Here is a 56,961-nt window from a genome sequence, read left to right on the forward strand (position 1 = left end):
AATGTGGTGAAAGTCATCAAAGAAAAAGCAAGCGGATATGATCTAGATCGTGATGGTGTGTTTGATATGCTAGCTACACTAAAAGAAGAGTCAATTGATGCCGTTCTTATCCAGGATGAAACGCGTCTCGGAAGAGGACAAGCAAAAATTGCGCTTCTTCATTGTCTTTTTAAAGAGAACGTAAAGGTGTACAGTACGTTTCATAGAGGCGAGCTTGAGCTTTCAGAAGCAGATGAAATGGTTATTGAGATCGTAGGAGTAGTTGAAGAGTATCAACGAAAAATTCATAACCTGAAAATCAAGCGGGGAATGAGAAGAGCTGTTGAGCGCGGGTATCAGCCCGAACTGAATTTAAAACAGCAGGATCATGCGCCTGGCCGTGAGCGTATTGAAGTGCCGATTTCAGAAATTGTTCGATTAAGAAAAAACAACATGACATTCGCAGAAATTGCAGCAACTCTTCAGGCACTAGGTTTTGACATTTCAAAAGCAACGGTCCATAGAAGGTATCAAGAATATGAAAAAGGTCTGACCACCTAAAGCTTGATTTGTTGTCAAAATGATTGATATTTAGTAGTATGTAGAGAAAATGTTTTAAAGGAGTTTGTCATGATTTCTAAAAAGCAGCTTGCAAGAATCAATGAGCTTTCAAAAAAGTCGAAAGAGACCGGTTTATCAGACGCTGAAAAAACAGAACAAAAGCTATTGAGAGAAGAGTATTTAAAAGCTTTTCGTTCTTCTATGAAAAATACACTTAAAACCGTGAAAATCGTTGATCCTGAAGGAAACGATGTCACACCAGAAAAATTAAAAAGAGAAAGAGATCAAAACCTTCACTAAGTCTGTGATTTCTTAAATTTTGAAAAGATGGGAAGTATATTCTCATCTTTTTTCATATTTGCATAACTTTTTAGGTGATCGATAAACTAAATGTGACAAAATCACTCTTTTTCAGCGTGAAATAGTTGTGAAAAAAGGACAGTAGATTTATGATAATGGTGTACACAAGATACGGAAGGGGATTTATATGGAAACGATTGAATTGAAATCTATTGCAACAATACGTACTCTCTCCATAGACGCAATTGAAAAAGCGAATTCCGGTCACCCTGGAATGCCAATGGGTGCTGCACCAATGGCATACGCTTTATGGACGAATCACTTAAACGTAAGTCCGCAAAACCCTAATTGGTTTAACAGAGACCGTTTTGTTTTATCTGCGGGGCATGGTTCTATGCTTCTATATAGCATGCTCCATTTAAGCGGATACAACCTGAGCATCGATGATCTAAAACAATTCCGCCAATGGGGTAGCAAAACACCTGGACATCCTGAATTTGGACACACAGAGGGCGTAGATGCCACAACAGGTCCTTTAGGGCAGGGGATTGCCATGGCAGTTGGTATGGCACTTGCAGAAAGACATCTTGCGGAAACGTATAACAAAGACAACTTTGATGTTGTAGATCACTATACATACAGCATTTGCGGAGATGGGGACTTAATGGAGGGAATTTCCTCTGAAGCTGCTTCACTTGCTGGTCATTTAGGCTTAGGCCGTTTAATTGTTCTTTATGATTCAAATGATATTTCATTAGATGGCGACCTAGATCGTTCATTCTCTGAAAATGTGAAGAATCGTTTTGAAGCGATGAACTGGGAAGTTCTCTATGTGAAAGACGGCAACAACATTGAAGAAGTGACGGCTGCTATCGAAAAGGCTAAACAAAGCACAGACAGACCTACACTGATTGAAGTGAAAACAACGATTGGTTTCGGATCGCCTAACCGTGCAGGAACGTCTGGTGTGCATGGTGCACCGCTTGGCAGCGATGAAGCCAAGCTGACGAAGGAAGCTTACTCTTGGACGTTTGAAGAAGATTTCCATGTACCTTCTGAAGTGTACGATCATTTCAAAGAAGCTGTAAAAGACGCTGGTCAGAAAAAAGAAGCAGCTTGGAATGAACTATTTGAACAATATGAAAAAGAATACCCTGAGCTTGCAGCTCAACTGAAGCTTGCGATTGAAGGAAAGCTTCCTGAGAATTGGGATCAAGAGGTTCCTGTTTATGAAGCAGGTTCAAGTCTTGCCTCCCGCGCTTCTTCAGGCGAAGTATTAAATGGCATTGCGAAGCAAGTACCTTTCTTTATTGGTGGGTCTGCTGACCTTGCAGGTTCAAACAAAACAACGATTAAAAACACAGACGATTTTGGTAAAGATAATTATGCCGGCAAGAATATTTGGTTCGGTGTCAGAGAATTTGCAATGGGTGCCGCGTTAAACGGTATGGCACTTCACGGCGGCCTTCGTGTATTCGGCGGAACGTTCTTTGTTTTCTCAGATTACTTAAGACCAGCTATTCGTCTTGCTGCCTTAATGGGACTTCCAGTCACATATGTTTTTACTCATGACAGTATCGCTGTTGGTGAAGATGGTCCGACACATGAGCCGGTTGAACAGCTTGCTTCATTACGTGCGATGCCTAATCTTTCTGTTATTCGCCCAGCGGATGGAAACGAAACAGCTGCAGCGTGGAAACTTGCGGTATCTTCAACGGATAAACCGACAGCACTAGTTCTGACTCGTCAAAACCTTCCAACGATTGACCAAGCACCAGAGAAGGCGTATGAGGGAGTAGAAAAAGGTGGATACGTCGTCGTTGAAGCTGCTGATGCACAGCCCGAAGCACTTCTACTCGCTTCTGGATCTGAAGTCGGTTTAGCGATTGAAGCGCAAAAAGCACTTGAAAAAGAAGGGATCCGCGCGTCTGTTGTCAGTCTTCCTGCATGGGATCGTTTCGATCAGCAGTCAGATGAATACAAAGAATCAGTCCTTCCTACAGCAGTGCGGGCTCGTATTGCGATTGAAATGGGAGCTTCACTTGGCTGGGAGCGTTACACTGGTCTTGATGGTGACGTGATTGCCATTGATAAATTTGGCGCTTCTGCACCAGGTGAAACCATTATTGAGAAATACGGATTTACTGTCAGCAATGTGGTCAGCCGTGTGAAAGCAAAGCTGAACAAATAACCAGTCTCCAAGCATCATGCTTTTTTCCATCTGTTTGCAGAGCATTTTCATCCGCTCTGCAAACTTTTTTCTTTTTTCTTGTTTTTTTGACAAAACTAGTTTCTTCTTGCTTCATATATAGACAATTCTTTCTTTCGCATTTTTGTATAATACAAGCAATATACGAGATTGACGAAATGTGAAAGGAAGGGATAGACATGGAACGCCATTATTATATTTATTGGATTGAGGATGAATTTGCACATCATTATTTTGGCAGAGAATCGATTTTGTTTCATTTGTTTGAGTCGTTACACTGGACGAACCGCACGGAAGATGAATTGGTGATGCTTGTGAAACAAGTGGATTACGTGACGAAACGAATCCCTGCTTTTCATATGCACCAGCGATTAATGAACAACTTAACGAACATTCACTATACACAAATTGGCTCGATATACAGCGCTTCCTTACCTGATGGAAAAGGAACGGCTGCATTTATTATAAAAGACCGTTATATCCAAATGTCTGCCACCGGCAGTTACGAGGCAGAAGCGGTGTTTTTTGAAGTGCTGAGAAAAATTAGTCCTTGCTTTCTTGCGATGGACTTTGGTTCAAAGAAGCATGGGTGGCTCAATCCGGTAAAAGTGAGGAATTTTGTTTAAAAAAATAAAATTGAACGTGAAATGTTGTATAATAGCCTTTTGTTTAGTACACTTTATACGAGACAACATGAAGGAGGAAGAATTATGGATTTATGGGTTGTCATCCTTGTAGGCGTTGTTGCACTGCTTGCAGGAGTTGCACTCGGATTCTTTATTGCTCGTAAGTATATGATGAGCTACTTGAAAAAGAATCCACCAATTAATGAACAAATGCTTCGAATGATGATGATGCAAATGGGCATGAAACCGTCCCAGAAGAAAATCAATCAAATGATGAAAGCCATGAACAACCAAGCGAAATAATACGTACGATATTATGATCATAGATGGAACATGGTTATAAAGAATGGACAAGCGTTGTCCTATCTTTATTGAATTCACCTTCATCAGACGCTTTAAAACCACTGTACTTGCATGAATGAAGCAGGGAAGGTGGTTTTTATTTTTGCGTCAGCCTCCTGTTAAAAACAAAAAACCCCTGTAATCAGAGGTTTTTGTTTCGTTTATGGTCACATATCAACTGTTCTAAAAATCGTGCAGCATGATAGATATCATGAGATATGATTAGTTGGCTGAGTTTGAGTGTAAGTGTCGTTGATATTGTAAGAGAAGATGATCTAGCTGCTGGCTATGTTCGATGGTCACTGTTGATGTCATCCCATTATGCAAGACAACTTTCATCAGCTCTTCTCTTTTTTCTTCGATTTGAGTTAATAATGATGTTTTTACCAAAGTCATGTTCCTTTCATGCAAATCTTGATAAAAAGAATCGATTTTATTATATCCATTTTAAGGTTTATTTTCAAATTTAAAGGATTCGTTATCTTGATGTCAAATTAAATTATATAAGGTTTTAAGAGAATAGACCATCTTTATTGAGAGGATGTAAAAAAAATGAAATGATTTTGTCATCTCTTATTGTATATTGTAAGAAGGGGGTGTTCTTTTGACAGATTTGAATTACTTTTTAGCTTTTGGAGCAGGGTTTCTTTCTTTTATCTCACCATGCTGTCTGCCGCTTTATCCAGCCTTTTTATCGTATATTACGGGCGTTAGTATAGATGAAGTGAAATCTGAGAAGGTGATGCTGAGAAGAAGAAGTCTGCTTCATACCTTATTCTTTTTAGTTGGATTCTCTATTATATTTATTGCGATTGGCTTTGGGACATCGTATGTTGGGAAGTTTTTTTATGATTACCATCAAGCAATTCGCCAGGTTGGAGCCATTCTCATTATTTTCTTTGGTTTTATGATTCTTGGTGTCTTCCAGCCTTCTTTCCTTATGGGGGAAAAGAGAATGCAGTTCAAAAATCGTCCTGCTGGTTTTTTTGGGTCAATTCTCATCGGAATGGGCTTTGCCGCTGGATGGACACCTTGTACAGGACCTATTTTATCTGCTGTTATCACACTTGCTGGTAACAATCCGGAGTCGGCTGTCACATATATGATTGCGTATGTATTCGGATTTGCCGTTCCGTTTTTTGTTCTATCCTTTTTCATCACGAAAATGACGTGGATCAGAAAGCGCCAGCAGCTTATCATGAGAATTGGCGGGATCATTATGATTGTGGTAGGGATATTGCTGTTCTTTGATCTTCTGACATGGATTATCATCATGTTCTCCTCATTGTTCGGCGGATTTACAGGCTTTTGAAATCGTTTTCTACAGTCGCGGCGAATGGTTTTTTTTCGTCAATTGGAGTATATTATACATAGGCTGACCTTAAAGAATAAAGGAATGATTTGATATGATGGTCTTGATCTCTTCTATAATTGCGATATGTATGGCGGTAGCCGTCATGTTTATTCGCATTAAGTCATCTGCAAAACCTGCAACCGCAAAAAAAATTATATTACCTCCTATTTTCATGAGCACTGGGGCACTAATGTTTTTTGTTCCTATGTTTCGAGTAACTGGGGCTGAATTTCTAGAGGCGATCACAGTGGGGATGTTTTTCTCCATCTTTTTAATCAAAACATCGAAGTTTGAAATTAGAGGGAATGACATTTATTTAAAGCGATCAAAAGCATTTGTGTTTATTCTCATTGGACTTCTTGTTCTTCGTATCGGGATGAAGACCATCCTGAGTTCTTCTATTGATTATGGTTCTCTAAGCGGGATGTTTTGGATTCTTGCCTTTGGCATGATCGTACCTTGGCGCGTTGCTATGTATTTGTCGTTTAGAAAGCTGTCTAAGCAATTAGATCCGCAGCAGGTTCAAATGAATTAAACCTCCTTTTGATAAAGGAGGTTATTTTAATAACGATTCATATGGCGTGTGATCGATGTCTTTTTCTTGAAGGCGCTTCAGTAAAAACTTATGATCCCGCTTTGGGGTAGCGATAATATAGCCGCGAATGATTAAATCTAAATTAATGCTGGCAGCTTGTTCTTTTAAAGCCAGCTCGCCAATCTTTCCCGCAATTTTTTCTTTGGCTACATCTCTAAACAGCTCTGGAACAGGTAATACGAGTTCATTTAAAAGCTTTTTGTCTTCTTCCCGCCATAGGTGGAGGCTCTTTTGAATATATTCATCCTGCCAATCAAGCTCTGATTTCCCATCTTCCTTCGGCAATCGTTTTAAAAATTTGCGAAACATAAAAAAGCCACCGATTGCGAGTAATCCGATCATCACCGTACCCCAAAATAAAATGAACCACAAAAACCAGCCGCTTAACATGTTCTCACTCCTTATACCCCTCGTCTCTTATCTTATTTTACATGAAGAGATGATAGAAGAAAATAACAAAAATGTATGTCTCTCATCTCTATGAACGCCTTTTTTCATTAATAACTGCCCATTTACTAGAAAGACCCAAACCATCTAGTAGAAAGAGAATACCTTATCATATAGCGACTCTACTATTTGGCCATGGTGGTTCGCAAAAGGTATTGACTTGACACGAACGGAATAGAGCCCACCAAATGAAGGTGGGCTCTTAATGTTTGAAGTGCGGGATTTGAAAGGAAAATGCCCCGCTTGGATGGTCAGAACTTTTTTTAATTCTTATCGAAATGATTCGGTTTTCGTATTCTGTTTCAATATCTTTGTCGTTCAAATAAAAAGGGAGCATGACACTTTTTTCAATTGGCTGTTCGCCTTCATCATTTGGCTTTTGTACCGTGTAAGCGAGAGTCAGCTCATGTCCAGCGAAGGTCAGCTTTACATCAGTGATCGATAGGGTGGATACATCAATCTCAATAATATAATCACGGCTTGTTTCATAAAGGTCAATTGGGAGGTGTTCATCATACCAGGCAAATGGATCATCCATTAAAACATTGAGCCAATCATCTATTTCTAGAAAATCAGAGGAATTCGATTGCTTTTCATTCTCCATAAACACTCCTCCATCACATCTCATAATAAATGATATGTTGAGAACTGAAATGTGTGAAAGACCTAAAACATCCCGCTTTGCCACGGGATGAGAGGAGAATATTTACATATCGTGATGAGAATTGTGCTTTTGTCTTGTATGGTTGCGGTTTTTCACTTTTTTACTGCCTGATAATGGCTCAGGCTGTCCGCCTTGATGCTCCTTAGGTGAGTTTTGACGGATGTCTTTTCCTGTGTTTTTATTCGTCATGGTGATTGCTCCTTTCTTATTGGTTTTTTTTACGTTTTTTATTGTTTTGTCTTTGTTCTTCTGTTAAAACGAGTTGGTCATCTTCAATATAACCTGCACCATTCCCTTGGCTTTTGGCTGCGTTCATGCCGTCAATCACATGATTTGCTTTGCGTTTTGTCATGTTCTATCACCTCAATTGTAGTATGATCCCGCCCTGCTTGGTTTATGAAGAGTAATCATTTCCTGATGATAAGCTAAACTTATTGAATTTAATAAAAGCATTGTTATTTACTTATGTATGAATTTGTTTTAAGATGAAATTGTGAGAAAATTGTGGTGAAATACGACGATTTTTCTGAGAATTGAAATTGATCTTGATCATCAAAAGGGGGATTTTGGACATGTCGAAACAGCAGCAAGTCGCTAAACAAGACGCTTTTCAATCTAGAAAAACGTTTTCGACAAATGGGAAAACGTATCACTATTATTCGTTAGAAGCACTAGAGAAACAAGGAATCGGAAATGTTTCTAAGCTGCCTTATTCCATTAAGGTACTTTTAGAATCAGTGCTTCGCCAAGTAGACGGTAGAGTGATCAAGAAGGAACACGTTGAAAACTTGGCAAAATGGGGAACTGCCGAGGTCAAAGAAATTGATGTTCCATTTAAACCTTCTCGTGTTATTTTACAAGACTTCACGGGTGTACCAGCCGTCGTTGACCTTGCTTCTTTAAGAAAAGCAATGGCAGATGTAGGCGGGGATCCGGATAAAATCAACCCTGAAATTCCAGTTGACCTTGTCATTGACCACTCAGTACAAGTTGATAAAGCTGGAACTGAAGATGCTTTAAACATTAACATGGATTTAGAATTCGAACGTAACGCAGAGCGTTATAACTTCCTTAGCTGGGCAAAGAAAGCGTTTAATAACTATCAAGCTGTTCCGCCTGCAACAGGGATTGTTCACCAAGTAAACTTAGAGTACCTTGCAAGTGTTGTTCATGCGATTGAAGAAGATGGTGAGATCATCACTTACCCAGATACATTGGTTGGTACTGACTCTCATACAACCATGATCAACGGTATCGGCGTACTTGGATGGGGCGTTGGCGGTATTGAAGCAGAAGCTGGTATGCTCGGTCAGCCTTCATACTTCCCAGTACCAGAAGTCATTGGTGCTAAATTAGTTGGAGAGCTTCCAAACGGAACGACTGCAACTGACCTTGCATTAAAAGTGACACAAGTTCTGCGTGAAAAAGGCGTAGTGAACAAATTCGTTGAATTTTTCGGACCTGGAGTTGCACAACTGCCGTTAGCGGATCGTGCAACGATTGCGAATATGGCGCCTGAATACGGTGCTACTTGCGGATTCTTCCCAGTAGATGAGGAAGCTCTTGCTTACCTTCGCCTTACTGGACGTGATGAAGAGCAAATTAATATCGTTGAAGAATATTCTCGCGCAAATGGCTTATTCTATACGCCAGATGCAGAAGAGCCAATTTTTACGGATGTTGTGGAAATTGACCTTTCTCAAATTGAATCAAACTTATCTGGTCCAAAGCGTCCACAAGATTTGATTCCACTTTCTGAAATGAAAGAGACGTTCCATCAGCACATTGAAAGCCCAGCTGGTAACCAAGGTTTTGGCTTAGAAAAATCGGAGCTGGATAAACAAATTGAATTTGATCTTGCAAATGGTGAAAAAGCTGTGATGAAGACAGGTGCGATTGCGATTGCAGCGATTACGAGCTGTACGAATACATCGAATCCATACGTCTTAATCGGAGCAGGTCTTGTTGCGAAGAAAGCAAGTGAGCTTGGTATGAAGGTGCCAAACTACGTGAAAACGTCACTAGCACCAGGTTCTAAGGTTGTGACAGGATACCTCGTGAACTCAGGACTTCTTCCATACTTAAGAGACCTCGGATTTAACATCGTTGGGTATGGCTGTACAACATGTATCGGAAACTCAGGACCGCTTGCGCAAGAAATCGAGGATGCTGTCTCTGAAAATGATCTGCTGATCACTTCTGTTTTATCAGGTAACCGTAACTTTGAAGGGCGTATCCATCCGCTTGTGAAAGGAAACTACCTTGCATCTCCACCATTAGTTGTGGCGTATGCACTTGCTGGTACGGTGAATATTGATTTAACAAAAGACCCTATCGGTGTGGATAAAAATGGTGAGAACGTTTATTTCGATGATATTTGGCCATCAATGGACGAAATCAACAGCGTCGTCAAAAGCACTGTCACACCTGAGTTATTCCGTTCAGAGTATGAAACTGTTTTTGACAACAATGACCGCTGGAATGAAATTAAAACGACAGATGATGCACTGTATAAATGGGATGAAAATTCCACATACATTGATAACCCGCCATTCTTTGAAAACCTATCAGTTGAACCTGGTAAGGTTGAACCGCTTAAAGGCTTGCGCGTCGTTGCCAAGTTCGGTGACTCTGTGACAACTGACCATATTTCTCCTGCTGGAGCGATTGGCAAAGACACACCTGCGGGTAAATACTTGCAAGAAAGAGGCGTATCGCCTAGAGACTTTAACTCATACGGATCTCGCCGTGGTAACCACCATGTCATGATGAGAGGTACTTTTGCAAACATCCGTATTAAGAACCAAATCGCACCAGGAACAGAAGGCGGATATACAACTTATTGGCCAACTGGTGAAGTGACATCCATTTATGATGCATGCATGCGTTATAAAGAAGATGGAACAGGTCTTGCGATCTTAGCAGGTAAAGACTACGGAATGGGTTCTTCGCGTGACTGGGCTGCAAAAGGAACAAACCTTCTTGGAATTAAATTCGTTCTAGCTGAAAGCTTTGAGCGTATCCACAGAAGTAACCTTGTCTTCATGGGTGTACTTCCGTTACAGTTTAAAGACGGAGAAAGTGCAGAAACTTATGGACTAACAGGAACAGAAACATTTGAAGTTCATGTTGATGAAACAGTTCGTCCACGTGATCTTGTCACTGTGAAAGCAATTGATGCAGATGGCAATGAGAAAACATTTGAAGTGGTTGTTCGCTTTGACAGTGAAGTCGAAATTGACTACTATCGTCATGGTGGTATCCTTCAAATGGTACTTCGTGAAAAATTGGCAAGCAACTAATACTCATACAGCAAAGAAGAGAAGGCGACTAGACAGCTTTCTCTTCTTTTTTAAAATAGTGGAGGATCAATCATGTGGAAAAAAGGAATGGCAAGCGCTGTTTTACTTGTGTTGATTGGTTTACTTGTGTGGAATTTACTTGAACCAAAAGAGCCCGCAATCGGTCTTGAAAAAGGGGATCAAGCCCCTGATTTTGAACTTAAAACCCTAGATGGTCAAACGGCCTCGTTATCTGATTACCAAGGGAAAAAGGTGCTCGTCAATTTTTGGGCGACATGGTGTAAGCCATGCAGGACAGAAATGCCGGATCTAGACGCAATTAGAAGCGAATATGATCAGGTCGAAGTACTTGCGGTGAATTTGACGACCACTGAAAAAAGTGTAGATCATGTTGCAGCATTTGCAGATGAATTAAAGCTGAGCTTTCCTATTTTATTGGATCAAAAAGGCATTCAAGCACGATATCAGGTGCTTTCATACCCCACGACATACATATTAGATGAAAAAGGAAGAATCGTGTCTGTAAAGCATCAAATGCTGACAAAAAAAGAAATTGAGCAAGAGCTGGGTCTATAATGATTCAGCTTTTTTGCTTATTTTCTAAATGTTTTGGCGAAAATGAAATACAAACACTGGAGGTGAGTGCAATGAGAAGAAGAAAACGCCGTACATTTGAAGAGCTTGTACTTGAAAATAAAAAAGAATTATTAAGCAATGAGGAGTTTTTAAACCAGCTTGAAGAAAAGTTGGAAGAGCGTTTTAGACAGAAATAAGTTATGAATTATCCTATTTCGTTCATCCTAAAGAAGAGGGAGGGATGAATGATGGGTAGAGAGCATGATAAACAAGCGCAGTTTACACCAGACCATTTAGGGACAAAACCTGTAGCATACAAACGTAATAAAGGAAAAAAGATGCATAATAAATCAAATGAACAGCCTGATGTCATACAGACGAAGGGCGAATAAGGAGGGTATCATGATGAATGGAAAGTCATATCAATCCAATCCAGATGATCGTTCTGATAATGTTGAAAAGCTGCAAGATATGATCGAAAACACCCTTGACAATATCGATGAATCTGAAGCAGCGATGGCCCTTTCGACAGATCAAGAAAAACAGATGATCAAGCAAAAAAATGAAAATAGAAAAATGAGTATTGATGCCATGCGTTCTGAGATCAAGGACGAAGAAGCAGCAAGAAAAAATGGCTATACCGAATAAACCAGGGATTCCTGGTTTATTTTATTGCCTCCTTTTAGAAGAACCATTTCGATTGTGGTAAAATGGCAGAGACCTTAGGTTTTGATAGGAGAGCGATGAAAACGTGTATGTATCTAAAAAAGAAATAGAAGTCCGTTATGCAGAAACAGACCAAATGGGCATCGTGTATCATGCCAATTATTTAATCTGGATGGAAGTCGGCAGAACAGCACTGATTAAAGAATTAGGATTTTCCTATGCGCAGCTAGAAGCAGACGGCGCTCTTGCACCCGTTATAGATTTACAGGTGCAATATAAAAAACCATTGCTGTACGGTGAAACAGCGACAGTTCATACATGGATTGAAGAATACAATGGACTCAAAACGGTGTATGGCTACGAAATTCAAAAGCCTGATGGGCAAACAGCGATTACAGGGACAACCTCACATATTTGTGTAGACAAAGAAACTTTTAGACCTATTCAATTTAGAAAAGCTTTTCCTGCCTGGCACAAAGTATACGAACAGTCGAAGAAGCAGGTTTAATTCATGGCGTTTGGTATTAAAAGAAGCGATCTAAATGCGTGGAAATCAGCTGTCCAGCAAGGAGAACTGGCCTTTTTAACCCATTATTGGCTTGATGACCGTTTCCCGCATGCCAATACCGTCACTAAAGCAGCCTGTCAGGATATGAAGCAGTTAATTGAGTGGGGAGAAAAACATGGACTCAAAAAAGAATGGATTCATGACCGCGCAGGGTTTCCACACTTTGACTTGATTGGTGAACCACAAAAAAGAATCCTGCAAAAGGAGCGGTCTTTAGGAAACATTCATGAGTATGGGCTATATATTGAAGGATAAAACAAAAAAGATACCCGAGGGATGAGGTATCTTTTTTGTTTATTCATAATGAAACTCTGGTTCTTTCACGGACTCGTTATAATCAATATGCAGATCATGGTTGTCAAAATACCAAATATCACTTTCTTCAACAAAGAAAGTAATACCTTCTATTTCAGCGGTTGCGCCAGCATTTTGAGGTTCATCTTTTGCGACGCCGAGAGAAAAGCCTTTTTGTACATTACTGCACCCGCCATATCTCACAAAAAAGCGAACTTGATCACCTTTTTCTAAATCTAATTCATCCTTGTACCAATTGAGTGCATCTTCTTTTATTGTTAATTTCAATGTGATCGCCCCTTTTTGAAGTCATGCTGTTTTTTAAAATGCAGGATGCAAAAAACAGCTTTTCTTTCCTTTTACCACAGAATGAAACTTATGAAACGGCTAGAGCCATTTGATTTTCGGTTCAGTTTTGTTGAGGATTCGTTTGAGGTTGGCGATGTGTCTGTAGATCACAAAACCAGCAAGAACGGCAACAACAATGATTAAGAATACGTCTTTGGTGAATATGCTGTAAATGAATGTATAGATGCCGGTCAGCATAGATGATAGTGAAACATATTTACTAATGTATAAAAATAAGAAAAAAGCAGCGATCATCGTAATAAATAAGAATGGGGTATAAAATAATAACACGCCGCCAGATGTAGCGACTGCTTTTCCCCCTTTAAATTTTGCAAAGACAGGAAAGCTGTGACCGATAACAGCAGCAACTCCTGCTAATAAGGGATGAATGTCCAGTTGCATGAAAAACGGTAAAGCAGAAGCAAGGGTCCCCTTTAAAATATCAGCTGAAATCACGATAGACCCTGCTTTTATGCCAAGTGTACGAAATGCATTCGTTGCACCTAGGTTTCCGCTGCCATGTTCACGGATATCGATACCCTTTGCAGCTTTCCCGACAATGAGACCGGATGGAATACTGCCGAGAAGATAAGCCAAAATAAACATCAAAGCAATTAACATCTGCATAACTCCTTTATATTCTCCCTCTTGTCTTACATTTTAACATGATCTTATGAAAAACATGGGGATCTTTTTTTGAAAAAATCAAAAGCAGATGGATTCAGCTTTGTTTTTAAGCAGAAGTTCGCTAAAATAGAGGAAAAGGGGTGTTTGGATGAATCATCCTACGAAACAAGAAATTGGCCGTATATTAAAGAGCAGTAAACGAATTGCTGTTGTTGGATTATCAGATCAGCCGCACCGTACGTCTTATATGGTGTCTAAAGCGATGCAAGATGCCGGATATGAGATCATTCCGGTGAACCCAACGATTGATGAAGCACTTGGTGTGAAAGCAGTCGCTTCTTTAAAGGACATCAAAGATCCTGTTGATATCGTCAATGTCTTTAGACGTTCAGAGTTTTTGCCCGAGGTGGCAGAAGAATTTCTTGAAATGGACGCACCTGTTTTTTGGGCGCAGCAAGGCATCTATCACGAGGAAGCGAAAAGGCTGATTGAGGAAAATGGCAAGGTCGCCATCATGGATTTATGTATCAAGGTGGCTCATGCAATGACAAAAACTCATTAAATCGTCAAAAATCCTTGGTTTTCAAGGATTTTTGCTTTTTTGTTGCAGAAATATATTTGCGATTCTAGAAGAAAGCGATAAAATAAGGCGACAGGGACATAGCGGTGACCTTGCATATCAAGAAAAAGAGCGATAAGATAACGGTAGAACGTTTGTTCTGTTTTATGAAAACCATCATATGATTGCATTTGGCTTATCAAACAGTCTTGTTTATAATGGACTTCTAGTTCTGATTGCAGAATGTAGAACATTCTCATAGCCGTGCAAAAGAGCATGTTTTGTTAATTCACACATGCATGGTGATGATGCAGCTTATTAAAGTGGACAGTAATGAGCAGCATGATCATCATTAAAATCTAGAGAGATCATTTGATGGTTTGCCGGTTATGTTTGTTAGTGAAAGGGGATTAAGCATTTGGTTAAAAAGCAGCAAGTAGATTATAACGATGATTCTATTCAGGTGCTAGAGGGACTTGAAGCGGTCCGTAAACGTCCAGGGATGTATATTGGGTCTACGGATTCACGCGGTCTTCATCACCTTGTCTATGAGATTGTAGACAACTCTGTCGATGAAGTGCTCGCTGGCCATGGAGATCATATCATTGTCAAAATACATAAAGATAATAGCATTTCCGTCCAAGATAAAGGACGCGGGATGCCTACTGGTATGCATAAGCTTGGAAAACCGACACCTGAGATCATTTTAACGGTCCTTCACGCAGGCGGAAAATTTGGTCAAGGCGGATATAAAACAAGTGGTGGGCTTCACGGAGTTGGGGCATCTGTAGTAAACGCGCTGTCAGAATGGCTCACTGTCACAATTGAACGCGACGGCTTTATTTATCATCAGCGCTTTGAAAACGGCGGAAAGCCTGCCACATCACTTGAAAAAGTCGGAAAAACGAAAAAAACAGGAACACTGATTCATTTTAAACCTGATCCAACTATGTTCAGTGTCACGACCTATAACTTCGATACTTTATCAGAACGTTTAAGAGAATCTGCCTTTTTATTAAAAGGATTAAAAATAGAGCTGATTGATGAACGACATGATGTACAAGAAACCTTTTATTATGAGACGGGCATTGAAGCCTTCGTTGCTTATTTAAATGAAGAAAAAGATGTTCTGAGTGAAGTGGTCTCATTTGAAGGAGAGCATCAATCCATCGAAGTAGATTTTGCTTTTCAATTCAATGACGGCTACTCGGAGAATATTCTTTCTTTCGTCAATAACGTCAGAACAAAAGATGGCGGTACGCATGAGTCTGGTGCCAAAACGGCGATGACGAGAGCCTTTAATGAATATGCGCGCAAAGTAGCCCTTCTAAAAGAAAAAGACAAAAATTTAGAAGGCACTGATATTCGCGAAGGACTGTCAGCAATTATTTCTGTCAGAATTCCTGAAGAACTGCTTCAATTTGAAGGCCAGACAAAAGGAAAGCTTGGGACAAGTGAGGCTCGCTCGGCTGTTGATGCTGTTATTTCTGAAAAGCTGGCTTATTTCCTTGAAGAAAACCGGGAAACAGCCACTCTTCTTGTGAAAAAAGCGATTAAAGCGCAGCAGGCAAGAGAAGCTGCTAGAAGAGCACGTGAAGAAGCAAGGAGCGGCAAGAAACGGAAAAAGTCCGAAGCAACACTGAGCGGAAAATTAACACCTGCTCAATCTAGAAACCCAGCAAGAAACGAATTGTACCTAGTAGAGGGCGACTCAGCGGGCGGATCAGCAAAGCAAGGGCGTGACCGTAAATTCCAAGCGGTGCTGCCGCTTCGTGGAAAGGTCATCAACACAGAAAAAGCGAAGCTTGCTGATATTTTCAAAAATGAAGAAATCAACACCATTATTCATGCGATCGGTGGAGGCGTCGGTGTCGATTTTAATGTAGAAGACATCAATTATGACAAAATCGTGATCATGACAGATGCTGATACAGATGGAGCGCATATTCAAGTGCTTCTACTGACGTTCTTCTACCGCTATATGAAGCCGCTGATTGAGCATGGCAAAGTGTTTATTGCACTACCGCCTTTATATAAAGTCAGCAAGGGCTCAGGGAAAAAAGAAATCATTGAGTACGCATGGTCTGATGAAGAAATGGATGACGTACTGAAGAAAGTTGGAAAAGGGTACACGATTCAGCGCTATAAAGGTTTAGGTGAAATGAACGCCGACCAGCTATGGGAAACGACAATGAATCCAGAATCGAGAACACTTGTCAGGGTCAAAATCGACGATGCTGCACGTGTGGAACGCCGCGTCACGACATTGATGGGTGACAAAGTAGAACCACGACGTAAATGGATTGAAAAGAATGTCGCCTTTGGACTTGATGAGGAAAGCAACATTCTTGAAAATGAAAACTTGTCGCTAGCTGAGGAGGTTTAAACATGGCACAACAAGAACGATTTCATGATTTACCATTAGAAGAAGTGATCGGAGACCGGTTTGGTCGCTATAGTAAATATATTATCCAAGACCGTGCGCTTCCAGATGCGCGAGATGGACTAAAGCCTGTACAACGAAGAATCTTATATGCGATGTACGCAGAAGGAAACACGCAAGATAAAAACTTCCGTAAAGCCGCGAAAACAGTCGGTAACGTGATTGGTAACTATCATCCGCACGGTGACTCATCTGTTTATGAAGCGATGGTGAGAATGAGTCAGAATTGGAAAGTACGAAATGTGCTCATTGAGATGCATGGGAATAACGGGAGTATCGATGGAGATCCGCCTGCTGCCATGCGTTATACGGAAGCAAGGCTTTCTGCCATTGCTTCAGAGCTATTAAAGGACTTAGACAAGGAAACGGTCGAATTTGTCGCAAACTTTGATGATACAAGCAAGGAGCCAGTTGTTTTACCAGCGATGTTTCCAAACCTTCTCGTGAATGGATCAACAGGGATTTCAGCAGGTTATGCCACCGATATCCCGCCGCATCATCTGGGAGAAGTGATTGATGGTGTCATTAAACGAATCGAACAGCCGCATTGTACGGTTGAGGATTTAATGACAGTCATCAAAGGTCCAGATTTCCCAACAGGCGGTATCATTCAAGGGGTCGACGGCATTAAGAAGGCTTATGAAACAGGAAAAGGAAAGATTATGATTCGCGGAAAAGCGGAAATTGAAACCATCCGCGGCGGACGCCAGCAAATCGTGATCACAGAAATTCCTTATGAAGTGAATAAAGCCAATCTTGTCAAAAAGATGGACGAGTTCCGAATTGAAAGAAAAGTTGAAGGAATTTCAGAGGTTCGAGATGAGACTGACCGAACTGGGCTTCGAATCGTGGTAGAGCTGAAAAAAGAAGCAGATGCAAATGGTGTCTTGAATTTCTTATATAAAAACTCAGATCTGCAAATTCCATATAACTTTAATATGGTGGCGATACATAATCGTAGACCAACCTTAATGACGCTGACAACTATACTTGATGCATATATTGCCCATCAAAAAGAAGTGGTGACGAACCGCTCAGCATATGAGCTTCGAAAAGCGAAGGAACGCCACCATATTGTAGACGGATTAATTAAGGCGCTTTCCATCTTAGATGAAGTCATTGCCACAATCCGCTCCTCTAATGATAAGCGAGATGCGAAAAACAACTTGATGGAGAAATATGACTTTACAGAAGCACAATCAGAAGCGATTGTTTCCCTCCAGTTATATCGTTTAACGAATACGGATATTACGCAATTAAGAGACGAAGCTAGTGAGCTTGATGTGCGTATAACAGAACTTGAAGACATTTTAGGTAACGAGAAAAAGCTGCTAAAGGTCATTACAAACAGTTTGAAAAAGCTCAAAAAGACATATGCTGATGAGAGACGATCTGTCATTGAGGAAAAAATCGAAGAAATTAAGATTAACCTTGAAGTGATGATCGCCTCAGAGGATGTTTACGTCACGGTGACGAAGGATGGGTACATCAAACGGACAAGCCAGCGCTCCTATGCTGCATCTAACGGTAAGGACTTTGGCATGAAGGATACAGACCGCCTGATTCATCAGTTTGAAATGAATACAACGGATGTCCTCCTATTGTTCACGAATAAAGGGAGCTATATTTATTGTCCAGTTCATCAGCTGCCAGACATACGCTGGAAAGACATGGGGCAGCATATTACAAATATCATTTCAATTGATCGTGATGAATCAATTCAAAAAGCCATTCCAATTAAAGAATTTGATGAAACGTCGTATCTCCTGTTCTTTACAAAAGGCGGAATGGTGAAGAAAACAGAGCTTCTTCAATATAAAGCGCAGCGCTATTCGAAACCGCTTGTCGCCTTGAACCTAAAAGGAGACGATGAACTCGTGGATGTCCATGTGACAACAGGACAGCAGGAATTGTTTATTGCGACGAAAAATGGCTATGGATTGTGGTTTGATGAAGAAGAAGTAAGTGTTGTTGGTCCGAGAGCGGCTGGTGTCAAAGGAATCAACTTGAAGGATGGGGACGAAGTAGTCTCTGGTCAGATCATTGATCCGAAAAACGATGTCCTCGTGCTGACGACTCAAAGAGGGGCTGTGAAGCGAATGAACCTCTCTGAATTTGATAAAACATCTAGAGCCAAACGCGGAGTTCTGATGCTAAGAGAATTAAAGAAAAACCCACACCGTATTGTGGCTGTTATTGCTGCATCACTTCACGATACACTTGAGATTGATACGGATAAGGGTACAACGATTCCGCTTGATATCTCTACTTTAAGAGCGAATGACCGCTATAGCAATGGATCATTTATTGTAGATGAGGAAGAGCAGGGAGAAGTAACACATGTCCTTGTCACACCTCAACCTGCGCCAGATGACAATAAATAAGCAAACGAAAACCCCCTGCGATAAACAGGGGGTTTCTTTTATATACGGGTCATTTAGCTCTCGTGGTTGCCAAACATGCTTGTAATGGCGTGCACTACTTCAATTCCTTGGTAGACGAAAAGAGAAAGTGAAGTGACAGAGAATAGACCTAGAATAAATACTCTTAAGAAAAATAACATCGTGTAAAACCTCCCAATTTTTGTTTTGATTTAGATGGTTGGGTTAAACACGAGATAGTCGGAAATAAGAAGATTGATAGAATACTGCAAGTAAATGCTTCTTTTTCCGGTCAAATTGATCAGTATGAGTGATGCGTGCAAATCCAGCTGTCATACTGCCAATCATCAGCAGTACTGTAAATGCGGCAAATACTGCGCTCACATGTTTTTGTTTCTTTTCATCGCCCATTGTCTGAGCGATTTTCATTTCATGTGATTCTTGATCGGCAACCACCTTTGCATGATGGTATACCTGAACGGAATGAGGCATTGAGAACAAATGAAAACTTGCGAGTGCTATGAATAAGACAGCTAATTTTAGCAGCATATTTTTTTTCATTTTTCTCACCCCTTCCTGTTTATTTTCATGATCTTACCACGTTTTCTGTTATTTGAAAAGTCTTATTTTTTTACTTTCCCTCTTTAAAAAAGCGATAAACATCAGGACATTTATAGGACTGTTTCACTTCATGAAAGGTTTCAATTTTATTTTTTAAATTTAAAAAAAGTGCCATGATCGAGGATCAGACACTTTTAGTGAACTTGTAATGAACGCGGTTTTGCTACAGCTTTTGTAAAGATTCCTGCAATACATATTGCGAATAAAACAAAAATAAAGGCATGAAGCAGTCCTACTTGATTGGCAAGCAGCCCTAATATAGGCGGCCCAGAAAGAGAGGCTGTATAACCTGATAAGGTCACAATGCTGACGCGTTTCACGGCGTACCGGCTATCATCACCAGCTGCAGAAATGGTTAGCGGGAAGCCTAAAGAAGCGCCAAGTCCCCATAAAAAGATCGATATCATACATACAACAAGTGAAATCTTTAAAATGACCAGAAATAGTCCGGCGGCGGCTGATAAAATCGCAATTCTTAGCAATAACACCCTGCCGAAACGATCGATCAAACGTCCGCTGATTAGTCTGCCGCTAATCATCCCGCATAAAAATAAAGCATAGATGACTGTACTCATGGAATGTGAAACCTGGTAGCCATCCACCATCGCAAGTGGAATCCAATCATTGGCAGACCCTTCGACAAACGCAAGACATAAGGCGATCATCGCAAGAGAGACCGTTCGTTTGTTCAGCCATGGCGTTTGAGTATCATCTATTGTATCTGACTGCTTCTCATGCTGATCCTTTCCTGTACCGTGCGGAATAAACCGTGTGCAAATCAAGATGCTGAGAAAGAAAAGAAGGGCAATGACTAGTAGGTGATTCAGCACAGAGACCCCTAGATGGATAAAAAGAATGCCAGCTCCTGCTCCAATTAAAGTGCCAATGCTAAAGGAAGCGTGCAATATAGGCAAAATGGTTTTCTTGATACTGTATTCAATTTCTGTCCCTTCTAGGTTCATCGCCACATTGCACATACCTGAGCCTGCTCCAAAAAGAAATAGACCGGCAGTGACAACAAAGATAGAAGAGAGTGTTGAACCAATGGCAAGAGTGGTGAATCCAAGGAACATCAAAAAAGCACTAATCACAATCGCCACGCGGCCGCCTTTTTTTCGAACAAATACATTTGAAAGAATAAGCCCGACAATTGAACCAACGGATAAGCCAAGTAAAATAAGTCCCATCGTTCCTGTATTGGCTTGTAATAAATCTCTAACTTCCGGTGTCCGTGAAAACCATGTAGAGATGGAAATACCAGACATCGTGAAAATAACTATAATCGCTTTATACCACTTTAATTCCATCTAATCCCTCACATTTAAAGATATATCTGTAACTGAACAAATCTACTCGATTATAAATGAGATGGGCTGATTCGTAAATAACTTGAGGCAGGAACATGACCAATTCTAGTCAAAATAAATCTTGCCTTCCCAATTCTTTAAAATAAACATAATAGGGAGGAAGCATGTCGGTGAAAGGAGACGGGATTGAGCCAGAAATGTACAAACAAACTTAAAGGCAGCGCTATCACAGGTTCAGACGTCATTTGGAATATGTCGAATGGTCAATTGGTTACCAAATGATGTATCAGGATAAATAGAAGGGGAGGAGAGGATCAACATGAAAAGTGAAAAGGAAAAAATGATCCAAGGAGAACATTATGTATCTAGTGTGACCAAACCCTAATTGCAGATCGAAAAAGAGCGAGACATTTGACATTTACATACCAGCAAACCAATAAGCCAGAAAAAAGAACATCCATTTTAAAGGAATTATTAGGCGCTTGCGGAAATGATGTCGTTTTTGAAGGAAGGCTGCAGTGCGATTACGGATACAATATCGAGGTTGGCGAGCATTTTTTGCAAATTTTGATGCAGTATTATTAGACGTTTGCAAAATTACCATTGGACATCACTGTTTATTAGGTCCGAATGTACATAATTATACGGCTGAACACCCGCTTGACCCGATAGAACGTGCAAAATGCATTGAATTCGGCAAACCAGTCACCATTGGAAACCACGTATGGATTGGCGACAATGCTGTCATAGCATCTGGTGCCGTTGTGACAAAAAGTGTTCCAGCAAACGTCGTGGTTGGCGGAAATCCTGCGAAAATCATAAAATATCTTGGTGAATTAAAATCTGGCGAATAAACAAGGATTTTGATTTTTTCTTTTTTGTCTCAATAAGATAAGTATACTTAGATTTGAGACAAGAGAAATTCATTTGTGCTGTAACTTCCTAGAATATATATTATGTAAACTAATAAAAAGAAATGAATAAGATTTCGTCTTCATAGCTTCATATGTTGTACAAGAAGGTAAATGTAGATCCATTCGGAAGGTAAATGTGGATCCATTGTTGTGCACTCCCTCTCTTCCATCTCCAACTACCCTTTTGTATGTAATATCAAAAATCAAAAACCTCTATGTCCAAATGTAATATTTAAAAACCTCTACGTCCTTATTAAAATGGTCGTAAAGGTTCTCAGGAGGATCTTTAACTTTCCCTACGGTTTATTTAATTTGTTTCATTCATTCCATTATTAATCCAATCTTTAAAATTTCCAATGATCACATTTCCATGATATATATCGCCTAAATTTTCGTCATTGTTGACTTTCCACTAAGTATTATTGAGCTTAGCATCTCCTTTTAGAGTTCTGTTTTCCTCATATAATACCGTTCATTATGATGTTTTAATATTTTCCTATATACTGTTAGCCAGTGATACTTGTTACCATGATTCCTACAAAAATTAAGAGCAAAACACAAATTTATTAAATGTCCTGTTCACTAAGTGGTTGTTCTGACTCTAAGAAAAATTCTACAAAATCACGTCCAAACTTGGAGATCTCAAAATTGTCTTTTGACTTAAATTTTGGCTCTTTTAATTTTGGTAATGAACGTTTAAATTTCGGATTTGTGAACTTGTTTAAAAAGGAGTGTAGTTCTTTAAATGCTTTTGAAATTTCCTCAAGATCATCCGTGATTTCCAAGTCGGTTCTTGTTGTTAACACTCCTATCCTAAGTAGATTTCTACGAACTGCTTTATATTGCTCATAGCTTATACCATGTCTGTCCATAAATTCCTGAAACGTTTCTTTTGATTCTTGATCAAATACAAAACGAGAAACATACATAAGTCTAAGGACAGATATATCCACCATTCTAAGTTCTTTTAAGACGTCGTAATAGGTTAGGATAAAGTCATTCGAAACATGGTGATGTTCAGTAATATTCACGAATCCATTTACCATATATCGAATTTTTTCTTCCTGTTGTTCGTCTATAACGTAATCCAGCACATATTGAAATAACTGATCAATCTGTTCTTTTTGTTCAAATGTTTTTAATTCTAGATTTAAACGTATTTCCTCTATTTTAGATTGCAATTCTTCTGTGAATGTTTTGATGTTTCTTTCAAAACGGGCACGTTTATAACTTTGAACTGCACCTGAGATCCCAGGAATGAGTGAACTTGCTGCATCAACAAGAATATCACCTGTCATGCTTGTTATAGATTCCTTTGCAATATCAGCAGCTGTGTCACTACTAACATTTAAAAAAGTATCAAGAGCTAACTCACGCCCTGTTTGTTGGATATCTTTCCTTCTACTGTCATTCAAAAATAACCTCTCCTTTTGATTTAGATAGAACAATGTGCTTTCCTAGATATTCTATTTTTCAGCCGTGAATGTAATTCTAGTCAGACCTCTTTAAATCCTTCTAAAATCATTGTACTTGTGTACAAGGACATGAATAAGGGTCCATAACCTCTTATCCTTTTAAGGGTTTAAATACCTTTAACTTCCCCTTTAAAATTAAATCTTCTCTTTCCTGTTTCAATCGATCACAAAGTAAAAAAATAGACTCTACTCACTTAAATTTATAAATGAGGTGGAGTCTATTTTTAACTTTAAATATTTTTTATTTTGAAGCGATATATCTGCTTATTTCAATTTTTTAGAATGTGAAATCTTATTTTATGTCTTTTGCTTATTTTACAATTAAAACTGGACAGTCCACTCTTTTGGCTACTTTATGACTGACGCTTCCTAGAACCATTTCTTGAAAGGAGTTTAATCCTCTGCTCCCTATAATGACTAGATCAAAATGATTGTCATTGGCGTAAGAAACAATTGTAGGCCCAGGTTCACCATGTCTCATTATTAGTTTATAAGGGAATTCTTCAGTTTGAAATTTTTCTTCTATTTTTTTCAGCTTCAGTCTCCTAGCTTGCTCTAGTGCCTCTGCGCTTCCACTATGCAACACTTCGCTTTTAGATTTAGAATAATCCAAAACATAGATGAGTTCTACTTCTGCATCTGTCGTTAATTTTCCTAATTGAATCGCATGGTCCGTTGATCTTTCAGAATGGACTGAACCATCCACAGCCAATAGTATTTTTTTATACATCTTTCATCCCCCTCATTAATGACCTGATGCTTTTGCATTTGGCTGATCATAAGTGGCTAATTTTTTTATTAATTTTTTGCTGGCTTCGTTTAATCCTGTTAGAAGGACGTCTTTATTATTTTCTTTCAATTTCAATACAACTTTATCGATCGCTGCGACAGCTGAATCATCCCATATATGGGCATCAGTAAAGTTTAATGTGACTTTTTCTTTTGGTTGATCACTGAACGAAAATGATTGAACAAAGTCCTGTACTGAGGCAAAGAACAGTTGACCTTTAATATCGTAGACTATTTCTTTATCTGAAGATTTTGAAGAAGCTTTTACACTGACCTTTGATATTTTGGCTACAAAGAAGACAGCACTCAAAACGATTCCTGCGAAAACGCCTTTAGATAAGTCATGAGTTGCTACAACTGTGACAACGGTGACAACCATCACAATAGTGTCTGATAATGGAACTTTAGTAATTGTTCGTAATGATGACCAATCAAATGTACCGATAGAAACCATAATCATCACACCAACTAGAGCAGCCATAGGAATTTTCACGACCCAATCACCAAGGACGATAATGAGAAACATCAAGAAAACACCTGCAAAAAATGTGGATAAGCGTCCCCTGCCCCCTGATTTCACATTAATCACTGATTGACCAATCATAGCGCATCCTGCCATTCCTCCGAAGAATCCGGCAATAATATTAGCAATACCTTGACCACGACTTTCCTTATTTTTATCACTTTCTGTATCTGTCATATCATCTACGATAGATGCAGTTAATAAAGACTCTAGAAGCCCAACAATAGAAAGTGCTAATGCTGTTGGAAAGATGATCATAATTGTGTCAATGTTTAAAGGAATATTAGGAATCATAAAGCTCGGTAAAGAACTTGTGATTTTACCTAAATCGCCTACAGTTCGTAATTCGAGATGACCAAAAATAGCTAAAACAGTCATTGCAACAATGGCGACAAGTGGAGCAGGTACCACTTTAGTGAACCGTGGAAGTAAATAAATAATGAGTAAAGTAACCGCAACCACGATATAAGTGAGGTTCGATATTCCAACAAAATGGGGCACCTGTGCCATAAAGATTAGAATGGCAAGTGCATTTACGAAACCAACCATAACCGATCTAGGTATAAATTTCATAAAGCGAGCAATTTTAAGTGCACCAAATATAAATTGGATGATCCCGGTTAAAATTGTCGTAGCAAATAAATACTCAATCCCATGATCTTTCACTAGGGTCACCATTAACAGTGCCATAGCACCCGTAGCAGCAGAAATCATTGCAGGACGACCGCCTACAAAAGAAATGACAACGGCGATACAAAAAGATGCATAAAGTCCGACCATTGGATCTACACCTGCTATCACCGAGAAAGCAATAGCCTCTGGTATAAGAGCAAGGGCAACGACGATCCCTGCTAAAATATCTCCTTTTACATTGGGAAACCATTCATTATGAAGTTTTTGTACGAACAAATGAAAAACACTCCTTCTTTTTAAAATTGACTTCTAACTCTCATAGAAGTCAGGTCCGTTGATAACATCTTCAAATTTAACAGACCAGGATTTAAAAGTCCATCATTTTTTGTCCCAAAAATGAACTTTTTTGGTGCTGTAAATCATTGAGAAATAATCAAATTGATTTTTTGTTATAATTACAGTAAGCAATTTTTTGGAGATGATAAAGTGATTTTCGGTTATGCACGTCCATTTAGTCAGGATATAGATATGTCTTTACAAACGAAAGCTCTTAAAGATAAAGGTTGTGATAGGATTTATTATGAACAAACCATTTCTCCTAAAAATAGACCTGAACTCAATCATTTGCTGAATTCTTTAAATGCAGGAGATCAAGTCATTGTCTATAAATTTTATAGTATTGCTGATTCTACACGACACCTAATTGAATTAGTTCAATTACTACAGCAGAAGCATGTTCAATTGATATCTATCATTGATCAAGTAGATACATCAACAAATGAAGGTAAAGTGTTTTTTAAGCTTATGAAGAGTGTTGGAGATTTTCAATATGATGTTTTAAGCGAGAGTACTAAGGCAGGTATTTATGAAGCTAAACGAAAAGGAAAAAATACAGGTCGCCCTAGAAAGCCTGATGCTAATGTCAGGCGAGCATTAGATATGTATCAAAGTAAAAAATATAGCATCGCTCAAATTACACTCGAGACGGGTATAAGTAAAACAACTCTATACAGATATTTAGAGGATGAAGGGTGATCTTACTCTCAACAAATGAAAAAGGGTTCGTTGATCGGAACCCTCCCTTTCATCAAATTAAGTTCTATTTGCATTGACATAAGTTAAATCTGTGCTACTTTTTTAACCATTTTTCTTCTGCGTACATACTCTTCGTGGAAATATCCTAAATGAGCAATTGGGTCACAAAATGAGGTGAGCCTAAGTTTTGTTAACACCATGGATATCTCGAAGGTTCTTTAACGTTACTTTCCAGTCTCAGCAAACTGTTTCAATCGATCTCCAATTTCATCTCTTACCCTTTGGAAAAATGCCCACTTCTCTTCTTCTGTTCCTTCTGCTTTTGCTGGATCATCAAAGCCCCAATGGACACGTTTGACATGAGGTGGAGTCATCGGGCATTTATCAGCTGCGTCCCCGCATAGTGTTACGACTAAGTCAGCGTGATGCAATATTTTCTGATCAATCAGGTCAGACGTTTGATTAGAAATATCAATCCCTATTTCTTTCATTGCTTTTACAGCATTCGGATTTAATCCATGAGCTTCAATACCAGCGCTATAGACCTTCCACTCATCTCCAAGATGTTTTTTAGCCCAACCTTCAGCCATTTGACTGCGGCAAGAATTACCGGTACATAAAAAGTAAATTGTTTTCTTTGACATGTTGATCGTCTCCTTTAATGTATAATCATTAGCCAGAAATACAATGCTAAAAGTGTGATGAATAGCGTTGGTACAGTTAAAATGACCCCTATTTTAAAATATGTCCCCCAGGAAATCTTCACACCTTTTTGAGAAAGGACGTGGAGCCATAGTAGTGTTGCTAAGGAGCCAATGGGCGTAATTTTTGGTCCTAAATCAGAACCAATGACATTTGCGTATATTAACGCTTCTCTCATCATTCCTTGTGTATCGGTGCCGGATATGGCCAATGCATCGATCATGACCGTCGGCATATTATTCATGACAGATGAAAGAATTGCTGCGATAAATCCCATACCAAGAGTCCCTGCCAATAAACCTTGATCTGCTACAGCTTGGATCACGCTTGAAAGAGCATCAGTGAGCCCTGCATTTCGCATGCCATAGACAACAACGTACATACCTATGGAAAAGAAAACGATCGCCCATGGTGCTTCTTTTAGAACGCTTTTTGTTTGAACAGCAGGGCTTTTTTGTGCAATGACCAAGAATAAAATGGCAATCACACCAGCTATGACCGATACAGGTATAGATAAAAACTCGCTTGCAAAATAACCAATCAATAAAAAAGCTAATATATACCAAGATAATCTAAACATCTTTGGATCTTTTATTGCTTCACTAGGGTGCTTTAACTCAGTCAGATCATAGCGTTTAGGTATACTCTTTCTAAAGAAAAGGTACAGTACAGTGATACTCGCTAGCAATGAAAAAAGGTTTGGAACGACCATTCTGGATGCATATTCAATAAACGTAATGTTGAAATAGTCGGCTGTTACTATGTTCACCAAATTACTTACGACAAGGGGAAGCGAAGTTGTATCTGCAATAAACCCACTCGCGATAATAAAAGGGAATACAATTTTTTCATTGAAGTGTAATGCTCTGACCATGGCTAAAACAATGGGTGTCAAAATAAGTGCTGCACCATCGTTTGCAAATAAAGCAGCGACGATTGCACCAAGGATGGTCACATACACAAACATACGCAGCCCACTGCCTTTTGCAGCCTTTGCCATATGCAATGCTGCCCATTCAAAAAAGCCGATTCGATCAAGTATGAGTGAAATGACGATAATGGCAACAAAAGCTAAAGTCGCATTCCAAACGATGCCTGTCACGGTGATCACATCGTCAACATTCACAACACCTACGATTAATGCTAAAACGGCCCCTCCACATGCGGACCACCCTATGGATAAATTTTTTGGCTGCCAAATAACCAATACCAAAGTTAACAAAAATATGAGTAATGATAAAACGGCAAAACTCAAACCCATCCCTCCTTACGAACAAGAAATGTTTGTTGCTTTATGTTGTATGCTTTTTAAAAGGTCATCTTCTTTATCAATTTGATTTAAGATGATACAAATCGTCTCAAATTCTGGACACAGTGTATTGATTGAATAATAACGCCACTGCCCTTTTCTGTTCTCATGGACAAATCCAGCTTTTTTTAATTTTCGTAAATGCTGACTAATCGCTGGTTGACTCATTTCGAACATATCTACCAGTTCACAAACACAATATTCCTTCTCCAAAAACAATTTCATCATAATGAGTCTTGTTTGATCACTGAGTATTTTTAAACAATTCGACATATGTAACAAACCAATTGAAACATCTGAAGTCACAATGATTCCCTCCCTCTTTTAAATATTGGTGACGGTCCCTGTTATCAAATCCTCCAATATTATATAACTGAATACTTATATAATCAATCGATTATATGATTTGAACAAAAATTTATTCGCGTTAAAATTATTGATTTACCCACTTCTCTTCTTCAAATGAAACCACATATTTATTTAAATAGCCCAGTTCTCCATATTGGCAAAAAAGGTGTTGATAAAAACAAAAGACAGAGATCTAGTGCCTTTTATCATTCGAGTGAAATTAAATAATCAAGAAGAAAAAACTTACGAGGCAAAGGCGGTTATAGATGCCACTGGTACGTGGAAAAACCCTAACCCAATAAATGCTGAAGGGATTATGACAGAAAATGAAAAAAGAGTTGCTGTTCGAATTTTTTTTGGAGGAGAAAGCAATGATTAATTGAATGACTGGTGATAAAGAGTCTGCTGAACGTGTAGAACTAAAGTTATAAAGCTTTACTTTAAATTGTGGAATTCTTATACGGCTATTGTTTATCAGGTCATACAATGGATCTACATTTACCTTCTTTTACAAGTTTACTTTTGTTTGTCTAAATCTCATCTCTTTTAAATTTCAAAACTTCTACGACCTTCTCAATAAATTAAATCGGTCGTAGAAGTTGGGCCTTATTTGTTGTACTGTAAATCAAATATTCTGGGATATTTCTTTTAAAAATTGCTTTCTCTTTTCATCTGTTGTTAAGTTCACTCTAGAAAAATGAATCCATTTGGTGGAATCATTTTTCATTCCCAAATCAGCTAGAGTTCTGTTAATAAAAACGCTTTGAATGGCATTTCCGGCTTCAGATTCAATATAATCCTTATTTGTTGTAGATGTTGAAATCACGGTTGTTTTTTTTATATTTGTCAATAAACCTTTCAAAGCACCAGTGTGTTGATCTTCCGTAAATGCGAAACCCCTTAACATCACTTTATCAATAAATCCTTTTAAAATAGCAGGTAAATCCCACCACCAGACAGGAAATATAAAAATCAATTCAGTTGACTGATTTAATTTCTCTTGATAATCCTTTACTAATTGATAAGGTGTTTCTCCTTTATGAAAATACTTCAATTCTTCAGCTGTAAAAACAGGATTAAACTCATCTTTATATAAATCGATTACTTGAAATGGTTCTTTCTTTGTTTCTAGATTTTCTGTTATGGAAGTCAAAATGGCATGATTATAGCTTCCATCCCAAGGATGTGCATAGACAATCGTTTTCATTATTCATTCACCCTTTTTCTGAGTTTTGCATCATATTTTGATGTACAATTATTTTATTGTATGCTATAACATACTACAAGTACGGTAATCAAAGTGCGATACTAACCCAAAGGAGAGTGTGAAATGAATGAGGAGTCCTTTCAGACGAAAGCTGACCTAAAAGATATTGGTTTTGGGTATACTTTATCATTAATTGGCGGGAAATATAAAATGCCGGTTCTGTATGCTTTATATACAAACGGTGCTCCTGTTCGCTATAATCAGCTGAAACGTACGCTCGGAACAATTTCATTTAAAACATTAACCAACACACTAAAAGAACTTGAAGCGGATCACTTAATTCATCGTAAAGAATATCCTCAAGTGCCTCCAAAAGTAGAATATCGTTTATCTGAAAAGGGATTATCACTGATGCCTGTATTAGATGAGATATGTTATTGGGGAGAGGAACAAATGAAAAATAATTAGGTAGACTGGAAAGAAAGCTACTACGGCTTAAAAATGCTTTCTCAGTAGCTTTCTTCTCAAACATCCTTTTTAATAAAGTCATATTATAGTTATTCATTTCTTTCAATGGTCTGTCATATGACAATTCCTATTCTTATATAAATCCTAATGGCTCCAGCACTCGCAAACCTCACTCCTGATAGATGATATAGTAGGTCAACGGGGCACGCAACTTTTTGTATTTTTCAATAGACTCAATACCAACGGATTTCCATATTTTCAAGGAGAGACAATTCTAATAGGGTTATTTTGATTTAATCCCTGCACCACAAAGAGGTATGACAATGGTTTCTTCTGATTCCTTTTTATATTTCATGTAGCCAGCCAAATTGACTGCAGATGTCACTTCTACATAAAATCCTTTCTCACTTAGTTTAGAGCGTGCATTTAGAATCTCATCTTCTTTAATATCAATAAACGTACCATTGGAATCTAGTACAGCTTCTAAAATTTGTTTGGAGCGTGCTGGAGCAGCAATGGCAATCCCTTCTGCTAAGGTCCCTTTATTCGTCACAGGTGATGCTGATTCCTCTTCATTTTGATAAGCTTTCACAAGGGGTGCACAGTTTTTCGCTTGTACGGCAACGATTTTCGGTATTTTATGAATGAGCCCATTTTCAAATAACTCTTTAAAGCCATAATATGCACCTAGGAGGAGAGTACCGTTTCCAACCGGAATGATTAAAGTATCAGGTGCTCCTTTTAGTTGCTCATAGATTTCGTAGGCATATGTTTTTGTTCCTTCAAAAAAATAAGGATTATACACATGGCTTGCATAAAAAACGTTTTCATTGTCTACTGCCTTTTGTGCCGCAGCTGCAATGTCCTCTCGTGTACCGCGAATTTCTTTAATCGTTGCTCCATGTGCTTTTATTTGAGCGACCTTTTTAGGCGAAGTTTCATCGCTTAGATAGATGTCACAGGCAATACCACAACGTGCTGCATAAGCTGCAATCGCCGTTCCTGCATTCCCGCTACTATCAGCAATCACTTTTGATACCCCGAGTTCCTTAGCTTTTGTCATCAAAACAGCGGCTCCTCGGTCTTTAAAGGATAAGGTCGGCATCATATAATCAACTTTTACATAAGTGTTTGGCTCATTAGGATCTAGAACGATTAAAGGTGATTGACCCTCCCCCATTGTGACAGTTTCCCAAGTCTTAGAACCTTTTGAAAATGGCATGGTTTCAACATAACGCCATAATGAGTTTGGATAGTGATCCCAAGCTGCAACATCTATTTTCGGAGTATCTTTCACCAGATTTAATACTCCACCACAATCACATTTCCATAGAGTTGGTGTCATCTCATACTTTCTCCCGCAATGGTTACAAATCAATTGATTCATCGATCATCTACCCCTTCGAATATTATTTTATATGAAATATAATTTTTTATATAGAGTAGGCAAAAAAATATCTTAAATATATGCAATGGCATCAATTTCAATTTTGAAACCAAAATGTAATTCATTCGTTGGTACAATAGTACGTGCTGGTTTATGTTCACCGAAAAAATTAGTATAAACAGCATCTACTTTGTCCCATAAATGAATATTCGAAATGTATAATGTCATGCGCAAGATCTTCTCTTTTTTACTTCCAGCAGCCTCTACAATCATCTCTACATTCTTAAGCGCTTGTAATGTCTCTTCTTCAATGTGGCCGAACTCTTTTTCTCTCGTTTCGGGATTGATGGCAAATTGTCCTGAAACATAGACCGTGTTTTGATGAATGGTTGCGAATGCATAGTGTCCGTTTGATTTTAGATTTCCTACCTCGAGTATGCTTTTCATTTTGACACTCCTTACCTCGATTTATTTTTGATTTCATCCAAATAGCTATAGACGGTTACTTTGGAAATGCCTAACATAGATGCGACCTTCTCAACAGATCCTTTCATTAAAAAGATGCCCTTTTCATCCATAAATTTAATTAGTTCAATTTTTTCATGGCGTTTCATGACTGGGTGAACGCTGTTTTGAATGATTTGTTGAATCAATTGATCTACTATTTCTTCCACATTTTCAAGATCATCATTTGATGTTGTTTCTTTCTCTTGAGCTTCCACTTGTGTAGAAAGAAAAGTATCCATAAATTGCTGCATTTGATTCAGTGCTTCAACATCAAAATTGATACAGAAAGCACCAATCACCTTTTGCTTTGAATCACGTATTAATGAAGTCGAAGAACGAATCGTACGCTTACCTTCTGTTACAAATGTATAACCAGCCAGATAATCTTCTTTAAAATCTTCTGATTGTAATACAGTCTTTACTAGATGATCAAATGATTGGCCGATTTCTCTTCCTGTCACATGGTTATTTACTGTAAACATGACAGATGCTTGAGGGTTCGTTAAATCATGAATAACCACTTCGCAATTTGGTCCAAACATTTTTGCAGTAGATTTTGCTAAAGGAATATAACTCTCTAATAAATTCTTCATATGTTCCATGCCTAAGCACCTCATTTTTTTATTCCATTAAATTATATAATTTTTTATATACAAAGGCAATATATATAGATTTATTTATATATCATGATGCTCACAAGATCACAAATGTGAAAATAACCATATAAAAAAAGCAGCCATTGACTGCTTTTTGCTTGTGCTCCTTTCTAATTGCTTTCTTTCTGGATTCCATACAAAATGACGTCAATTCCCCATCGGAACCGTTCCATTGATACGGGATCACCTGCAAACATTTCTTCTTTTACACTATGAATGAAAGGAAAACGCGTTTTGTCTGCATCATGAAATGCTTTTTTTGTGTCTAAAATCTGCGAAGAGTCTTGTTTCTTCCAAGAGACCTTTTCGTAAGCTACGGAAGATACGTATAACAGTAACAGGTCTACTCCCCATGCAGCGGATGTAGATTTGATCCCGCCTTCATGCAATGCAGCGAGAATATGTTCGGTCAACTGAAGAAAGTTCGTTCCTTGTGGAATGGTGGAAAGAGAAATTTCAGCAAGACCAGGTTTTTCTAATAGCAGCAGGAAATAAGTATGCAATATTTCACATAACTTTTCTTTCCATGTGCCATCCACTGAATCTGGATAAACCATTTGGCCGAGACCATAATCCAATACGTAAGCACTTAGTTCTTGAAAATTGTTCACGTAGACATACAAGGATGCAGGTCCCGTATCCAATGCTTTAGCCACCTTACGCATACTCATGCCCTCTATCCCTTGCTCCTTAAGAAGCGCATAGGCAGTTTTAACAATAAGCTCACGGCTTAAGGGCTCTTTAGCCGGCCGAGACCGGCGACTTATAATATGACGATTTGAATTGTTCATACTCTCTTTATAACATGTCAAAGTAAAATAGTAAATTGAGCATCAATCACCGTTTACTTGAAAAGAATTCATCATATCTGCAAGCTTGACCGCAGCGTCTTTTGAAAAACACAGTTTTAAACTATTCTCCGATTCCTGAGCCTTTTCCGATGAATATTCATACATCATTTCTTCGTACTCTTCAATAGCCTTTTCAATATCATTAGGATTTCGGACAATAGCAAGTGCAAGCTCCATTGCATCAAACATCGCCATGTTTACACCCTCACCTGCGAATGGTGTCATGACATGGGCTGCATCACCGATAAGCGTTACTCCTTTATGACGGTTCCATTTAAAACCGACAGGAAGCGTATAAATACGTCTTGGAATGATGACATCTTCTGCATAACGAATATAATTTTTCAGCTGATCATCCCAATCACTAAATAACTCTAATAATGGTTCTTTCGCTTCATTCGCTTGATTAAATGGAATGCCACAAGTCTCGATCCAGCTGCGTTCTACCATAAGGCTTGCATACACTTTTATTCGTCCATCTCCGTTTAACTGACCAATAATTCCTTTGTGATCTGCTAAAGCAAACATCTTACCACGTTTATTAAATTCAGCTAAATCAGGGTGGTTCACCTCTACGCTTAGGACATTCAGTTCAAGCATCGTGAGCCCGGAGTATTCAATATCAATATCTGTTAACAGCGGACGTACACGAGAAAATGCACCATCTGCCCCAATCAAAAGGTCAACCGTCTCGACAACCCCGTTTTCAAAATGAAGTTCTGTCATGCCGTTTTCTACTGAAACACATCTATCTAGTTTATATCCGTATTTGATGTTTTCAGCATCAATTTGATCTAACAGCATTTCACACAAAACACCACGATCAATTTCTGGCCGAGTGCCTTTTTCATGTGATTCAGTTTCTTCGTCTAGATAAATTCTTCCTGCTTTATCAAATAACCGGAAATCTTCTCCTTCATAGCGAGCGTTCTTTTGAAATTTCTCATAAACTCCTGCTTCCTTTAAGGCTTTTTGACCTGTTTCTTCGTGAATATCCAGTGAGCCTCCTCTTTCAAGACTCTTGTCATGCATCTCCCGTTCATAGATGGTTGTTTGTATACCGTAATTTTGCAGAATTAAGGCGAGTGTTAGCCCTCCTGGTCCTCCTCCAATGATAGCGATTTGCTTTTGTTTTTTAGATAATGCCTGCATCGTATGCATCTCCTCTTCTTTATGGAAGTAGTGTAAAACCACATCTCATTTATATTATAACGAACATAGTTCGTAAAGAACAGTGTTCGTTTAAAATGGTTTATTTCATGAATGTGTGCTTTAATTGTAATGAACCCAATCATCCGACACCCATAGGATATAAATTGGACACTTCGATTTAGGGATTTTAAAGGATTTCAAATCATAACATGATTCTTAGATCAGTCGGTTCCTAATGTTTCAATGCTGAGTCTGCGAGGTGTTTCTATGAATAAATTATTGGCAATGTTGATATTTGGATTGAGCTTTAGTGGTGCTGCTCTCATTCTTTCTGTCCCTTTGTTATTCAAATCCAAACCAGAACAATTTGAGCTGATGTTTGCTGCTGGATCAGCAGGCGCATTCGCAGTATTTGCTGTCTCATGCCTAGTTTTTCGAAAACAATTCAATCGCTCATTAGAACAATGAAAAATCGTTTTTTGCGGCGTTTATTCACTAGATATCTTTTTGAGTTGGATCAAATGTTTTTATCTTGTCTGCTATCATCTTCCTGTTTCATTCAAGATGGCTGTAAATGTGCTATTACTAAATATCAAGTTTTTTAAAGTCTAGCTGCCTGAACGTCTTCAATTGATCGAAACAAAAATAAGCCATTGATTCAATATGGCTTATCATGTAAAACTATATTTTTCAGTCACAGCAAACTGCTGTGATCAGCCCCCAATTTCATCTCTCACCCTTTGGGAAAATGCCCATTTCTCTTCTTCTGTTCCTTCTGCTTTTGCTGGATCATCAAAGCGCCAATGCACTCATTTGACCTATGGGATTAACACCGGAGTTAACGTTTTTAGGTAAGGTGATTCTTTCGATTCTGATGTTTATTGGCAGAGTAGGTTCTCTGACCATTGTATTTATCTTTATGAAACGAACCAAAAGCCCAATACGTTATCCGGAGGGAGAAGTATTTGTAGGCTAATATGAGCAATGATTGAATTGGTTCCCTTTTAATTTAATCATCAAGATGATGGATTGATCCACTTTACATTTTTTTCTCTTCATTCACTACAAGCTGTTTGGAATACAGATCTTTTAGTACGGTCTCTTCTTTTCCAAACAATCAGCATTTGGTATTTAACGGAAAAGCTGAGATATTCAACTTTAAGCTGGCGCTTGAAACGGCTTTGATCAGCAGCTTCTCCGTTATCTCACTTGTTGCTGGTTTTCTTGATTAAGTCTACGCCATCATATGACAGGCTTTCCACACGTGCAGCCTTTTGCAGGATGTAATGATCAAAAAAGGTTTTCGTATAGTCCGTCACAAGATTTCGCATCTCTACCGCCTCCCTTGTGCCTCTCAGTTGCTCATCTACGCCGGTAAACACGATGTCACAGTAATCTAAATGTGCAGCACGATCAACGGAGAAATAATAGGTTACCATGCTGTTGTTAGCGCCAATGATCGCATTCATATGATAGTTCGGTTCAGAAAACAGTAGCAAAAAGGGTTTATTGAGGTCGCTGTCGAGAAGGCCGAATGCCCCGCTATCCAAGCCAATCCCGCAGGCAAACCGGTCGTCATCCCTGCAAACAACCGCTGCCGTAGGTCCTCCATAAGAGTGTCCGACGATGCCCATGCCGACGTCAAGCATCAGTCTGTCATGAAAGATAGAATCCAATTCTTCAGAGTTTAGTTTGTGAAGATGATCGGCTACGTACCTTACATCTTCTGCCTGTCGTTCACTATATAATGTTAACTGATTAATGATTGGCAGAGCCAGGACGTTACGGCACATCTCAATGGCCGTTTCATCATCAGGCCGCATCTTCATCTTGCCAGCCAGCTCCATCATCTCCGGATCTTCAGAAAACGCCATAATGACATCCGAAAAATCCTTTGATACATTCAACAGCTTCCCATCTTTCCGTTTATACATTGTGCTATTCTGATGGCCGATACTGACGACAACATAACCCAGGCTTGCCAGGTCTGTACAGATGGCTGTCCCCCATTCCGGTGAACCGCCCCCGCCGCAAACATAAAATAACACTGGATAGCGCTTTTTCTTCCCAGAAAGAGCAAGGTCGTCGTAACAATGAATCTTGATATCGATAGAGAAAAAATTCTTCTCTTTCAGATACTCAGTGACAAGTGGCTGCTCATGAAGCATTTCGTAGACTTCAGGAAACATGTACGTTGATGGAGTCTTCCCTTCGCTGCTATCGGACGGATAGTACACAAACGCGGTCAATTCTCTTTTTGAGTCATCTGATGCTGTGTACTCAAAATCCATCTGGGTACGAGCGGCGGTATAGATGCCGATTGGTTCTGGGAATGTGTCATACCTTTTCATCCTTTTGTTCCCCCTTAATAAATGAAAGTGCGAATGTGAAATACACATGGCGATATAAGTGCTTTCAAAACTGTAAAATGGTTACATCCAATCTTCAGTTCATCATCCTTATTCCTTGGCTTTCTTGAGATCGCTAACAACTTCAGCATATTTATCATCTCTAAGCAGCCCATGACCCATAAAGTCAGCAAAGTACTTGCTCATCTTATGCTGCAGGTTAGAATCCTTAATATCGAATTCCCTAAAAAACATGACTAAATTAAACTGCATAGATTCAAACATAAAAGAAATGAGGTCGTCATCAATATCAGGTCGTAGATATCCATCAACCCTCATGCGGCGTAACATGTCCTTGATTAAGGGGAATGACTCGCCCTTTAGCACATTCAAATATACTTTTAGTAAGGTGTTCTCTGGAATGTGTAAAAATGTTTCAACGAGTTTGATTTCCAGTTCATTCAATGGCTCAGTCGCAATGCCATTAGTGTTGTCAAATAAGCCAGTAAGGAAAAATTGAAAAAGAGAATCTTCATTGTTGTTATGAAAATACGCAGCTCTTTTCTTGGTCACATGTCGTATTAAGAGACAATAAAGGTCATCTTTGTCTTCAAAATACCGATAAAAAGTTCCGGGATGCATGGACAAACGATCCAAAACCATCTTCATCGTTATATCCTCGTAAAGATGATCAACAAAAAGATGCATAGCACGATTACATATGTCCTCACGCCTTGCTTCATTCAATCGAAAGAAAGTAATTTTTGGCATAAATGACTCCTTTATGTAAAATGTGAACTCATTCACACCATATCGATAATTGATTCACATGTCAAGCTGTATTGAAATAGATACCCGCTCTTTGCTCGGACGGATTTCACCCCAACGGTAGTACGATTGATCATTGTACCTTTATTCGTTCCGACTTGCGCTCTGTGGGCATTGCCAAAATCGAAGCCGTTTTCACCAATTGCGAATTCTCCTCCTGCGATATGAGAGGAATGACATTGGAGAATGCTATGTTTATCGATTGTACTTTTTATCAATGTAGATTCAATGACCGCGTTTTACAGGCAGCGAATATCAGCTAGTTGAAATAACGTTTGAGGGAGTGGTGACACTTCGTCAACTCCAGTGAAGAAGTGAACATTCATTATATTAATAGGAAATATGTATGTTTTAAACAAAAATTGGAATTTAAGGATTACTTTACCCGAAGTGAATTGACTATCTGAATGTATTTCATGTTGAATTGAAAAAGGCTGCTTTCCAGTAAGCAGCCCATTCACTAAACTTTCGACTATTTTAATCAAATCATTCTACCTTTTTGTGGTGTAAACTCAACCCCTATCGATTGATCACCTGAATGATTTTCTCCTGAGCATCTTGTGCCTCAGGGATTGGCATGACAACAAATACATGAAGCATTTCAGGATAAACAAAGGTTTTTATGTCAATTCCTTGTTCTGTTAGTTTTTCATCAAGCTTTATGGCATCTGGATATAACATATCATGTGTTCCAATAAAATGAGTAATCTTCCCAAGTCCTTTAAAGTCACCGTAAATGGGACTGATCAATGGGTCAGTTACATTTTTATCAGCTGTCCAAATCTTTGAAATGACTTCCATTCCTTCAGGACCTAGAATCGGGTCCTTTTTTGCATATTCAAACATTAGAGGATTGCTTAAGCTCATGTCAACACATGCAGATAATAAAATAATATCCTTCGGCTGCGGCAGACCTTCCTTCTTTAAAAGGTGCGCCAGACCAAGTGAGATATTTCCGCCAGCTGAATCTCCCATGATCGTCAATTGATTGGCACTTTCAACAGTTTTCAGAAGGTCTTTATATAGGTTTAGGATTTTCGGATAGGTATCCTGGCAGCTATAATGAGGCACTTTTGGATAAATAGGAGCCACCACTTTCGCATTGAGTGATTGCGCCATCTTATCCATGAACCACCAATGGAAATTCAAAGGCTGATTTGTCCACGCGCCGCCATGTATATATAGAATGACTTTTTGTTTTTGTGACGTTTGGTCATTCAAAGTGAAAACTTGCATGCCTTCGAATGTCTGCTCTTTTATCTCACTAATTAACTTCACATCATCCTCAATGGCATAAGGCTTAGTATTTTCTATTCCTTTTTGATCAAGAAATTTTTTTGTGTTTTCAATACTAGAAAAACTCTCTTTATTACTTTGGGAAGCGAATAATTTTTCAAATTGAATACTTTCTTCAGAACGTTCTCCATTAACAATTTCCACACTCATTTGTTTTCTCTCCTTTAAGTCAATTGTGTTATTGTTCATCCTGATGTATCACACGAAATGATTCGAGGTAGACTTGTATTTGTTTATCAGAGGTCTTTAACAAGTTAGATAAAAGGTCTTGAATTTGACTGAAGCGTTTGATTTTCCTTTCAATTTCTTCGTGTTTGTGATGGACAATCCTTCTTAAAGTATCAGGTTCTATGTCTTGACTCAGCACTTCCATAACTTGTATTTCCTTTATCTTTCATGTATCGTTCGATCGTTTAACATTTTTAAGGTTGCTGTAAGGTTCGGATTAATACAGGTTAAGGTTGAGGTTGTACAATGGGTTTGTAAGGAAGGGAGGGATGAGTCAAATGGTCCTCCTTCTAAATCAATCATAGAGGTGAAAAGGTTTGAGAGAAAATAAAATTTTGTCTTCATTATGTTACTTCAGTATCTTTTTTGCGCCATTTTTGTTTCCGATTATCGTCTATTTCTTAGGGAAGGACGAAGTGAAATATCATGCGAAAAAATCGCTATGGACACATTTTATTCCTTATTTGATTTTTGGCATTGGCATCCTTGGTTCAGGTTTACTTGGCATGAACGATATCAGACATGCTGGTCCGTTCTTAATTGCAACGTATGCTGTGACATTCCTTGTGGCGATCTACTTCTTTATTTGGAACATTGTCAAAGGCATTAAAGTGTTTTCAGAATAATAGATGGGAAAAACGGTTCTGTGATTGATCAGAACCGTTTTTTTGTATGTCCATTCATGCGGGTAATTGGATATCAATCGTTGTTCCTTCACCTATTATACTGCGTATCGTAATATCCCCGCCGTGCTTTTGGATAATATCCTTTGCAATGGCCATTCCGAGACCAGAGCCTGCATGTGTCCCTCCTGTATTCGTCCCTCTATAGTAGCGGTCAAACACTTTTTCTAGCTCTGCCTCTTCGATTCCTTTGCCGTTATCTTTAATCGTGATGTGGGTATTTTCTTTTTGTTCCAGCTGTACAATGATTTTCACATCAGAATCATTGTGAACAAGGGCATTTAAAATGAGATTGGTGACCGCTCTTCGTATGAGGATCGTATCAATATTTAGCATGAGCTTGTCTACATTCGTTTGCAGCTCAATCGTCTGTTCTGCATATCTCGAATTGTTTAGGATATCAATTAACGTTTCCCGCAGCAACGGCACAATGTTCACTAGCTCTTTATGCAGCATCACGTCGTTATTTTTCAGCCTTGTTGTTAAATTTAGATCCTCCATGACATCTTTGATGTACAGTGATTTATTCTCTATGATGCTGGCATAATGTCTAATGGCTTGATCTGAAAGAGGATAATTTGGATCTTTGATGATTTCTGCATAGCCTTGAATAGAGGATAATGGTGTTTTAATATCATGAGAAATATGACTGATCCACTCTTCCCGCATTTGCTCTAATTTGTCTTTTTCTTTTTGGCTTGAAGCGAGCTGCTCTGATAAGTGATTGACATTATAGAAGACATCTTTATATATTCCCTTAGTTGGCAGCTTTGTCGTATAATCTCCGTTTGCGAGCCGCTGGATTCCATGAATGGCACGGCCGAGCGGTTTGATGAGCTGCCGGCTGAATAAGTATCCAATGAGCAAGGCAATGATGGCATCTATTGATAATAAAATCATCGTCCCGATATTGAATCTTGATATTAAGTCCTTCGTGTCGAACGAGAATAAATATTTTCCGATGGCAGGGTTCTTAAATCCGATAAAGTAGCTGTATTCCCTGCCCTTTCCTTTTTTTCCGCCGGCATAAATGGTCGATAGCAATTGCTTATCTTTATATTTATGTATGTTCACGATTTCTATAGGTGTATATTTGCTCTTTATTCCTTTAGGTGCGTGTGCATGATAGACGTCTTGTCCATTTTCGTCTAATATTTGAATCCACGCATTTTGTTGTTTTAAGGCTTGCTGTCCTTCTTTGCTGACAGTGATGCCTTGATCGGAAAAGAGAATGTATTGTTCAAATGATCTTGTGAAGGTTTCGGGCGTATGTTCTTCGTTTTGCTGGCTGCTTGCTTGTAGTACAAGCCAAATCATGAATCCAAATAAGTTAATAAAGACCGTGATAATGGTCACGATAATGACAGAGACCATATATCTGCCTGTTAATCGCCATTTCATCCTTACGCATCCTTTACAACAAATTTATAGCCAAGCCCTTTGACCGTCACGAGAAATTCTGGTGTAGATGGGGAATTCTCTATTTTCTCCCGAAGTCTTCGTATATGGACCATCACCGTATTGTCAGAACCGAAGAAATCTTCTCCCCAAACGGTTTGATAAAGCGTTTCTTTACTGATCACTCGATTCGGATGCTGCAAGAAATAGGTCATCAGCATAAGTTCTTTCGGTGTGAGCTCAATCACCGCTCCATTTTTCGTCAGTTCGGCTTGCTGCTCGTTTAACTCAAATGGCCCTTTTTTGATCACGGGATCAGCTTGAGAAGGCTGTAAGTATGATGACCGTCTCAGCTGGGCTTTTACCCGGTAGGCGACTTCCTTTGGGCTGAAAGGTTTTGTAATGTAATCATCGCCGCCAATGGCAAGTCCTACAATTTTGTCTGATTCCTCTCCCTTTGCTGATAAAAAGATAATCGGAACATGCGAGACGTCTCTGATTTGTTTGCAAATATCGTAGCCTTCACCGTCTGGCAGCATAATATCCAGTATGACGAGATCGGGATGTTCTTGATGGAATTGCGTGAGCCCATCACGGGCAGTTGAAGCTGTTATCACCCGGTCAATGCCTTCTCTTGTTAATACTGTATGGATTAATTCCAAAATTTCTTTTTCGTCATCTATAATCAATACTTTGCTTTGAAGCTTTGGCATTATGATCACTCTCCTGAAGTCATTGTTATTATTATACCCAAAGTGTAGACATCGTGAAAAATCAACTTTCTATTTGCACAGAAAAAAGCCAATTTTCTTTTTTAATGAGAAAATTGGCTTTTGGTGTTTTTTTAGCGTTTGACCACAAATGTTGTCACACTTTGAGCCGGGAGATGAGCCCAAAATTGATTACCTGATATATTTAAGTCAGTTCCAGGCTGAAGGTTGCTGTTACTACTCGTAATCCATCTTGACGCTTGTGAAGCGGTTCCATTTTGCATGACAAAGTGTTGATTGACGCCTGTATTGTTTTTATTAATCGCTACAATGACGACCTTATTGTCCCCTTTATAGGCTGAGACGAAAACATTCGGTTCAGGGCTTTTCGTTGCATCAATTCTGACGTACCCTGGACGCACAAACTTGGAGAAATGCGCCATGTTGTAGCCACGTTTGCTAATCATTCCATCTTCCTTCATAGGACCGTATGATCTGCGGATGTACCACCAAACATACGCCTGAAAATCACCTTCCACCATCGAATGGTGAATATGTTCTGACACCCCTAATGCCTCAGGCCAGCGGTCCGCTGAATTGTTATCACTATTCGGGTAATATACCTCTGTCATCCACAGCTCTTTCCCCGCTCCTTTTTGTTTAAAAAGAGGATACGGAAGCTGGCTGATCTGGGTTCCATACAGATGGGCACCGAGAATGTCCATATTTCTAAGCGCCTGCGGATCGTTTAAGATAGGATCTGATATATTTTTAAGGTATTGAAAGGATTCTGGTGCAATCACGCGTGCATTAATGGAGTCGGCATTTTCTCTCATGAATCGCAGGATTTCCTGAGGCGTCCACCATGTCCATTCGTGTGCATAATCAGGCTCGTTTTGTACAGAAATGGCATAGAGGTTGACACCATTATTTTTCATGTATGTCACAAAATCATTCAGATGCTGAGCATATGCGGCGTATTGATTGTATCTCAACCGCTTTGCAGACGCACCATTACGGTTGAAAGTCTCCACCATATGGCTTGGAGGATTCCAAGGCGAAGCGATCACTAAAGCGCCATGATCTATTGCTCTTTTGGCGGTAGCAACTTCTCTGTGCCAATTATTTCTGTTCTCGTCTACATTAATTCGTAGAATGGAGAATCCTAATTGATTCTGCCCATTGCCAAAGGCGGTTTCCCTTTGAGGGGCGGTTAAATCACCAATCCAAGCCGGGTGGTTCATTCCGCCAAAGCCGCGAATCACTTGTCTTTCCGCATTGACATTAATATTCGCATCACTTGCTGCTGAAACCTCAGTTACCCCAGGTCCTATGAACATGACAGACAGCATAGTGCAGCAGACCAATAAAGTACAAATTGGTTTTTTGATTATGGACATCAAATTTTCCCACTCTCCCATCAACCAGTGATCGATGCCGCAGCATCTGATTTTGTTTACCTTTGAGTAAACTGCCAGGAATCAAATTGGAATAGGTTGGCACCATTTCCTTTGAAGACAAAAAATACGTTGTGCACTCCTGTTGCTCCGTTCACTGCCGTTTCTATTTCTCGCCAGTTTCCGCCTGTGGAAGGGACATTGAGTGTTCCGGCAATTCTGCCGTCTGGACTGCCAAGACGTACTTCTATTTGTCCGCCTGAAGCGGATGCTACATTGGCTTTAAAGGTTCTGGCACCGCTCGATCCGAAATCGACATTACTGACAGCCACCCAATCACCGTTTTGAATGTTTGTGACATGCTGGTTATTGACTGGTCCACCTGGTGCTGAGGAGGCCTCTGTTAAAATGCGTCCATTCCAAGCGAATGTTTCAGCTTCTACCCGTTGATAAGGATTCAGGTTGGAAAGCTGTTTAACGCCTTCAAAATTGGCTGCGACCTCTCGAAGGGAGCCGTCAGCATTATGCACAAGCTTATTAATGTGTGGAGATCTGTAGCCTTTCCCTGCTCCATATAAGGCAGAGCTCACCGTTTGCGTGTGATACACGACATACCACTCGTTTTTAAAATGGAACACAGCATGATGGTTGTTACCGCCGCCGCCGAAAAATGCACCCGGATTTTTCAGGAAGTGTCCTTTATACGTAAAGGGGCCCATTGGACTTGAGCTCGTCATATAACCGATCTCACCAGGTGGTTTATCTGCTGGGTGGGAGCCGCCAAAATTGATGCAATAAGAATAGTAATAGGTACCGTTATACTTATGCATACCCGAATCTTCAAACATAAAAGGAGCATCAATGGTTGATGCGCTGCCAACCACACTAGTCATGTCAGGTCCTAGTTTCAGAACTCTTGCTGTTTTAGGATTGGCCCATTGTCCCTGCGTTGGATTTGAACCGCCTGGAACGCCTCCTCCGGCATATAAATAACCGGTCCCGTCATCATCTACAAATACGGCTGGATCAAACAGCCATACAACACCGGACATCCCTGGGGTATTTGGCGTGACGAGCGCTTTTCCGATAGGATCTTTCCAAGGACCAATCGGGCTGTCTGCTGTCAAGACGCCAATCCCTCCGCCGCTGTTAGCAAAATAAAGGAAAAATTTATCCTTCCCATTGATCTTTTTCACCGCAGCGGATGGAGCCCAGGAAGCGCCTGCCCATTTGGCAATCCCTCTCCCGCCATTGGCCCCATTTGCGCCAGCTACTGGAATCGCTCCGTGATCTGTCCAGTTCACCATATCCGCGGAAGAGATGACAAAAACCCTATTCAAATTTGCAAAAGAATTGTCCTTAATCGTTCCATTGCTGTGATATTCATAGTCATCACTCGACATATAAATGTACACTCTTCCGTTATAGGTGAGCGCAAACGGATCCGCCCCCAGGTGATGGTCTATGAGTGGATTTGCATTTCCTACTCGTTTTGCAATGGGGGTACTTGCTGCACTCGCATCATATACCGGTATACAGCTCAGCACCAAAGCAAGAATCAAAAAACCTACACCGCACTTCATCCTCTTCCTCATCGTGTCTTTTTCCTCCTGTTTTCATCTTCCTAATATTGGGGTTTACGCCCAATTTCAAATTATGTTGATATGAGCTGATGAAGAATGAATACAAAGGATGATTTCTAGGGAAAATCACTGCTAAAACCATCATGAAAACCCTTACTTTTTGACTAGGAGACAATAAAAAAATACAGTCCTCCACTTTGGAACTGCATTTTTTCTTCTTATTCAATGAATGTAGATTACATATAACGAGCGGTCACCATTTTCTTTCTTGTGTAAAACTCTACTCCGTCTGTTCCGTTCGCATGTAAGTCCCCGTAGAAAGAATCCTTCCAGCCGGAAAACGGGAAAAATGCCATTGGTGCGGGAACACCGATATTGACGCCGAGCATCCCTGCTTCGATGTTTTCGCGAAATTCTCTGATGCTTGATGCACTGTCTGTGTAAAGGCAGGCACCGTTCGCAAATTTTGATTGATTGGACAGGTCGATTGCTTCTGTTAGTGAAGAGACACGAACAATTGATAAGACTGGGGCGAAAATCTCGTCCTGCCAAATTTTCATTTGATTTGTCACATGATCAAAGATCGTTGGTCCAACGAAATACCCTTTTCCATTTGTTTCGTGATCTTTCCTGCCATCTCGAATGAGACTTGCGCCTTCTTCAATCCCTGACTGGATATATTGAAGCGTTCGTTCTTTATGTTCCTTTCGAATGACTGGACCAAGAAAGACATCTTCATTTATTCCATTTCCAATGACGAGCTCGTTCGATTCATCAACTAATTTTTGAATGAACTCATCTGCCACTTCTTCTTCCACCGCGACAACGGCCGCGGCCATGCAGCGCTCTCCCGCTGATCCAAAGGCAGCACCAATGATTTGTTTCGTTGCCGCATCTAAATCTGCATCTTTGAGGACAATGGAGTGATTCTTTGCACCTGCAAGTGCTTGGACACGTTTGCCATGCTCTGTGCCTTTTTTATAGACGTATTCTGCGACTGGCTGAGAGCCGACAAATGAAATGGCTTTGACAATTTGGTGTTCAAGCAGACCATTGACAACATCGTGAGCCCCATTGACAATGTTGAGAACACCTTTTGGAAGACCTGCTTTTTCAAATAGCTCGGCTAACCGCGCGGCAAGAATGGGCGTTCGTTCTGAAGGTTTTAAAACAAACGTATTTCCGCAGGCAATGGCAAGCGGGAACATCCAGCAAGGGACCATCATCGGAAAGTTAAATGGTGTAATCCCCCCGATGACGCCTATTGGATAGCGGTACATGCCAGATTCGAGTCCAGATGCGATATCTGGTAATTGTTTTCCCATCATTAAGGTTGGTGCACCAGCGGCAAATTCGACACATTCAATCCCTCGCTGCACTTCTCCTTTTGCTTCTGTTATGCTTTTTCCGTTTTCAAGCGTTACGAGTTCAGCCAGTTCATCCCATTTTTCAACGAGTAACTGCTGATATTTAAATAAAATGCGTGCACGGCGGGGAACGGGTGTTTTCGACCAAGTGGTAAATGCTTCTTTTGCTGCCTGTACTGCACGTTCGACATCCTTTTTTGTTGAAAGCGGCACTTCTGCGATGATCTCGCCAGTAGCTGGGTTATATACTGCCTCTGTTTGACTTGTTTCTGCCTCAATCCATTGTCCGCCAATATAATTTTTCAACATTTGTACATCTGTTTTGGTCATGTTCCCTCTCTCCTTTTTATGAAAGAATGTCATGCTTATAGGATGTGTATGGTTGTCATTGTCTCATCTAACGGGCGCCCATCTGTATACACTCTTTGTCAAATATTATTGTCGTTTTGGTTTACGTTGTGATAAAAGCTTGCTCTAACGTGTGAAAGGTTGACGCCCTATCCCTTTGTTTGTGAGAAATGATTCCCGAATGTGATTCATTCATGGTGATTTTTCGATTAACTTTTGGTTAACTTTAGAAAAATCATAATATTAAAAACGCTTTCAGTCAATCCTCTTTTTGCAGCATAAAAAACCTGATGCGCGTTGCATCAGGTAGAGGCTGGTTTATTTCTGTAAGTTGGTTGATGCAGCATATTGATTCGGTTCTGCAAAATGCGGGAGCATCTCACCATGTGTTTCAATGAGTTCATCGCATAATTTGATGATGTCATCAATGGATAGTTCAGCGCTTGTGTGTGGATCAAGTAATGCCGCTTGATAAATGTGCTCTTTTTTGCCGCTAATTGCTGCTTCGATTGTCATGAGCTGTGAGCTGATATTGGTCCGGTTGAGTCCAGCCAATTGTTCAGGGATCTCTCCGACATAGCAAGGCATGATGCCGCTGCGATCTGCAACACATGGTACTTCGACACACGCTTTTTCAGGCAGATTGTGAATGAGTCCTCCTGTGTTCAGCACATTCCCGCCAAATTTAAAGGGAACGTTCGTTTCGATCGCTTCAATGATACGAGAACCATATTCTTTTGAGCGAGTATGTGTGATCTGTGTATTGCCCACAAGGTCATGCTTCATTGTATTCCAGTTGTTGATTTGTTCCTCGCAGCGTCTCGGGTATTCATCGAGCGGAATGTTAAATTGACCGATCAGTTCTGGATAGCGTGATTTGATAAAATAAGGATGGTATTCGGCATTGTGCTCTGAGGATTCTGTGACATAGTAGCCGAATTTATCCATCAGCTCAAAACGTACCATATCATGATGCCGCGCTTGCTGCTTTTCTTTCGCTCTTCTTTTGATGTCTGGGTACAAATCTTTTCCGTCCCGTTTCACCTCTAATAACCATGCCATATGGTTGATGCCGGCAATTTTTTCTTCAATGCCTTCATGATCCATTTCAAGTGATTCAAATAGATCCTTTGTACACACCTGCACACTATGACAAAGACCCACCGTTTGAATCGGTGTATAGCGCAGCATCGCACCTGTCAGTGTGGCCATTGGATTTGTGTAATTTAATAATAAAGCATTTGGACAAACCTCTTCCATCTCCTTTGCAAAATCAAACATCACAGGAATTGTTCGAAGGAAGCGGAAGATGCCGCCGATGCCAACCGTATCCGCAATCGTTTGTCTTAATCCGTATTTTTTCGGAATCTCAAAATCAATCACAGTGCTTGGCCGATAGCCTCCAACCTGGATGGCATTGATGACATATTTCGCATCCTTTAAGGCTTCTTTTCGGTTGTGATAGGGCTTAATGGTCACATTTGCACCGTAGTTCTCTTTTAAATGCCGAAGCATCGTGTCTGATTCATTCAGCCGGTTGTGGTCGATATCATATAATGCGAATTCAAAGCCGCTAAGTGCAGGGACCAACAAACAATCTCCTAATATATTTTTAGCAAACACGGTACTCCCTGCACCGATAAATGTAATTTTAGACATTGACGACTCTCCTTTTTACATCCATATTGAACTACCCTTTGACAGAGCCTTGTGAAAGCCCTGCGATAAAATATTTTTGCAACAGTAAAAACATCGTAACCATTGGCAGCATCGCAATGAGCGCAGCGGCACCAACGAGCTGGAGCTGATGCTGATTTTGACCAAAAAAATGGGATAAGGCGACTGTGAGTGTATGCATTTCTTTATCTTGCAAAAAGAAGATGGCAAATTGATAGTCGTTCCAAATATACACACAGGCAATGATTAAAACAGAAGCGGTAATGGGCTTCAGAAGAGGAAAAACGACAGTGAAAAAAACTCTGAGTGTCCCCGCTCCATCAATACGGGCTGCTTCTTCAAGCTCCTTTGGAATGGTCGACCGGATAAAGCCTGCGTATAAGAAAATGGTTAGCGGCAAAAAAGCAGCGACATTATTTAAAATAGCGATTTGATAGGTGTTCATCATCCCGATTTGAACGACCATTTTATAGAGCGGGACAAGGGCTGTGAGCGGTGGAATGACCATAATGGTGATGAATAAAACATAAACTGCTTTATTTAGCTTTGTGTTTCTTCTTGCGAGCGGATAGGCTGCAAGAGATCCAAGTATGATGAGTAATACAGCGGAGCTAAACGTAATCATCACTGTATTCAAAAAGGACTGGCCAAGCTGAGCCTCTGTCCATGCCGTGCGAAAGTTTTCAAGATGGAGCGCTTTCGGAAACAGCCATTTTGAACTGAAATCTCCTATCCCCTTTAATGATGTCGTCACCAAGATATAAAATGGAATGAGGTGAAGCAATGTCACCAAAAGTGCGAGGAAGGTGTACCATCTCTTTTTGCGTTTAAAGGCGTTATCCATCACACCTCGGTCTCCTTTCGTTTGAAATAAATCAGTGCTGCGACACTAATGACAAGGATGATGACCGCCATGAAGACTCCTTGCGTTGCTGCATAGCCTGCATCCTGACGTTTGAAATACAGATCATACATAAAGGTCGACATCGATTGCGAGGAATCTCCAGGTCCGCCGCCTGTTAGTGCCACAATGACATCAAAAAGTTTCAGCCCGCCAATGACATTAAGCACAACATTAATAGTGATAGACGGCATAAGCAGCGGCAATGTGATCCGTCTGAATTGCTGGAGGCTTGATGCGCCGTCTAATTGTGCCGCCTCATAATAATCCTTAGGAATACTTTGAAGGCCTGCTAAATAAATGATCATCGCAATTCCGACGAATTGATAGGTGTTGACAAGCACAATGATCCATGTGTTTAATTGCGGATTGCCAAGCGCATTCATTTGGTCAAATCCAAAAAACGTCACCACATCGTTTAAGGCACCGCCTTGGTAAGCAAACACAAAATACCAAATATAGCCCATGGCAATCGGACTGATCATGACAGGTAGATAGATCACCGTCCTTGTGATGCCTCTTATCTTTAAACTTTGGTTTAATAAGAGAGCATATCCAAGTCCAATGATATTTTGTAAGATTGTACTCCCAATTCCGTAGAGAAGCGTGTTTTTGACAACAAGCCATGTCGTTGGGTCTTGAAGCAGACGTTTATATTGATCAAGCCCAATCCATTCATAAGTTTGTGAGAACCCGTTCCAATTCGTAAAAGATAGCTGAATGCCGTTCAAAAAAGGATAAATGATAAAGGTACTGACGACGAGTACAGCTGGCATGTACATCCACCAAAGTGATGAATTCCGGCTTTTTTGCATCTTTTGTTTTGGTAAAGAGGTAAATGCGGCTGGCTGCTTTGCTTTTGTGATGTCATTCATTGGCTTCACTCCTGTTTCAGCATGGGCCTGCTATTGTTTTTTCAGACGCTTATATTCCTCTTCCATCTTCTTCGATAATTGTTCTGGTGTGATGGAGCCTGCTAATAATTCTTGACCCGTCGTTGCCATGACAGCCCACATTCCGCTTGGTAAGTATTTTCGATCGAAGTAAGGTTCAATCTTCACCTGTTCGTATTGATCGTAAAACGTAGAGTAATAGTTTTTCGCTTTTACATGCGTTAAGGCTGCTTCAGAGGATGTGCCTTCTGCGATTTTTTCCGCATTTTCAGGCTTTGCGAGAAAATCGATGAATTGTTTTGCTTCTTTTAGATGCTTGGAGTCCTTCCAGGCAGCAACAGTAAAACGTTCTCCCCCAATCCAGCTTTGCTCATCTCCTTCATGAATGGCAGGAACAGGTATCGTGCCTACTTTGATCGATTGATTGAGTTCTGACGCTTCAGGTCCTAAAGAACCTCCGACAAAGGTGAAGGCTATTTTGTTTTGTGCCATCAGTTCAGGTGCTTGAGATAGTTTCGCTGTCAGGACATCTTTGTTTAAAAGATCTTGATCCTTCAGCTCCTTCATGAACTGTGCAAGCGGTGTATAGTGAGACCAATCAAAAGATCCGTTTTCAAGTTCTTTTCCGTATTGATGTTTTGGATCGGTGATTAATAAAGGTGTGGCTAGTTCATCAAAGACTTGGGCGATATTTGAGTTGTCTCCTCCTGGTATCCAGAGCGGCACAACCTCTCCTTTGCTCTTTTCCTTCACTGTCAGCAAAGCCGATTGGAATTCATCAAGTGTTCTAGGTACCTCAATGTCATAGTCCTTTAATAGATTGGCATTAAAGCTAAGCCCGTCTTTTGCTTGATTCAGCGGATACGCGTATACTTTGCCATCTTGGTCCTTTAAAATCTGATCGAGTGATGGATCAAGTTGTTTCACCCAATTCATCTCTTTTAGATCAGCGACATACTCGCTATAGCGGAGTTTGGCCCAGCCGTGTGTGTCAAACAGATCCGGCATATCGTTTGCCCCCATTTTGACACGAATCGTATCTTCATAGCTGTTGCCTGGGAAGTTGGCATCGATTCGAAGATGTGGATGCTCTTTTTCAAACTCACGAATCACTTCTTCAAACGCTTTTCTTTCCCCGCTGTTGCTCATTGTCGAAAAGAGAGTCAAGGTGACCTTTCCGTTTGCTTCAGACGTACCGTTATTGCTGCAAGCAGACAAAAAAATGGTCAAGACAAAGGCCGCAGTGAGCAGCATGATTTTTTTATTCATGGTTTCCTCCTTTTGATCACTGAAAATTCAGACGATAATCGGTAGAATTCATGCAGTTGCGAAAACAAAAGAAGTCCATTATACTGGAATTCTATTCTTTTCAAAGAGATAAGAGAGCATAACGGCAGGCTGCCTTGTTCTCAGCATGATCTGGCCATCATGCTGAGCAGCTGCTTTCTGCTTTTTTGTCTCTTTTTTGTTTGCTGAGATCTTGGTTCACCCCCTTTCATGGATGAGACATGTGCTGCCTCGTTCGATGAGTTTTGTTGGCACGACGACTTTTAGAGGGAGCTTTCTTCCGTTTATTCGCTCAAGCAAAAGCTTCAAGCCGACTTCCCCCATTTCTTCTGTATATACTTTTACGCTTGTAAGCGGCGGACTTGAAAATGAAGCAGCTTCAATGTCATTAAACCCAACAATGGATACATCGAAAGGAACACGCAGACCGGCTTCGTTGAGCGCACGCATTGCACCGATCGCCATTGAATCACTTCCGATAAAAAAGGCTTGTGGAAGGTTTCCTTTTTTAATGGCTTGCTGCATAAGCGTATAGCCTTCTTGCATGGAGTATTCCCCAATGTGGATATCATCCAGATGAAGACCTCCCGCCTCCTGCATTCTTCTCATAAACGTCGTTTGTCTTTCGTCCTCAATCACAGCATTTCCTTCGAAGTAATGCTCCCGCTCCTTTCCGCCAATATAGCCTAGATGTGTATAGCCAAGCGATTGCAGATGGCGAATTGCTCGATCTGCCGCTCTTACAAAATCCACATGCACACAATCATACAAATCCTCATCCGCATAATGATTAATAAAAACAATGTGCTCCATTCGATTTGTCATTTTTTCAACCGTATCAGGGCTGATTCGTCCAATGACAATCAAACCGTCAATATCCTTTAGCATCGCCCCTTTGTCCATGCTTCTCAGGCGAAAGGTATGGAGGGTAGACAGCCCTTGTTTGGCATATTCTTTTTCAATTCCTTTTCGAATCGATGAAAAAAAGGGATCATTTAATTCTTCGTCAATGGATTGAGCGACAACGATACCAATCACTGGGGATTCAGATGGGCTTTTTTCTTCTGCTTGATCGGCTTTTCTTGCTCTCACTGGGGTATAGTTTAGCTTCTTCGCAATGTCGAGGATGTTTTGTCTTGTTGCGTGTGAAACGGCAAGTGTTTGATCGCCATTTAACACACGGGATACAGTAGAAACGGACACTTTTGCATCATGAGCAATATCTTTGAGTGTGGTCATAGGCAAACTCCTCTTGGTTTTTGACTAAATATTTACTAAAGATATTTGAAGGATAACATATAAGTAAAGCGCTTTCAATTGTGGATTTGTAATTTTTTATTTTGTATTTGGGTATGTTTCGGTGAGATTGCAGTGTTTTAGTAAAATTGCGTAAAAAAGAGGATGGATTACATCCTCTTTTACTAACGTGATTCAATTGAGGCTGTTTCTTTTGAAAACAATTGCTTCATTGTCTCCCAAGCCGTATCGAGTTGCTGGTGAAGTCCAAATAAACCTGAGTTGCCAATAATATAGATCTCGTTTCCAGCCTCAGCAAGCAGCCGGAACGTGCTTTCATTACAAGAGCCGTCTACTTCAATTGAAAATGAGTATCCTCCTTGCTCTTTTATCTTTCTCACCTCTTTGATTTTACGAAGCATTTCTTTAATAAAAGGCTGTCCAGCAAATCCTGGATCGATCGTCATGATCGTCACTCGGTCTATTAAATGAATAAAGGAATCTAACGCCGCAATTGGTGTGGCGGGATTTAAGACAAAGCCGACCTTGCAGTCTCTTTGATGGATATGCCGAATGATTCTAAAAACGTCTCTTTGCACGACCTCTGGGTGTAAGCAGATCATGCTTGCGCCTGCATCAATGCAGGCATCGATTAAAAATTCTTGGGGGTATTCCGCCATAAGGTGAACATCAATTGGTCTATCTGTCAGTTTTCGAAGCTGTTCTATGAATAAGGGCGATAAGGTGATATTTTTCACGTAATGACCATCCATGACGTCGACATGATATCGATCTGCTCTTGTGTTGAGAATATGAATTTGTTCGCGGAAGTGCGTTAAATCCATGCACATTAGTGAAGGTGAAAAAATGGCTTTCATTCTCAGGCTCCTCTTTTTTAAAGTTGAAATAAAAGCTTGATCAATCCAATTAAGATTCCGATGATACCAAAGTCTGTATCTCCAAAAGTTGTCCCTTCAAAGCCAAGGGTCCCTAACACAGGTAATAAACAAGCAGGTAAAAAGGAAAGAAGCAATCCGTTCACAAAGGCCCCAGCGACAGCCCCTCTCACCCCTCCTGTTGCATTGCCATACACTCCTGCTGTAGCGCCGCAAAAAAAGTGCGGGACAAGACCAGGGACAATGACAGTTAAACCAAACAAAGGTAAAAGAAAAATGGATACGATGCCTCCTGCAAAGCTGCATAAAAAACCGATAATGACTGCATTTGGAGCAAATGGAAAAACGGTTGGCGCGTCAAGTGCCGGCTTTGCCCCTTTCACAAAACGATCGGCAATCCCTTTAAAAGCAGGCACGATTTCACCGATTGCCATCCTCACCCCGGCTAAAATAATGTATACACCAGCGGCAAAGGTAATAGCCTGAATGAGAATGAAGACAGCGAAGTTCGTGCCCCCGCTAATTTGTTCTATAAAGGGAATCCCTGCAAACGGTGCAATCGCAAAGAACAGCAAAGCCATCGTGATCGAAATGGCAACAGATGTATCTCTTAGAAAGCCGAGTGATTTAGGCACTTGAATGGTTTCCGTTGATCTCTCTGGACGACCGATCCATTTGCCGATCATTCCCGCTGTAAAATAACCAAAGGTACTGAAGTGTCCAAGCGCGAGATCATCGCTTCCGGTGACTTTCCTTGTGAATGGCTGAAGGATAGCGGGTGCAATGACCATAGCCGTTCCTAATATAATCGAACCGGTGGTGACAAGAAACGCTCCTTGCATTCCAGTTGTCGAGAGAACCACTGCGAGCATTGCAGCCATATACAAGGTATGGTGCCCTGTTAAAAAGACGTATTTAAAGGGCGTGAATTTTGCCAATAACAAATTGACCAGCATGCCAAAAATCATAATGAGAGCCGTCTGTGTACCGAATTCCTTTTGAGCAATAGCCGCCATGGCATCTGTATTTGGGACAACCCCTTGAATGTGAAAGGCTGCTTCAAACATTTTTCGAAAAACTCCAAGTGAATCAGACACGACCGTGGCGCCCGCTCCTAATATTAAAAAACCCATGGTTGTTTTCAAGGTGCCTGACACGGTATCTGCGGCTGATTTTTTCTGCAAAAGTAAACCGGCCAGTGCAAACAAACCGATGAGAATTGCCGGTGTGCCCAATATATCGTTCATGATCAGTTCCATCATGATGTGATCCCCCTTTTTTGTGGCTTATATGTGTTTACGAAGGACGTCTTTAATGGCTTCCTGGTCTAACAAGTTATTTAATCCAGCGACCTTTCTTGTGCCGTCATCCAGCTGATCGATAATGTCTGTTGCTCCGATATATAGATCGGCCTGTTCATTTTTACTTGTGCTGAGATCGGTATGATCCACTTCAGCTACAAGTCCTAACTCTTCTAATGCTTTTTTGACATTCATTTCTACGATAAAGCTGCTTCCTAATCCGTTTCCGCACACAACAAGAATTTTTTTCATTCTCTTTTTCCTCCTTTATAGTTGTGAAAATTGATCAACTAGTTTTTGCACCGATGCTAATTCCTTTGCTTCAACCAGTTGTTTCCTCCGTTTTTCATCACTTAACAGCATGGTCAGCTGTTTGAGTGCTTTCAAGTGGGTCATACTGTCAATGGCTGCTAGCACAATGATGAGACGAACCTGTTTTTTTCCATCTTTAGAGAAAAAAACGGGCGGTTCAAATGACATGAGTGACATGCTTAATTTGTTCACGCCGTCCTCTGGTCTGGCGTGCGGAATGGCTACTTGTGGTGCAATCACAATATAAGGTCCATTTTGATGCACAGACTGAATCATGGCCTCCACATAACCTCTCTGAATGGCATTTTGATCGAGTAAAGGCTGCGCTGCTTTTGTGATGGCCTCTTGCCAAGTATCTGCTGTTTGCTGGAGATGAATGGTTTTTTCTGTTAATAAATCGTTTAACACTGGTTTCCACCCTTTCTGATGGGATACATATGCGGGATGAAGTAGCTCTTTAAGATCACGAAGCAGTGCTTTTTCATTTTGTACGATGGTATGCTGCTGAATGATGTTGAATAAAGCGTCCACATTGTTCTCATCAAGCCTGATTTCTGCACCTTCCCCATATTGAAGTAAGGTTTTTTTCTCATAGGCAGTGAGAATGGGATGAACGAGGTGAACAGGTTTTCCTTTAAACGAAATAGGTGTTGTTGACACAACAAAGTCGACATCAATGGATGACATTTCTTCATATGAACGCTTTGATAATAGTTCACGTACTTCGATATAACCGATTAATTCGATAAGCTGTGTTTTCAGCATGTGACTTGTGCCAATTCCTTCGCCGCAGACAATGTATACAGAACGCCGCACAATTGGTGAAATCCCTTCTCTTCTCATCCAACCACCAAAATGCATCGCCACATATGCAATTTCATGGTCGCTGATCTTTGAACTGGTCGCCTTTTCTAAATGGCATACGACCTTTTGAGTGATGTCAAACACCTCTGGCTGTGCTTTTTTAATAGATTCTGTTAATTCATTGTTGATATCAATGTGATAGACGAGTCTGTAATAGGCCGGGATGAGATGCATTGTCAAGTTTTGCTCCAAGGCTTCGTACTCTTGAAAGGAAATACATGCATACCGCTGAAAGTCAAAAATCATTTGTCTGGCAATGGTGCGAATGAGATGCTCTTCTGGTTTTTTACTTGATGGAAGCTTTTGTTTCTTGGCGCTGAGCCATAGAGTAGTAAGAAAATAGATTTCATCATCATGAACATGAAGGCCGGTTTCTCTTTGAATTCGTGCCATGAAACGAATAGCCGCAAAGCATTCATCTGTTTCCTGCAATGTACGCTTTTCTTCGTTTGAAAGGTGTACAGCACGTTCTAGCTTCATCCGCTTAAAGTAGAAAAAGAGATCCAAAGACAGCTGATCCAGCATGTCATCTGCAAACTCGAGCTTAAGCTCTTGTTCTGACTGCTCGAGGAGATGCTTTAACCGTTTATATGAAATTGGCCCCTTTAACCAAAAAGGTGGAAACGCTTTTTCGTTTTTTATCATTGTGCGAATGGAATGAATATAAGGTTTCAGCGCCAATC

62 protein-coding genes and 2 pseudogenes (2 of these 64 running past the window's edge) are annotated in these 56,961 nt (G+C 40.0%); 24 read left to right on the plus strand and 40 right to left on the minus strand.

What is annotated here, in order from left to right:
- The 5 genes from C6Y02_RS06875 to C6Y02_RS06895 all read left to right on the plus strand — a co-directional run.
- Positions 1-540, plus strand: the 3' portion of a protein-coding gene (locus C6Y02_RS06875) for a YneB family resolvase-like protein (protein ID WP_003211322.1). Its footprint begins 108 nt before the window's first position; 540 of the gene's 648 nt are visible here — the last part of the coding sequence; its start codon lies beyond the left edge, outside the window; its stop codon occupies positions 538-540.
- Between the two features lie 69 nt (positions 541-609).
- Positions 610-840, plus strand: coding sequence for a DUF896 domain-containing protein (locus C6Y02_RS06880; protein WP_034660771.1), 231 nt, complete (start codon positions 610-612; stop codon positions 838-840).
- Positions 841-1,027: 187 nt separating this feature from the next.
- The gene (gene tkt / locus C6Y02_RS06885) at positions 1,028-3,031 is read left to right on the plus strand and encodes a transketolase (RefSeq protein WP_060596422.1); all 2,004 of its coding nucleotides are present in this window, start codon (positions 1,028-1,030) and stop codon (positions 3,029-3,031) included.
- A gap of 197 nt (positions 3,032-3,228) precedes the next feature.
- Positions 3,229-3,675: a sporulation inhibitor of replication protein SirA gene (gene sirA / locus C6Y02_RS06890; protein WP_012010100.1), complete on the plus strand. Its 447-nt coding sequence runs from the start codon at positions 3,229-3,231 to the stop codon at positions 3,673-3,675.
- Between the two features lie 84 nt (positions 3,676-3,759).
- Positions 3,760-3,978, plus strand: a complete 219-nt coding sequence (locus C6Y02_RS06895) for a YneF family protein (RefSeq protein WP_003212379.1) — start codon at positions 3,760-3,762, stop codon at positions 3,976-3,978.
- Between the two features lie 261 nt (positions 3,979-4,239).
- Here the strand turns inward: C6Y02_RS06895 and C6Y02_RS06900 are convergent, their stop codons facing one another.
- Positions 4,240-4,413, minus strand: a complete 174-nt coding sequence (locus tag C6Y02_RS06900) for an aspartyl-phosphate phosphatase Spo0E family protein (protein WP_369810454.1) — start codon at positions 4,411-4,413, stop codon at positions 4,240-4,242.
- Between the two features lie 208 nt (positions 4,414-4,621).
- Here C6Y02_RS06900 and C6Y02_RS06905 point away from each other — a divergent pair, with 208 nt between their 5' ends.
- Both C6Y02_RS06905 and C6Y02_RS06910 read left to right on the plus strand, forming a co-directional pair.
- Complete coding sequence (locus C6Y02_RS06905; RefSeq protein ID WP_034660773.1) at positions 4,622-5,329, plus strand: cytochrome c biogenesis CcdA family protein; 708 nt, start codon at positions 4,622-4,624, stop codon at positions 5,327-5,329.
- A 94-nt stretch (positions 5,330-5,423) separates the two neighbouring features.
- On the plus strand, positions 5,424-5,906 hold the full coding sequence (locus C6Y02_RS06910) for a CcdC family protein (RefSeq protein ID WP_034660774.1): 483 nt from the start codon (positions 5,424-5,426) through the stop codon (positions 5,904-5,906).
- 21 nt (positions 5,907-5,927) lie between these two features.
- On the opposite strand, the gene C6Y02_RS06915 is transcribed toward C6Y02_RS06910, so the two are convergent.
- The 4 genes from C6Y02_RS06915 to sspO all read right to left on the minus strand — a co-directional run bounded on the left by C6Y02_RS06915 (position 5,928) and on the right by sspO (position 7,429).
- Positions 5,928-6,356, minus strand: coding sequence for a DUF2621 domain-containing protein (locus C6Y02_RS06915; RefSeq protein WP_034660775.1), 429 nt, complete (start codon positions 6,354-6,356; stop codon positions 5,928-5,930).
- Between the two features lie 259 nt (positions 6,357-6,615).
- Positions 6,616-7,017: an Hsp20/alpha crystallin family protein gene (locus C6Y02_RS06920; RefSeq protein WP_034660776.1), complete on the minus strand. Its 402-nt coding sequence runs from the start codon at positions 7,015-7,017 to the stop codon at positions 6,616-6,618.
- A gap of 102 nt (positions 7,018-7,119) precedes the next feature.
- A complete protein-coding gene (locus tag C6Y02_RS06925) occupies positions 7,120-7,266 on the minus strand; it encodes a small acid-soluble spore protein P (RefSeq protein WP_003211331.1) in 147 nt (48 codons plus the stop codon).
- Positions 7,267-7,282: 16 nt separating this feature from the next.
- Positions 7,283-7,429: a small acid-soluble spore protein SspO gene (gene sspO, locus C6Y02_RS06930; RefSeq protein WP_034660777.1), complete on the minus strand. Its 147-nt coding sequence runs from the start codon at positions 7,427-7,429 to the stop codon at positions 7,283-7,285.
- A gap of 220 nt (positions 7,430-7,649) precedes the next feature.
- On the opposite strand from sspO, the gene acnA reads away from it, so the two are divergent.
- From acnA to C6Y02_RS06965, 7 genes are all read left to right on the plus strand, one after another.
- The gene (gene acnA / locus C6Y02_RS06935) at positions 7,650-10,379 is read left to right on the plus strand and encodes an aconitate hydratase AcnA (protein ID WP_106030941.1); all 2,730 of its coding nucleotides are present in this window, start codon (positions 7,650-7,652) and stop codon (positions 10,377-10,379) included.
- Positions 10,380-10,451: 72 nt separating this feature from the next.
- Complete coding sequence (locus tag C6Y02_RS06940) at positions 10,452-10,955, plus strand: TlpA family protein disulfide reductase (protein WP_106030942.1); 504 nt, start codon at positions 10,452-10,454, stop codon at positions 10,953-10,955.
- A complete protein-coding gene (locus C6Y02_RS19460) occupies positions 10,955-11,152 on the plus strand; it encodes an FbpB family small basic protein (protein WP_223256506.1) in 198 nt (65 codons plus the stop codon). The genes C6Y02_RS06940 and C6Y02_RS19460 overlap by 1 nt, the downstream gene beginning before the upstream one ends.
- A 51-nt stretch (positions 11,153-11,203) precedes the next feature.
- Positions 11,204-11,347 (plus strand): acid-soluble spore protein N, encoded by a 144-nt coding sequence (locus tag C6Y02_RS06950; protein ID WP_008357830.1) that lies wholly within the window; start codon positions 11,204-11,206, stop codon positions 11,345-11,347.
- 13 nt (positions 11,348-11,360) lie between these two features.
- Entirely contained in the window at positions 11,361-11,603 is a 243-nt protein-coding gene (gene tlp / locus C6Y02_RS06955) for a small acid-soluble spore protein Tlp (RefSeq protein WP_003211760.1), read from the plus strand.
- A 103-nt stretch (positions 11,604-11,706) separates the two neighbouring features.
- Positions 11,707-12,129, plus strand: coding sequence for an acyl-CoA thioesterase (locus tag C6Y02_RS06960; protein WP_034660781.1), 423 nt, complete (start codon positions 11,707-11,709; stop codon positions 12,127-12,129).
- A gap of 3 nt (positions 12,130-12,132) precedes the next feature.
- Positions 12,133-12,444 carry a hypothetical protein gene (locus C6Y02_RS06965; protein WP_034660782.1) on the plus strand — a complete coding sequence of 104 codons (312 nt, stop codon included), beginning with the start codon at positions 12,133-12,135 and terminating at the stop codon, positions 12,442-12,444.
- Between the two features lie 39 nt (positions 12,445-12,483).
- Here C6Y02_RS06965 and C6Y02_RS06970 read toward each other — a convergent pair whose 3' ends face one another.
- On the minus strand, positions 12,484-12,771 hold the full coding sequence (locus C6Y02_RS06970) for a HesB/YadR/YfhF family protein (protein WP_003210876.1): 288 nt from the start codon (positions 12,769-12,771) through the stop codon (positions 12,484-12,486).
- A gap of 99 nt (positions 12,772-12,870) precedes the next feature.
- Positions 12,871-13,452: a glycerol-3-phosphate 1-O-acyltransferase PlsY gene (gene plsY, locus C6Y02_RS06975; protein ID WP_034660784.1), complete on the minus strand. Its 582-nt coding sequence runs from the start codon at positions 13,450-13,452 to the stop codon at positions 12,871-12,873.
- 154 nt (positions 13,453-13,606) lie between these two features.
- On the opposite strand from plsY, the gene C6Y02_RS06980 reads away from it, so the two are divergent.
- From C6Y02_RS06980 to parC, 3 genes are all read left to right on the plus strand, one after another.
- Positions 13,607-14,020, plus strand: a complete 414-nt coding sequence (locus C6Y02_RS06980) for a CoA-binding protein (protein ID WP_034660785.1) — start codon at positions 13,607-13,609, stop codon at positions 14,018-14,020.
- Positions 14,021-14,435: 415 nt separating this feature from the next.
- Positions 14,436-16,403: a DNA topoisomerase IV subunit B gene (parE, locus tag C6Y02_RS06990; RefSeq protein ID WP_060596429.1), complete on the plus strand. Its 1,968-nt coding sequence runs from the start codon at positions 14,436-14,438 to the stop codon at positions 16,401-16,403.
- A gap of 2 nt (positions 16,404-16,405) precedes the next feature.
- Positions 16,406-18,844 (plus strand): DNA topoisomerase IV subunit A, encoded by a 2,439-nt coding sequence (parC, locus tag C6Y02_RS06995; RefSeq protein ID WP_034660788.1) that lies wholly within the window; start codon positions 16,406-16,408, stop codon positions 18,842-18,844.
- 53 nt (positions 18,845-18,897) lie between these two features.
- On the opposite strand, the gene C6Y02_RS19600 is transcribed toward parC, so the two are convergent.
- The 3 genes from C6Y02_RS19600 to C6Y02_RS07005 form a co-directional block, all read right to left on the minus strand.
- Positions 18,898-19,023, minus strand: coding sequence for a hypothetical protein (locus C6Y02_RS19600; protein WP_008343787.1), 126 nt, complete (start codon positions 19,021-19,023; stop codon positions 18,898-18,900).
- Between the two features lie 43 nt (positions 19,024-19,066).
- Positions 19,067-19,402, minus strand: a complete 336-nt coding sequence (locus C6Y02_RS07000) for a hypothetical protein (RefSeq protein ID WP_034660789.1) — start codon at positions 19,400-19,402, stop codon at positions 19,067-19,069.
- 194 nt (positions 19,403-19,596) lie between these two features.
- Complete coding sequence (locus C6Y02_RS07005; RefSeq protein ID WP_034660790.1) at positions 19,597-20,769, minus strand: MFS transporter; 1,173 nt, start codon at positions 20,767-20,769, stop codon at positions 19,597-19,599.
- Positions 20,770-21,088: 319 nt separating this feature from the next.
- Here C6Y02_RS07005 and C6Y02_RS19465 point away from each other — a divergent pair.
- Positions 21,089-21,623, plus strand: a pseudogene (locus tag C6Y02_RS19465) (sugar O-acetyltransferase).
- A gap of 626 nt (positions 21,624-22,249) precedes the next feature.
- On the opposite strand, the gene C6Y02_RS07015 reads toward C6Y02_RS19465, so the two are convergent.
- The 3 genes from C6Y02_RS07015 to C6Y02_RS07025 form a co-directional block, all read right to left on the minus strand.
- Positions 22,250-23,098 carry a hypothetical protein gene (locus tag C6Y02_RS07015; RefSeq protein ID WP_106030944.1) on the minus strand — a complete coding sequence of 283 codons (849 nt, stop codon included), beginning with the start codon at positions 23,096-23,098 and terminating at the stop codon, positions 22,250-22,252.
- A 370-nt stretch (positions 23,099-23,468) separates the two neighbouring features.
- Entirely contained in the window at positions 23,469-23,888 is a 420-nt protein-coding gene (locus C6Y02_RS07020; RefSeq protein WP_106030945.1) for a universal stress protein, read from the minus strand.
- A gap of 15 nt (positions 23,889-23,903) precedes the next feature.
- Entirely contained in the window at positions 23,904-25,379 is a 1,476-nt protein-coding gene (locus C6Y02_RS07025; RefSeq protein WP_106030946.1) for a SulP family inorganic anion transporter, read from the minus strand.
- Positions 25,380-25,589: 210 nt separating this feature from the next.
- Between C6Y02_RS07025 and C6Y02_RS07030 the strand changes: the two genes are divergently transcribed.
- A complete protein-coding gene (locus C6Y02_RS07030; protein WP_106030947.1) occupies positions 25,590-26,138 on the plus strand; it encodes a recombinase family protein in 549 nt (182 codons plus the stop codon).
- A 224-nt stretch (positions 26,139-26,362) separates the two neighbouring features.
- On the opposite strand, the gene arsC is transcribed toward C6Y02_RS07030, so the two are convergent.
- From arsC to aseR, 3 genes are read right to left on the minus strand one after another with little or no spacing between them, the layout of a single operon-like run.
- The gene (arsC, locus tag C6Y02_RS07035) at positions 26,363-26,782 is read right to left on the minus strand and encodes an arsenate reductase (thioredoxin) (protein ID WP_106030948.1); all 420 of its coding nucleotides are present in this window, start codon (positions 26,780-26,782) and stop codon (positions 26,363-26,365) included.
- 14 nt (positions 26,783-26,796) lie between these two features.
- Positions 26,797-28,095, minus strand: a complete 1,299-nt coding sequence (locus C6Y02_RS07040) for an arsenic transporter (RefSeq protein WP_106030949.1) — start codon at positions 28,093-28,095, stop codon at positions 26,797-26,799.
- A 12-nt stretch (positions 28,096-28,107) separates the two neighbouring features.
- Positions 28,108-28,455 carry a metal-responsive transcriptional regulator AseR gene (gene aseR / locus C6Y02_RS07045; protein WP_106030950.1) on the minus strand — a complete coding sequence of 116 codons (348 nt, stop codon included), beginning with the start codon at positions 28,453-28,455 and terminating at the stop codon, positions 28,108-28,110.
- Between the two features lie 211 nt (positions 28,456-28,666).
- On the opposite strand from aseR, the gene C6Y02_RS07050 reads away from it, so the two are divergent.
- Entirely contained in the window at positions 28,667-28,876 is a 210-nt protein-coding gene (locus tag C6Y02_RS07050) for a hypothetical protein (protein ID WP_142393575.1), read from the plus strand.
- 246 nt (positions 28,877-29,122) lie between these two features.
- Here the strand turns inward: C6Y02_RS07050 and C6Y02_RS07055 are convergent, their stop codons facing one another.
- Positions 29,123-29,704 carry an NAD(P)H-dependent oxidoreductase gene (locus C6Y02_RS07055; RefSeq protein ID WP_106030952.1) on the minus strand — a complete coding sequence of 194 codons (582 nt, stop codon included), beginning with the start codon at positions 29,702-29,704 and terminating at the stop codon, positions 29,123-29,125.
- Between the two features lie 123 nt (positions 29,705-29,827).
- Between C6Y02_RS07055 and C6Y02_RS07060 the strand changes: the two genes are divergently transcribed.
- Positions 29,828-30,172 (plus strand): winged helix-turn-helix transcriptional regulator, encoded by a 345-nt coding sequence (locus tag C6Y02_RS07060; protein WP_106030953.1) that lies wholly within the window; start codon positions 29,828-29,830, stop codon positions 30,170-30,172.
- 283 nt (positions 30,173-30,455) lie between these two features.
- On the opposite strand, the gene C6Y02_RS07065 is transcribed toward C6Y02_RS07060, so the two are convergent.
- From C6Y02_RS07065 to C6Y02_RS07085, 5 genes are all read right to left on the minus strand, one after another.
- Positions 30,456-31,559: a threonine synthase gene (locus C6Y02_RS07065; RefSeq protein ID WP_106030954.1), complete on the minus strand. Its 1,104-nt coding sequence runs from the start codon at positions 31,557-31,559 to the stop codon at positions 30,456-30,458.
- A 72-nt stretch (positions 31,560-31,631) separates the two neighbouring features.
- Positions 31,632-32,006 carry a RidA family protein gene (locus C6Y02_RS07070; RefSeq protein WP_041109273.1) on the minus strand — a complete coding sequence of 125 codons (375 nt, stop codon included), beginning with the start codon at positions 32,004-32,006 and terminating at the stop codon, positions 31,632-31,634.
- Positions 32,007-32,017: 11 nt separating this feature from the next.
- On the minus strand, positions 32,018-32,668 hold the full coding sequence (locus tag C6Y02_RS07075; RefSeq protein ID WP_034660798.1) for a helix-turn-helix transcriptional regulator: 651 nt from the start codon (positions 32,666-32,668) through the stop codon (positions 32,018-32,020).
- Between the two features lie 164 nt (positions 32,669-32,832).
- Positions 32,833-33,513: a TetR/AcrR family transcriptional regulator gene (locus tag C6Y02_RS07080; protein ID WP_189318244.1), complete on the minus strand. Its 681-nt coding sequence runs from the start codon at positions 33,511-33,513 to the stop codon at positions 32,833-32,835.
- Between the two features lie 42 nt (positions 33,514-33,555).
- A complete protein-coding gene (locus tag C6Y02_RS07085) occupies positions 33,556-34,725 on the minus strand; it encodes an FAD-dependent oxidoreductase (protein WP_106030955.1) in 1,170 nt (389 codons plus the stop codon).
- A 267-nt stretch (positions 34,726-34,992) separates the two neighbouring features.
- On the opposite strand from C6Y02_RS07085, the gene C6Y02_RS07090 reads away from it, so the two are divergent.
- Positions 34,993-35,193: a hypothetical protein gene (locus tag C6Y02_RS07090; RefSeq protein ID WP_106030956.1), complete on the plus strand. Its 201-nt coding sequence runs from the start codon at positions 34,993-34,995 to the stop codon at positions 35,191-35,193.
- 245 nt (positions 35,194-35,438) lie between these two features.
- On the opposite strand, the pseudogene C6Y02_RS07095 reads toward C6Y02_RS07090, so the two are convergent.
- The 3 genes and pseudogenes from C6Y02_RS07095 to C6Y02_RS07105 all read right to left on the minus strand — a co-directional run.
- Positions 35,439-35,531 (minus strand): annotated as a pseudogene (locus tag C6Y02_RS07095) (arsenate reductase); the annotation flags it as partial.
- Between the two features lie 399 nt (positions 35,532-35,930).
- Positions 35,931-37,076 carry an alpha/beta hydrolase gene (locus C6Y02_RS07100; protein ID WP_106030957.1) on the minus strand — a complete coding sequence of 382 codons (1,146 nt, stop codon included), beginning with the start codon at positions 37,074-37,076 and terminating at the stop codon, positions 35,931-35,933.
- Between the two features lie 108 nt (positions 37,077-37,184).
- The gene (locus tag C6Y02_RS07105) at positions 37,185-37,844 is read right to left on the minus strand and encodes a TetR/AcrR family transcriptional regulator (RefSeq protein WP_106030958.1); all 660 of its coding nucleotides are present in this window, start codon (positions 37,842-37,844) and stop codon (positions 37,185-37,187) included.
- Positions 37,845-38,008: 164 nt separating this feature from the next.
- Between C6Y02_RS07105 and C6Y02_RS19470 the strand changes: the two genes are divergently transcribed.
- Positions 38,009-38,164 carry a pentapeptide repeat-containing protein gene (locus tag C6Y02_RS19470; RefSeq protein WP_223251117.1) on the plus strand — a complete coding sequence of 52 codons (156 nt, stop codon included), beginning with the start codon at positions 38,009-38,011 and terminating at the stop codon, positions 38,162-38,164.
- Between the two features lie 256 nt (positions 38,165-38,420).
- Here C6Y02_RS19470 and C6Y02_RS07115 read toward each other — a convergent pair whose 3' ends face one another.
- Positions 38,421-39,347: an alpha/beta hydrolase fold domain-containing protein gene (locus C6Y02_RS07115; RefSeq protein ID WP_106030959.1), complete on the minus strand. Its 927-nt coding sequence runs from the start codon at positions 39,345-39,347 to the stop codon at positions 38,421-38,423.
- Between the two features lie 395 nt (positions 39,348-39,742).
- Between C6Y02_RS07115 and C6Y02_RS07125 the strand changes: the two genes are divergently transcribed.
- On the plus strand, positions 39,743-40,051 hold the full coding sequence (locus tag C6Y02_RS07125; protein WP_034660817.1) for a magnetosome magnetite crystal formation protein family: 309 nt from the start codon (positions 39,743-39,745) through the stop codon (positions 40,049-40,051).
- A 54-nt stretch (positions 40,052-40,105) separates the two neighbouring features.
- Here the strand turns inward: C6Y02_RS07125 and C6Y02_RS07130 are convergent, their stop codons facing one another.
- The 14 genes from C6Y02_RS07130 to C6Y02_RS07195 form a co-directional block, all read right to left on the minus strand.
- A complete protein-coding gene (locus tag C6Y02_RS07130) occupies positions 40,106-41,509 on the minus strand; it encodes a sensor histidine kinase (RefSeq protein WP_106030960.1) in 1,404 nt (467 codons plus the stop codon).
- Between the two features lie 2 nt (positions 41,510-41,511).
- Entirely contained in the window at positions 41,512-42,219 is a 708-nt protein-coding gene (locus tag C6Y02_RS07135; protein WP_034660819.1) for a response regulator transcription factor, read from the minus strand.
- 131 nt (positions 42,220-42,350) lie between these two features.
- Positions 42,351-43,619 (minus strand): glucuronoarabinoxylan endo-1,4-beta-xylanase XynC, encoded by a 1,269-nt coding sequence (xynC, locus tag C6Y02_RS07140; RefSeq protein ID WP_106030961.1) that lies wholly within the window; start codon positions 43,617-43,619, stop codon positions 42,351-42,353.
- A gap of 53 nt (positions 43,620-43,672) precedes the next feature.
- Positions 43,673-45,208, minus strand: coding sequence for a glycoside hydrolase family 43 protein (locus C6Y02_RS07145; RefSeq protein ID WP_106030962.1), 1,536 nt, complete (start codon positions 45,206-45,208; stop codon positions 43,673-43,675).
- Positions 45,209-45,432: 224 nt separating this feature from the next.
- Entirely contained in the window at positions 45,433-46,893 is a 1,461-nt protein-coding gene (locus C6Y02_RS07150) for a CoA-acylating methylmalonate-semialdehyde dehydrogenase (protein WP_106030963.1), read from the minus strand.
- A gap of 336 nt (positions 46,894-47,229) precedes the next feature.
- Entirely contained in the window at positions 47,230-48,570 is a 1,341-nt protein-coding gene (melA, locus tag C6Y02_RS07155; protein WP_106030964.1) for an alpha-glucosidase/alpha-galactosidase, read from the minus strand.
- Positions 48,571-48,601: 31 nt separating this feature from the next.
- Entirely contained in the window at positions 48,602-49,432 is an 831-nt protein-coding gene (locus tag C6Y02_RS07160) for a carbohydrate ABC transporter permease (RefSeq protein ID WP_060596463.1), read from the minus strand.
- Entirely contained in the window at positions 49,432-50,364 is a 933-nt protein-coding gene (locus tag C6Y02_RS07165) for a carbohydrate ABC transporter permease (RefSeq protein ID WP_060596464.1), read from the minus strand. Before C6Y02_RS07165 ends, C6Y02_RS07160 begins: the two co-directional genes overlap by 1 nt.
- 30 nt (positions 50,365-50,394) lie before the next feature.
- Positions 50,395-51,651, minus strand: a complete 1,257-nt coding sequence (locus C6Y02_RS07170; protein WP_034660826.1) for an ABC transporter substrate-binding protein — start codon at positions 51,649-51,651, stop codon at positions 50,395-50,397.
- A 216-nt stretch (positions 51,652-51,867) separates the two neighbouring features.
- The gene (locus tag C6Y02_RS07175) at positions 51,868-52,908 is read right to left on the minus strand and encodes a LacI family DNA-binding transcriptional regulator (protein WP_106030965.1); all 1,041 of its coding nucleotides are present in this window, start codon (positions 52,906-52,908) and stop codon (positions 51,868-51,870) included.
- Positions 52,909-53,090: 182 nt separating this feature from the next.
- Complete coding sequence (gene alsE, locus C6Y02_RS07180) at positions 53,091-53,783, minus strand: D-allulose 6-phosphate 3-epimerase (protein WP_106030966.1); 693 nt, start codon at positions 53,781-53,783, stop codon at positions 53,091-53,093.
- A gap of 17 nt (positions 53,784-53,800) precedes the next feature.
- On the minus strand, positions 53,801-55,063 hold the full coding sequence (gene ulaA / locus C6Y02_RS07185) for a PTS ascorbate transporter subunit IIC (protein WP_106030967.1): 1,263 nt from the start codon (positions 55,061-55,063) through the stop codon (positions 53,801-53,803).
- 24 nt (positions 55,064-55,087) lie between these two features.
- Complete coding sequence (locus tag C6Y02_RS07190; RefSeq protein ID WP_034660831.1) at positions 55,088-55,354, minus strand: PTS sugar transporter subunit IIB; 267 nt, start codon at positions 55,352-55,354, stop codon at positions 55,088-55,090.
- A 15-nt stretch (positions 55,355-55,369) separates the two neighbouring features.
- On the minus strand, positions 55,370-56,961 hold the 3' portion of the coding sequence (locus C6Y02_RS07195) for a BglG family transcription antiterminator (RefSeq protein WP_223256515.1). It continues 481 nt past the right edge of the window; only the last 1,592 of its 2,073 coding nucleotides appear in the window; its start codon lies beyond the right edge, outside the window — the gene reads right to left on this strand; the stop codon is at positions 55,370-55,372.

Source organism: Bacillus sp. NMCC4, from assembly GCF_002998555.1.
Taxonomy (GTDB): domain Bacteria; phylum Bacillota; class Bacilli; order Bacillales; family Bacillaceae; genus Bacillus.

What these genes read in the sequence shown, in the direction of transcription:
- C6Y02_RS06950 (WP_008357830.1), top strand. Translation starts at nt 11,204, where the DNA reads ATGGGTAGAGAGCATGATAAACAAGCGCAGTTTACACCAGACCATTTA.
- C6Y02_RS07150 (WP_106030963.1), bottom strand. Translation starts at nt 46,893, where the DNA reads ATGACCAAAACAGATGTACAAATGTTGAAAAATTATATTGGCGGACAA.
- tlp (WP_003211760.1), top strand. Translation starts at nt 11,361, where the DNA reads ATGAATGGAAAGTCATATCAATCCAATCCAGATGATCGTTCTGATAAT.
- C6Y02_RS06910 (WP_034660774.1), top strand. Translation starts at nt 5,424, where the DNA reads ATGATGGTCTTGATCTCTTCTATAATTGCGATATGTATGGCGGTAGCC.
- C6Y02_RS07115 (WP_106030959.1), bottom strand. Translation starts at nt 39,347, where the DNA reads ATGAGTGTGGAAATTGTTAATGGAGAACGTTCTGAAGAAAGTATTCAA.
- C6Y02_RS07105 (WP_106030958.1), bottom strand. Translation starts at nt 37,844, where the DNA reads ATGCCAAAAATTACTTTCTTTCGATTGAATGAAGCAAGGCGTGAGGAC.
- C6Y02_RS07130 (WP_106030960.1), bottom strand. Translation starts at nt 41,509, where the DNA reads ATGAAATGGCGATTAACAGGCAGATATATGGTCTCTGTCATTATCGTG.
- C6Y02_RS06895 (WP_003212379.1), top strand. Translation starts at nt 3,760, where the DNA reads ATGGATTTATGGGTTGTCATCCTTGTAGGCGTTGTTGCACTGCTTGCA.
- C6Y02_RS06900 (WP_369810454.1), bottom strand. Translation starts at nt 4,413, where the DNA reads ATGACTTTGGTAAAAACATCATTATTAACTCAAATCGAAGAAAAAAGA.
- ulaA (WP_106030967.1), bottom strand. Translation starts at nt 55,063, where the DNA reads ATGATGGAACTGATCATGAACGATATATTGGGCACACCGGCAATTCTC.
- sspO (WP_034660777.1), bottom strand. Translation starts at nt 7,429, where the DNA reads ATGACAAAACGCAAAGCAAATCATGTGATTGACGGCATGAACGCAGCC.
- C6Y02_RS07070 (WP_041109273.1), bottom strand. Translation starts at nt 32,006, where the DNA reads ATGAAAAGCATACTCGAGGTAGGAAATCTAAAATCAAACGGACACTAT.
- C6Y02_RS07075 (WP_034660798.1), bottom strand. Translation starts at nt 32,668, where the DNA reads ATGGAACATATGAAGAATTTATTAGAGAGTTATATTCCTTTAGCAAAA.
- sirA (WP_012010100.1), top strand. Translation starts at nt 3,229, where the DNA reads ATGGAACGCCATTATTATATTTATTGGATTGAGGATGAATTTGCACAT.
- C6Y02_RS07190 (WP_034660831.1), bottom strand. Translation starts at nt 55,354, where the DNA reads ATGAAAAAAATTCTTGTTGTGTGCGGAAACGGATTAGGAAGCAGCTTT.
- C6Y02_RS19600 (WP_008343787.1), bottom strand. Translation starts at nt 19,023, where the DNA reads ATGTTATTTTTCTTAAGAGTATTTATTCTAGGTCTATTCTCTGTCACT.
- C6Y02_RS07005 (WP_034660790.1), bottom strand. Translation starts at nt 20,769, where the DNA reads ATGGAATTAAAGTGGTATAAAGCGATTATAGTTATTTTCACGATGTCT.
- C6Y02_RS07160 (WP_060596463.1), bottom strand. Translation starts at nt 49,432, where the DNA reads ATGGATAACGCCTTTAAACGCAAAAAGAGATGGTACACCTTCCTCGCA.
- C6Y02_RS07090 (WP_106030956.1), top strand. Translation starts at nt 34,993, where the DNA reads ATGAATAAATTATTGGCAATGTTGATATTTGGATTGAGCTTTAGTGGT.
- C6Y02_RS07165 (WP_060596464.1), bottom strand. Translation starts at nt 50,364, where the DNA reads ATGAATGACATCACAAAAGCAAAGCAGCCAGCCGCATTTACCTCTTTA.
- C6Y02_RS06925 (WP_003211331.1), bottom strand. Translation starts at nt 7,266, where the DNA reads ATGACGAATAAAAACACAGGAAAAGACATCCGTCAAAACTCACCTAAG.
- C6Y02_RS06965 (WP_034660782.1), top strand. Translation starts at nt 12,133, where the DNA reads ATGGCGTTTGGTATTAAAAGAAGCGATCTAAATGCGTGGAAATCAGCT.
- C6Y02_RS06915 (WP_034660775.1), bottom strand. Translation starts at nt 6,356, where the DNA reads ATGTTAAGCGGCTGGTTTTTGTGGTTCATTTTATTTTGGGGTACGGTG.
- C6Y02_RS07175 (WP_106030965.1), bottom strand. Translation starts at nt 52,908, where the DNA reads ATGACCACACTCAAAGATATTGCTCATGATGCAAAAGTGTCCGTTTCT.
- C6Y02_RS07020 (WP_106030945.1), bottom strand. Translation starts at nt 23,888, where the DNA reads ATGTATAAAAAAATACTATTGGCTGTGGATGGTTCAGTCCATTCTGAA.
- C6Y02_RS06980 (WP_034660785.1), top strand. Translation starts at nt 13,607, where the DNA reads ATGAATCATCCTACGAAACAAGAAATTGGCCGTATATTAAAGAGCAGT.
- tkt (WP_060596422.1), top strand. Translation starts at nt 1,028, where the DNA reads ATGGAAACGATTGAATTGAAATCTATTGCAACAATACGTACTCTCTCC.
- parC (WP_034660788.1), top strand. Translation starts at nt 16,406, where the DNA reads ATGGCACAACAAGAACGATTTCATGATTTACCATTAGAAGAAGTGATC.
- alsE (WP_106030966.1), bottom strand. Translation starts at nt 53,783, where the DNA reads ATGAAAGCCATTTTTTCACCTTCACTAATGTGCATGGATTTAACGCAC.
- plsY (WP_034660784.1), bottom strand. Translation starts at nt 13,452, where the DNA reads ATGTTAATTGCTTTGATGTTTATTTTGGCTTATCTTCTCGGCAGTATT.
- C6Y02_RS07135 (WP_034660819.1), bottom strand. Translation starts at nt 42,219, where the DNA reads ATGCCAAAGCTTCAAAGCAAAGTATTGATTATAGATGACGAAAAAGAA.
- C6Y02_RS07100 (WP_106030957.1), bottom strand. Translation starts at nt 37,076, where the DNA reads ATGAAAAGGTATGACACATTCCCAGAACCAATCGGCATCTATACCGCC.
- C6Y02_RS07060 (WP_106030953.1), top strand. Translation starts at nt 29,828, where the DNA reads ATGAATGAGGAGTCCTTTCAGACGAAAGCTGACCTAAAAGATATTGGT.
- C6Y02_RS07055 (WP_106030952.1), bottom strand. Translation starts at nt 29,704, where the DNA reads ATGAAAACGATTGTCTATGCACATCCTTGGGATGGAAGCTATAATCAT.
- C6Y02_RS07080 (WP_189318244.1), bottom strand. Translation starts at nt 33,513, where the DNA reads ATGAACAATTCAAATCGTCATATTATAAGTCGCCGGTCTCGGCCGGCT.
- C6Y02_RS07170 (WP_034660826.1), bottom strand. Translation starts at nt 51,651, where the DNA reads ATGAATAAAAAAATCATGCTGCTCACTGCGGCCTTTGTCTTGACCATT.
- melA (WP_106030964.1), bottom strand. Translation starts at nt 48,570, where the DNA reads ATGTCTAAAATTACATTTATCGGTGCAGGGAGTACCGTGTTTGCTAAA.
- C6Y02_RS19460 (WP_223256506.1), top strand. Translation starts at nt 10,955, where the DNA reads ATGATTCAGCTTTTTTGCTTATTTTCTAAATGTTTTGGCGAAAATGAA.
- C6Y02_RS06920 (WP_034660776.1), bottom strand. Translation starts at nt 7,017, where the DNA reads ATGGAGAATGAAAAGCAATCGAATTCCTCTGATTTTCTAGAAATAGAT.
- C6Y02_RS06940 (WP_106030942.1), top strand. Translation starts at nt 10,452, where the DNA reads ATGTGGAAAAAAGGAATGGCAAGCGCTGTTTTACTTGTGTTGATTGGT.
- acnA (WP_106030941.1), top strand. Translation starts at nt 7,650, where the DNA reads ATGTCGAAACAGCAGCAAGTCGCTAAACAAGACGCTTTTCAATCTAGA.
- C6Y02_RS07085 (WP_106030955.1), bottom strand. Translation starts at nt 34,725, where the DNA reads ATGCAGGCATTATCTAAAAAACAAAAGCAAATCGCTATCATTGGAGGA.
- C6Y02_RS06880 (WP_034660771.1), top strand. Translation starts at nt 610, where the DNA reads ATGATTTCTAAAAAGCAGCTTGCAAGAATCAATGAGCTTTCAAAAAAG.
- C6Y02_RS07145 (WP_106030962.1), bottom strand. Translation starts at nt 45,208, where the DNA reads ATGAGGAAGAGGATGAAGTGCGGTGTAGGTTTTTTGATTCTTGCTTTG.
- C6Y02_RS07065 (WP_106030954.1), bottom strand. Translation starts at nt 31,559, where the DNA reads ATGAATCAATTGATTTGTAACCATTGCGGGAGAAAGTATGAGATGACA.
- C6Y02_RS07000 (WP_034660789.1), bottom strand. Translation starts at nt 19,402, where the DNA reads ATGAAAAAAAATATGCTGCTAAAATTAGCTGTCTTATTCATAGCACTC.
- arsC (WP_106030948.1), bottom strand. Translation starts at nt 26,782, where the DNA reads ATGTCAAAGAAAACAATTTACTTTTTATGTACCGGTAATTCTTGCCGC.